The sequence below is a fragment of the Paenibacillus sp. FSL H7-0737 genome (assembly GCF_000758545.1).
Classification (GTDB): Bacteria; Bacillota; Bacilli; order Paenibacillales; family Paenibacillaceae; genus Paenibacillus_AQ.
Genome location: NZ_CP009279.1, coordinates 3,921,661 through 3,979,331 on the forward strand (window position 1 = coordinate 3,921,661; position 57,671 = coordinate 3,979,331).

Consider the following 57,671-nt stretch of genomic DNA (forward strand, 5'->3'; position numbering starts at 1 on the left):
ATGTACGCGGACATTGACATTCCGTCTCCAACCAGAGAAGCTGACGACGTTCATCTTCGTCCTCCACATTTGCTGCGTCAGAGTCAGGGAGGATATTGGCCTGGTGGCGGTGAGGAGCATTCTCTTGATGAAGCGCATATGAAACGGCTCACTCGAAATTATTATGCGATGATTACCTTCATTGATGAGCAGATCGGACGTATTATAAAAGCTTGGCGTCAAAAAGAAATGTACGATGATGTTGTCATCCTCTTTACCAGCGATCATGGAGAACTGCTCGGTGACCATGGACTAATTTACAAGGGACCGTGGTTTTATGAAGGGTTAACACGGATCCCGATGATCGTACGTGGTCCTGGGATTGCTTCCGGGCAACGGGTCTCTGCTTTGATGGAACATGTTGATATTGTCCCCACACTGCTTGAAGCCGCAGGTCTCAAATTCCCCTACGGAATTCAAGGCGTGTCACAGATGGAAGTGCTAGCTGGCAGGGAGTCCCATGTACGTAATTCTGCCCTAACCGCTTATATTGCTCATGATCGAGGCATAAACGCTAAGTGTTTGCGAACTACACGTTATAAGCTAGTTATCTTTGCAGGAGAGACCTACGGTGAATTATATGATCTGAAAGAGGATCCTCATGAAAACTACAATCGTTTTGAAGATCCCGATTATAGTGAAATTCGCAGTTCGATGGTAGAATTGCTCGTCCATCGAATGATTCAAGATCAGGACCCATTGCCTCAGCGCCGGAGTAGCTGGTAAATCAAAACACATGCTAAACTCCTTAATCTTTCCGTAACAGACGAAGGACAACCTGAATGTTCAGGTTGTCCTTCGTTAAGATCATTTCCCCAATTCGGATGCCTTTAGAATATTAGAAATTGGACGTCCGGCAATCAATTCGCCGTTGTTTACAAACCCTTCCTCTCGTCCCTCCAGCTCGTGAATAAGACGCTCTCTCCATTCACGTATACGCTCTAAATTATCGGTATATCCGATTGCATTAACCTTCTCTAAGGGATCGGTCACTAGGTTAAAGTACTGCTCTTCGCCTGTCTGAGAATACCATATGAATTTCTCTCTTCCATCCGTTAAAAAGTGGTGAGACTTTTCTCCATAGGCTTGCTCCCCATGAATATAAGACCGCCACACTATCTGATCTCCCTTACACAGCGGCAACACACTTTGCCCTTCTACTGTAACTGGTATTTGGACGCCAGCAGCTTCAAGAAACGTCGGCATAATATCGCGAAGCTCTACAATGGAATCAAGCCGGGAGCCTGCAAGAAGTCCAAGCGTTTCTCCCGGATCAAACACTATGAAAGGAATCTTAGCACTTCCTTCATAAGGAAGAGATTTGCGGAAGTAATGATGATCCCCCATCATTTCACCATGATCAGAAGTAAATAGAATCAAAGTTTCATTTAAAACTCCATATTCCTGCAGCCCATTGATCAACCTCCCAATTTGGTCGTCAAGATGCGTTATTAGTGCATAATATGCGGCACGGGCACGATCCAATCTGCGCTTTGGCAAATGAGTGAACGAAGATGTTGGATCCTTAGCACTGTTTAAAGCTGCATTCTCGTCCACCCAATCTCCGACTGGAGGATCAGGAATTTCCAAATCCATGTACATATCTAGATAACATTGCGGCGGATCCAAGGGGGAATGTGGGCGAACGAAGGAGGACCATAGGAAAAATGGTTTTCCAGGGTCTCTTCTTCGTAAGAAGTCTAGCGATTCGGTTACGCACCAATTCGTTGGATGCATCGATTCCGGCAAATGCCAGGGGCGGGCAACCGTTGAGGCATTGCAATCAAGTCCTAAGTCAGTGATATCCGAATTGGCATTGGTTTGTCTTCGCAGCCACTGTAAATAATCATCTACTTGATCATAGTGTTCATCATATATGGCTTCGCTCTTGTCCCGATTGTAGTGAAGATATCCATCATGAAGCACTACATTATGAAATCCACATAGATTACGTGCAGGATACACATGCATCTTGCCAACACACTGCGTATGATAACCAGCTTGAGCAAGCTCTCCGGCAATCGTATGGGCGTAATTCCATTCAACCTTATCCTGATACCCCACCCGCCCATGTGATCGTTGGCCCATTCCTGTCATGATAGCAGCCCTCGCGGGAATACAACTCGGGGTAGCTGAGTAAGCATGTTCAAATAATATCCCTCTTGATGCAAGAGAATCCAGGTTGGGTGTCTCAACGACGGGATGTCCCATGATGCTCAGGCAATCAAAACGCATCTGATCCACTGTGATAAGCATAAGGTTGGGCCGCTTTGAGCCATTTTGATGGTCCAGATTAGTGTCAATCATAACCTCACTCCCTTCTTATACTCCTGCGATGACGGACGGTGTTGCGATCGTGTGCCACAAATTCGCACTTATCGCCCTTGGACCGTCATCGTCAACGAGACCGTCGAACGTAAGTAGCTCCTCTTCTAATTCAGCTATCTGTTCCACTTTCCCTTCGACATAACTATTGATTCGATGAATAGCCGTCCTAATCCTCTGAAGCATACCTCCCATACGAAGATCAAAAACATCAAGACCAAACACCTTATTTTCCAGCTCCCATTGCACCCGATAGTCATCCATAAATCGAACGGCTAAATCTGATAGTTCTGGCAAAGTCACCTTGGCAAAATGAGCCAATTCCTCAACATTCCCTCGATGATAAGCATCACGTATGGAAATCCCGATTTCGCTCTTTATCGCAAGCAAGCGACACAAGCTGGCTTGTACAGAGAATAAGGATTGCCAAGGCGAATTCCGAGTAATCGCCTGTTCAAGCATTTTCGCACTTTGCTGATAATGCTTCGAATACACGCTAGGAATAACATGTCGATCGAACAAACCACACAAAATATCTTGATAAAGCAAGTATTTAGCCGGATTGATGGAACATCCCCCCGGTGCCGAATTACCTGGAACCAGGTTAGCCGCATCGAGTGCCATAAAGTCATCATAATGGCCTTTCACGCAGCTACTGAATCTTTCTTTGACATGACTCTCCACGAAACATCCCGTGTAGCACAGCTCCGCCCAAAGTTGAAGGGTAGGAAGAACCGAGAAGACAGAAGCTTCAGCACCATTATCTCCCCATGCGGTAATCAGCACTTCTTGAATTCCATGCTTAACACAGCTATCATGAGCCAGCAGACTGACTTTGCGGCTGAATTCATTGTTTGGAGCGAAGCCCATCCATTTCCAAGCACCACCTGCAAATCCAATATGATCATTCAGCTGCTTATGTTTGCGTAACATTCCGTCGTATTTCTCCTGCGTTTCCGAATAGTAATCCCAATAGATCAAGGTAACATCTTCAGGAATCAGCTTAACAATATCGGGGCTGATTGGACTTTCAGCATCGTAATATTCTCCGGAACTGGCCAGACGGAAAAACATGTCGCTCCACATCATCGTACGGAAACCATATTTCCTGGCGATTTCCATAACAGTACTAAAGTGTTTTAACATCAAGGAGGATCGATCTTGATACCCATGCTTGTCTAGATATTTACCAAGTCCCATCATATGCGCTTCGTCCATCCCAATATTTATACGGCGACTGCTTACATGGGTCGCCATGAAAGCGAACATTCGATCAATTAACTCGTAAGTTCTCGGATCATCAATGAGGAGAATGTCTTGGAAATCCACTAGCGGTGCATGTGCTTGCCATTTCAATGCTTGGCCCAGATGAGCCAGCGTCTGGATACAAGGAACTAATTCTATACCAAATAACGCTGCATACTGGTCCATCTCCCGAATTTGCTCCCCTGTATATCGACCTCTTAAATAACCGAAATAAGGATACCCCTCAAGTTCGTAGGTGTCTTCCGTATACAGTTGAACCGTTGAATATCCCATAAGCGCTAAGCGCCGAATCAATTCCTTATATCCTTCATGGTTAAGAACAGCATTTCTTGAGCAGTCTACCATGAAACCTAGCTGTTCATAAACCGGCATTTCATTAATTTCAACTCTCTCACCACGACGTAAATTCTCTAGCAATCGGCTGAGTGCCCGGATCAACTGATGTTCCTGTTCATACTCAATAGTGGCCTGAATCTCATCGTAAGATATTCGAATGCCCTTCCCTTGTTTCTTACAATTTACTGGAATCCCTGACCGTTCTATTCGAATACTCAATATTCCCGCTACTTCTGAAACAGCTGCTAACTGTTTCTCGGTTAACCCTGTCAAGTGAATGCTATGTATCATAGACTTTCCCCTCCTAATCTTATTATAAGTATGCGATCAGTAGCGCCGCACATTCTTGGTTCTTCTTCAAATCATTAAACGGAAGATCCGGGCTGCTTCAGCCCGGATCTTCTCTATCCATCAATTATTCAATACCTTGTTCTTTGGCCTTCGCATTTACTTCTTCTATCATTTTATCAAGACCTTTAGCTTTATAATCGTTCACAATGTTATTCCAGTAACTCTCAACGGGTTCTTTGGAAAGCATGATCTTAAGCAGATCATCATGGTCCAGCACAGTAAATTTATCCTTTGTTGGGGTGGACAAATACGTTAACCGAATGTCATATTCTGGAACCTTCGTATTGTTCTGAATCCAATCGATATAATCGACAGCTTCTTTGCGGATCCCTTCGTTAGCGATCGTCGGGTTATCCATGTTATAGCTATCGGAAGTTTCATAAGCCACCAAATTTTTTAGAAATCTACTAGCTGGATACTTCTCATTTAATGAACCCTTTTCAATGACAACCTTCTGCCCATTTTCGATCTTGTAATCGACACCTTCAATGCCATAAGTCAACAGGTCCTTGCCTTCAGGAGACAACACATAATCATAGAGTGCCATGATGCGATCCATCTTTTTATCGTCAACCTTATTGCTGAAATAACTTTCCGACCAGTACGTTTTAAAAATAGCATGTGAGCGTTCACCATCAGGTCCAATAAGTGGCTTGAGTGCCTTTACGCTCTCCATGATATCCTTATCCGGATAAGCTGTTTTCCAGCGTTTTTCATACATATCGCTATTTAAATTTATAAAACCGCCACCGCTTAGAAGAGCAGCTGCTTTACCTGCTACGAAATTATCATAAGACTCTGCAGGCTTTACAAGCGCGATGTCTGGATCGATCAAACCTTTTTCGTACATATTCTTCATGTTTTGTAACGCCGGAAGCGCTTTTTTCGAAAATACAGCAGGTATAAACTTACCGTCCTCTTTGATCCATTTAAAGTCACTGCCGCTTCCATCACTCGTGGCGACCGGGTTACCGTACAACCAGAAGAATCCGCCCAGCATCTTGGTAGTTGTCGTCGTAAGACCGGTAATATGCTTCCCTTCCGGATCCGACTTCACGATTGCATCAAGCATAGCTTCAAACTCTTCCCAGGTCTCGGGTTCTTTTGTGATTCCAGCTTTTTGAGCAAGATCCCATCGATAGAACACCATACGATCCAGTGCGCTCCAATCGACACTCGGGAACATCCGGCGAGGAACGGTATAATACTTTCCGTCTACACCTAAACCTTTAATGTCCGGCGATTCGAAGTATTTTGCAAGGTTAGGATACTTAGAAAGATCCGGAAGTGCTTTGACAACACCTTGTTCAACCCATTTACGCTGATATTGCGTACCGACAGCGTCGATCGCAAAAATATCAGGCAATTGACCGGAAGCAGCCCACATTTGAATCTTCTGGGTATAGTCATCCCAGGTCATATTGACAGGTTTTAATGTAATGTTGAATTTTTCTAATACTTGTTTGGCGATCGGGTCTTTTTCGATGTTAGCAATTTCAGCATCCGCGTCCCAGAAACCAAGAGAAATGGTCATTGGATCCTTGTAAGGGTTGTCCGTGGAATTAGAAGAATCCGGAGATACTTCACCGTTTGATGCCGTCTGCCCTTTGTCGTTATTGCCTCCACCGCAAGCCGTGAGCACCGAAGCCAATAAAGTTATGCATAATGCCAGTGTCATCATTTTCTTTCTAAGCATGCTTGAAACCTCCCTTTATACTATTTTAGGATAGAATCAATCTATTTAAAATCTTTCTTATCCTTTTATCGAACCAACCATAATGCCTTTATTAAAATGCTTCTGCAGGAACGGATAAACAACAATAATCGGAATGCTCGAAACTACAATTGCTGCCATTTGAAGTGCAGGTGTGTAGACCTTCCCCGTCTGCTCCTGCTCGGCCATCGTCTGTGCCATTTGACTTAGCAAGGAATTCGAAGTAATGAGTGTCTCACGTAAATAAATCTGAAGCGGGGCCTTTGAAGCGTCACTGATAAAGATCAACGCGTACCACCATTCATTCCATCTTTCCACGGCATAGAACAAAGCAAAGGTCGCCATGAATGGGGCAGAGATCGGAATAATGATTTTGTAAAGGATGTACAGATCATTTGCCCCATCCAGCTTAGCTGACTCTTCCAGACTTTCTGGGATCGTGTTGAAATAGTTTTTCATAATGATCAGGTAAAACGTATTGAGACCCGCGGGTATGATCATGACGAGTATATTGTTTACGAATCCTAGATCTTTAACGACTAGATAAAAGGGAATTAAACCGCCATTGAAAAACATAGTGAACAAGATCAAACTAAGCATTATGTTTCTTCCCGGCATGCCCCGCTTGGATAATGCGTATGCTCCCGCTACAGAGATTGTCATGCTGAACAACACGCCAACCGCCGTTACGATGACAGAATTTAAAATCGAAGTCCAAAACTTCATATCCTGAAGCAACAGCTTGTATGCCGACAGGTCAAACGAAAGCGGAAAAATATAAAAGTCACTTTTACTAATCGCTTCGAACTTTGCAACTGAGATAATAAGAACATTATAGAAGGGAAAAAATGTTACTAGTGCTAGAAGCCCCAGAACCACGAATGCGACGATATCGAAGACACTCCATTTTTTTCTCTTTTTAACCGTTGTGTCGGTCACTTGCTTCACCCCTTTTCCTGCAAATTAATACAGTCCTTCCTCACCCATTTTCTTAGCGAACGAATTGGCCGCCCATAAAAGGATTAGGCTGATAATGGACTTGACGACACCCACGGCGGTCATATATCCAAAGTCGCCCCCAATCGTGAATGAAGTCCGATAAATGTATGTATCGATCGTGTCGGCAACCGAATATACCGGTGAACTATACAGATTGAATATTTGCTCGAAGCTCGAACCTTGCGTCAATAATTGTCCAACTTGAAGAATTAACAAAACTGCGACGGTACTCTTCAAGCCCGGCCATGCGATGTTTAGCAGACGGCGAAACCGGTTCGCTCCGTCCACTTCCGCCGCTTCAAACAGCTCAGGATTGATCCCTGCAAGCGCTGCTAAGTAAATGATTGAATCCCAACCGATCTCTCGCCACACATGTGTGATATACAGAACGGGTCTAAATGCACTTTCATCTACAAGCGGAGAATTTGGATCCCCGCCAAACAACATGATGATCTGGTTATAAATCCCGTCCTTGCTTAAAATATTGATGATAATCCCCGACAGTACAACCCACGATATAAAATGCGGGAACGTCAGGATCGTCTGAAAAAACCGCTTCATTTTTGTCCTGGAAAACTCATATAAAACAATCGCCAGGATAATGGGCATCGGAAAATGAGTGATCAGCTTCATTAAGCTGATAATGACCGTATTCCAAAATGCCCTACGAAAATCGGGGTCGGTCAACAGCGTTTGAAAATTCTCTAAGCCAATCCAGGGACTTCCCAGGATCCCCTTACTGTAATCAAATGATTTGAATGCTAACGTTACACCGTACATGGGAGCATAGCTGAAGAGGGCGTACCAGATTAACACCGGTAGAACCATGAGGTAAAAATACTTGTACTGTAAAATCCTTTTCCCTAAGCTTTGCTTAGGAGCACGAGTCTTTAAGCTTCGCTTAGGCGTACGAGCGGTTACAGAATCAGCCAATCTTCTCCCCACCTTTCTGTATGAGATTGTTTATGCTTGTAAGCGATTTATATGGTAAATTATATCGGGAGTGTAAATTATCTTGTATAGAGGATACAACTCCGGTCATGTGGATTTTTCACACCTTTGTGGGTGACCTTCCTGTGACACGTAATATCGGACATAGTGAGCGTAAGATAGTCCATACCCCCCTTGATCCACAATCGCTAGGATAAATCTAAGAGCTCCATATAGAAAGGGGGATTCACTTATGCGTTCAGTGATTATTGCAGATGATGAGAAGTGGATTGTAGAGGGAATTAAAGCAGGAGTAAATTGGAAGAAATACGGCTTTGAAGTGATCGACGATGCCGAAAACGGGCAAGAAGCCCTGCAATTAATTCAATCGCTTCGCCCCACCCTTGTTCTAACAGATATTAAAATGCCTGTAATGAATGGGCTAGAGCTCATTCAACGTGGTAAAGCCATCGCACCTGATACAATTTTCATCGTACTCAGCGGACATGCAGAGTTCGCTTATGCACAAAAAGCGATGAATTATGGTACGTTCGGATACTGCCTGAAACCTTTTGAAATCGAAGAAATCGAAGGAATGCTTAACCGAATAGCCCAGCAACACGAATCGAAGGTGGTTAAAGAAATCCCTGTCCATGACTTCGAACTATATGAAGCGGTTTGTTCCGGAGATCTTGAACGAATTAGCTTATGGTTGGACGAGAAGCGAATCCCCTTGTCGGAAGATCGCCCTCATATCCCCATTGTTATCCAAGGGTTAAGTTCGCCCGCAGATGTCGGGCAATTCTCTTCCTTGGTCTTCCCGATGAGCCGCCGACGTTATGGTTACTTATTGGAAGAGTGCCAATACGAAGTCTTCCTTCGGGGTCTTGAACATACAGAGGTTGTACAAGAATGCGGGGTCGGGATCGGTCCTCCTATTTCGGATATACATCAACTGGATGCGGCTTTAGAATCCGCTTCTCATGCTGCTTTCAGTATGTTCGCAACGGGGATGCCTGGATGTTATCAGGTGAATCCACAACAGGAAATACCGATCGACGAGAAGCTCAAAGAGATCTCCCGGATTCTTCATAATAAAGACCGGCTCGGTTTTATAGCAGCCATGGAATCGATAAAGAAATTATTCAAAGAGGGAACGTTCACCATTAAAGAAGCCTATTTGCTCTACACATCGATCCTCTACTTATTTCCTCGGGAAGGGACTCGGGTTAACGGCCGTTTTTTTGAAGGATATGAACAGCTCTATTATCGATACGGTACGGCTGAAGCTATGATCGATGATTTGATTCTTATGACGCTTGATATTTTTATGAACAGAAACGAAACTGATATTTCACGAATTTCAAACCACAAAGTCAAAGAAATCATGTTGTACATCCGCAACCACTTCAATCAAGAAATCTCGATTCAACATTTAGCCAATCAGTTTTTCTTAAGTCCAAATTACTTATGCCAATTATTCAAGAAAGAAGTCGGCGAGACCATCATCGAACATATCAGTCGATTAAGAATTGAATACGCTTGTAAAATGCTGGTCGAGACCGACCTTTCCATTTACCAAATCGGTGAGAAATGCGGTTTTCAGGATTATTTCTACTTCACACGAATTTTTAAACGGCATCTCAAAATGACACCTACGCAATATAGGGAACAAAGCAATGAAGACATTTAAGAGATTATCCATCCGTACTCAGGTTCTGTTATTTGGTTTATTTATTGTTGCCATTATCCCAATCATCGTTTCACGAGTCTACCAACTATCAAGCGAGACCATCATTAATCAAAATACGCAATACAATACGGAGCTGGTCTCCCTTCTCAAGCAACGGATTTCTAACAACTATGCCAACGTTTCTTCCATGATGATGAATGTAGGATACGATTCGACTGTCCAAAAGTTCCTAGTCGAGAATGATAAGCTTCGAGGCTACGACCTATCCCAAAAGGTAGAGGGACTATTGAGTATCGCGCGAAATATGAATACGGACATTTTAGATATTATTGTTATCGGCAGCTCTAACACACGTATTTCCTTAGCGGGAAGAACCAAATATGCCGTCGATCTTATGAAGACTGCTGGGGATGATGGAATCGTTCATTATCGCGGATACAGTCCTCCAGACAAGGTCATCGACAAGAGAAAATTACTGTTCGGGATGAACATCTTTGCTTCAGGTGACACGTCCCTATATGGCGAAAAAATTGGCTACATCGCAGTTATTGTGGATATGAAGGCTATTCAAACTGAAATTTCAGAGTACCCTCGATTAGTCGGAACCAGCTTTTTTATGATGGATGATAAAGGGCTGATCTACTCAAATAGTGATGAGCCGGAGGACATGCTCCAGCAGTTTCAAACTCGGGCAACTGGAAGGGATGGAGAGTCAATCGTCGAAACAGTTAACGGAAAGAAATATGCAATTCAGTCCTTTATCTTACCGGAGATCTCTGGAAAAATTATAACCGCTGTTCCTGTCCATAATTTAATGAAAGAACTGGAGAAATTAAAGAAGGTCAGCTATGCTCTTCTAGCATTAATCTTATTGGTCGTCTCTATTCCCTACTCTGTACTCATGATGAATCTCTTAAGACCGTTGTCTAGGCTTATGCGCTATATGAATCAATTAAAAGGCGGAAGTCTAGGAATATTGAACAACAAGGTCGATTTAAAAGGCTATGCTGAAATTGAAATCATCTCTCGACAGTTCAATGATATGACAACGCGGATTCACGATTTGACGGACCAATTAATCGATGCAAACACCCAGCTTTACCAGACAGATCTGGAAAAGCAACGTGCCGAATACTCGTATTTGCAAAGTCAAATTAATCCCCATTTCTTAAGCAATACTTTAGATACAATCAAAGGCGTTGCGATCGTAAAAGGAAATCGGGAAATCTACGAAATGACTACCGCCTTAAGCACAATGCTCAAGTACAGCATCAAAGGCAAGGAGGAGGTAACTCTTGGGGAAGAGCTGAAAATCGCAGAATCTTGTGTGAGGATTTACCAAGGCCGTTTCCCTGACAAATTCAGTTACAAGCTGTTTTGTCCACAGGAATGGTTACACATTCCCGTACCTAAAATGATCCTTCAACCTATTGTCGAAAATGCGCTTGGTCATGGACTTGAGGCTCAAGGTCAGGGAGTCTTGCTGATCACAGTAGAGAAAAGCGAAGCGGGACTGCTTGAAATCGCTGTAGAAGATAATGGTGTAGGCATCGTTGCTGCGAGACTGGAACAGCTAACCGAGCTGCTGGCTGGTAAGAACATAGAATCCGGTGATCATATCGGGCTCCTAAACGTCAACAACCGTCTAAATCTTAAGTACGGTGATCCCTGCGGCGTTCTGCTGTACAGTAAGGAAGGTAGCGGGACGAAAACCGTTTTGAGGCTTCCCGGGGCTTTAATTGATCAGCAAGAAGCCAGAGAATAAAAAAGGAGGTTGCCCTTTCAGGGGCAGCCGCCTTCTCAGTTGTCTTTCTTTCCTCATTCAAAGGGACAACGCTAAGCATCCTTTGAGGATGAGCTCGCATACTCTTTCGCATGATAGGGTCCACCTTCCATAAGTACCGTCCATAATGGATCGATATCACAGTCCATGGAGCTCATCATGTTGTCATGCCATTCATTCAACAGATAGACAGCCTTCATACAAATGTCTTTACGCACTTCGGCGAGATTATGTTGTTCGTAAGGATCATGCTTCATATCAAACAACATTTCTTTCGGAAATCCATGGTGTCCGTCATGATAGGTGCGTATATATAACCATTCCTCAAATCGGATGCTGCGTTGACACACATGCGCGCATTGTGAGATTACGAGATACTCACGCCCTCCTAAATGTCCCTCTAGAATGGTATCAGCATAACTTTCACCATCCCAAGAAGGAGCCCCTTTCAAATTCAGAAGGCTTGCTAATGTCGGTCCGAGATCAAGGTGATAATGTAGCCCATCCTCCACTATTCCCTTCTTGCCGCCTGGCCAGCGAATAATCATCGGAAGACGGCAAGTCGCCTCGTCTGCCGTGCCATGCTCGGAGTAAATCCCTAGCTCGCCCAGGCTCTCTCCGTGATCCGCTGAGATCAAGATAGCCGTATCTTCCATCACGCCAAGTTCTCTGAGCTTAGAAAATACTTTCCCGAGATGCTCGTCCAGATACTTAACTCCAGCATCATAGTTGTCAAAGATAACTCGCAGGTCATCACGATTCTCTATCTCCTGCTGATGCCTAAAATGCTGATGATAATGCGATTTCGCGAGTGCATTCATATCTTCAATACTATGCTGTCCCTTTTTACTCCGGTGAAGCTCAAACACGTCTTCCGTGATCCAATCGGGTAAAAGCTCCTTCTCGAACGGATTACCGTAGCTCTCGGGTGTACGATAAGGCGTATGAGGATCCCAGAAATTCAGGTGCAGAAACCAATTTTCGGACTCCCCATTATCCTCAAGCCATTTAAGTGCCACAGGAAGCACCTGCTCTGCCGTCTCATGCCCCCTTCCACCAACATTGAACACTTCTTGAAAACCGGCATTAAAGGTCCAGGCCGAGTGCCGTTCGGCGAAGGTGCTAATCGACGCGGTTTTCATGGCCGCTTGCCTTAATATAGCGGGAAGACTCTCCATTCCCAGCCGGTCATTAAATTCGCGTTGCGCCCCTTCTCTACGCATATCAGCAGCGGTCCCGCCATGTCCTACAATCCCATTATGAATGCCAAATCGTCCCGACATTAAAGCAGAACGGGACGGTAGACACGGCGCATCTGAACAATAGTAGTTGGTAAAGGTGACACCTTCTTTAGCGATTGAATCGATATTCGGGGAGGTATTCCGATGATAGCCATAACATCCCAGATGGTCCGGGCGAAGCGAATCCAAATCCAAATACAAGATTCTCATGAGTTATACCCTGCCTTTCCTTTTAATCGAAATGGTTACGCATCGATTCGGGCAGTTCAGAATGATCTGCTCATGCTTATAGAGTAAATGAATATGGAAAGCTCCGCTATGGAGTAGCGATGTTTGTTTTTGTATATTCGATACTTTTTCGGTACTCTGCCGGACCCCTGCCGTATTCGCCACGAAATACCTTACTGAAATGTGAAGCATCATAATAACCACAGCTCTGGGAGATATGCTCGATGGTATAATCCGTATACTCCAACATTTGTTTAGCTTGCTGCAGCCGCAATTTTCGTAGCATTTGCATAGGTGTCAATTTATATATTTTCTGAAACGCCCGGCTAAAATAAACAGGATTCATATGATAGAGCTTGGAAAGCTCCTCTCTACTAATCTCCTGATCAAGTCTCTCCTCCATATATTGCAACGCCTCGTTAAAGCGGTCCGTGACATAGGGATCTCGTGATGAGCGGCGCCCGCCAAGCTTGGTGCTCTCCATAATTTCATAAAGGAGGAGAAATGCCAATGAACCGACCTGAACATTTCTGAAATCATCCTCCTCCTGCAACCACAGGCTTCGCAGCTCGTCAAACCTTCGCTCATATTCGCTTTGATCCCGAATCCGAATCACCTTGCCTAGCGGGAATAACTTGAAGAAGTCATCTCCGTCTCGCACCTTTGCGTTAATATTAAACAGATAATGTACGCCTTCCATTTTGGAGATCACATTAAAAGGCTCGTTAGGACGGTGGATCATCACGTCTCCGGCAGAAGCAACATATTCTCCCTCGGAGGATGTCGTCAATACCTCACCTTTTTGGATATAAGAGACGGTATAACAAGACTGGACGTAATCGAATAAGACCCGCTTCTGATATTGAATTTTTATGACGTCCAGCACGGTGATATCAAACTGACTATGAATGATAGAGGACAAAGAAGTTCCTCCTTCTAATGTAGTAGTCTTTATGTATTCTCAACCGGTATAATCAGCCGCACATCGAAAGCCAATATTTCCTGCAGAGCTGTCTGGTGTATTTTTGCTCCTGGCCGCCACCCGATAACGGTTACAATAAGATTTATGGCACAAATACGATCCTCCGCGCATCGACCTTGCTACACCACTTACCGGGCCTCTCGGATTCACGGATTCGGAAGATATATGATAGTCCTTAGTAAACCAATCCTCGCACCATTCCCACACGTTTCCTGACATATTATAAAGACCATAGCCGTTAGGCAGATAGGACCTTACAGGTGCGGTACCTGCAAAACCATCGCTGGCATGATTTTTATCGGGAAACTTTCCCTGCCAAATATTGCAGCGATGCTCTCCGCCTGGTTTTAATTCGTCTCCCCAAGGATACCGTTTCTGAACCAGACCTCCTCGTGCGGCATACTCCCACTCCGCTTCCGTAGGCAGACGTTTGCCGGCCCAGCTGCAATATGCATCAGCATCATGCCATGATATGTGGATCACCGGATGATCAAGGCGTTCGTCTATTTGAGAATCCTGACCTTCCGGATGACACCAATTTGCTCCCTCTACCACCCACCACCAGGGAGTTTGAGTAGCTACTTGGGTCAACTTTTTCCCTGTCTCCATGGAAACAAAAGAATGAAACACATAAGACCAACCGAAACGCTCCGCATCTGTAACGTAGTTTGTTTCCTTGATAAAAGCAGCAAACTGCTTATTCGTAACTGCCGTTGCATCAATCAAAAAGGGAGATAAGGTAACATTCCTAGCAGGCCCTTCTCCGTCTGCGGGAAACCCTTCTTTGTCATCCGTCCCCATAAGAAAAGTGCCTCCAGGAATAAGGATCATGCCCGAGAAATCTTTATCCCCTTCTGATCTTTGGAGAGTTGTGTTCTCCTTACAAACATCGATGGAACCTTGTTTCTCGACTTGATTTCGACTAGCTGAACAGCAAGCCCGTATATTCTCTGACATGTACTTACCTCCAATCTGGGATTGTCCCGGCTCTGTCTAAAAAAAGGCTACACCAAGAATGCCAGAGGCAACGATAATGGTGAGCGGATGCAGCTTATATTTTATTAAACCATAAAGTGCAGCGAATACAATGATCAATGTGCCAATGGTCTGCCAACTAATGAAAGCGTGTTCCATGCTATTTAATCCAAACCGAATCGCAGCATAGGCAATCAAGCCTGTAATCACTGGTCGCAACCCATAAAATAACGTTTTAATCCATTGACTGTCCCTCACCCGATAAAAAAAGATGGAAATAACAATGATGATCATTAATGAAGGCAGAACCATACCTAATGTCGACACAATCGCTCCTTCAATTCCAGCTACACGATATCCAATCAAGGTTGCACTGTTCGTTGCAACAGGGCCCGGTGACATCCCTGCGATGGAAACTACCTCTTGAAATTCCCTTTCAGATAACCAACCACCAGCCATAGCTTCATGCTGAATCATCGGAATGATTGCGTACCCTCCTCCAAAGGAGAGCAGTCCAATTTTTATAAAGATAAGAAATAAATTCCAAATCACATTGCTTCCCCCTAGATGTAATACTCTGGATAATTCGATTCTTCATCAGAAGCTTTCAAGGAATCCTTCTCTGTCCGAACTTGGAGCCCTAAGAGCTGTTTGATTGGCATATATACAAAACCGATAATCAATCCAACTGCGATCACGTATATGGGATTGATTCCAGAAACTAATAAAACAATCGGTATAACCAACGCCGTAACAGCCGTAGTCTTGTCAAAAATAGCGTTCTTAGCCATTCGATATGCTGCTACTAGGATCAAGGCAATAACAGCACCATGAATCCCCTTCATGGCGGCAATAACTTTTGGTTGGTCGGCCAGTTGTGAGTAAACGGCGCTAAGCAAACAAACAATGATAAAGGTTGGAATCGTAATCCCAGCGATTGCAGCAATCGCACCCTTCACTCCAGCAAGACGATAACCAATGAATGCCGCCGCATTTACACCTACCCCACCTGGTGCTGCGCCAGCTAAAGATAGAATTTCATCCATCTCCTCTTCAGCCAGCCATTTCCGTTTAGTGGAAATTTCCCGTTCGATCATAGGGATCATCGCATAACCTCCCCCGAAAGTTACGGGACCGATTCGAACAAATACCCAAAACAACTGGAACAATAGACTTATCCTTAGGTCTGTATTCGTCGTCGCATTTGTTTTCATAGTTGTTCTCATGGATTCCACCCTTATATTTTCTGTCGTAATTTCATTATATCACTTTTTCCCAAAATGGAATTAAGTTTTTGAACGGTAAAATACAATCTATGGTTTATGCGTTATACTATATTAATGATAATAAATACAAACTTTATAAAAAACGATCTTTCTAGTTCATCCTATACATAGCTTGGAGGTATATCGTGGAAAAGCGCTCGACACACATTCCATCCCCAAAGAAACTCCTATACGACCGAATCGCCGAACAAGGCACAGTTTCCAAGTTAGATCTTCTACAAACATTTTCACTTACCAAAAGCACAATGACCCGAATATTAGATGAAATGACGGAAGAAGGCTTGCTGATAGAATGCGGATTCGGGGAATCAAGCGGAGGCAGAAGACCTATTTTATACCAGATCAATCCTTCCTACGGCTACATCATCGGTTTAGAGATTTCCAGGCTGTATTCTTCCCTTGGTTTATTTGATATGCAAATGAACCCAAAATCAATTGTTCACTGGCGAATGGATCAGGCATTCACACCTGAAAGATTTATGGATCACATAAGTAATCAAATACGCGCCTTCCTTAGAGACCATCAGCTGAAGGACAGTCAAATTATTGGGATAGGAATAGGAGCCGTGGGACCGCTTGACCGGGAAAATGGTTTAATCTTAAAGCCGCTACATTTCCCTGCTTCAGGCTGGAACAATCTCCCGATTTGCACTCTGGTGGAGGAACGGACAGGCTTCAAAGCTTGGTTGGACAACGGAGCAAATTCCGCACTGCTTGGGGAACGCTGGTCCATCCGTCACGCTAACATTCAACATATGCTCTATGTACATGCTGGAGCAGGGATCCGCTATGCGATGATGTCGCATGGAAGTATTGTTCATGGGACGATGGATATGGAAGATGCCATTGGTCAAATGATCATCCAGACAGATGGACCCCGATTAAATAATGATGGGAACTACGGTGCTCTGGAAGCATTCGTATCTGTGCAGGCGCTAGAACAAAGTGCACGCTCAGAGGCAAAAAATGACAACGACCTGATCCTCCAAAGATATAAAGTCTCGCCTGAGAAGCTAACTTATGATGTACTCGTGCAAGCCTTTAGAGATGGTAATCCACACGCACGTGAATTATTTACTCAAGCCGCCATTCACTTCGGGATTGGCCTCGCCAACGTTATCAACCTGTTACATCCTGAGACTATCATTTTAGGTGGTGCGCTCATCCACTCTCACGAGTTGTTCTTCCAAACGGCGGTTGAAGTGGCACAGCGTAACACTTACCGTTATCCTGAATACCAACCTCACTTCACTCTAGGTACTTTAAAAGAAGAAGCTGTGGTGACTGGTGCGGCTATTATGGTGAGAAATCAAATGGTTCTTTAATATAATAAAAAGGTTGTCCCAAAACCATTTGCATGATTGTTAAGACAGCCTTTTTTTAATTTGAGCTATAGTGGTTGACAGCAACTCTTAAATTTTTTCCCGCTTCCGCAGAGACATGGATCATTTCTACCTGGAAGTGGTTTGGCACTTTTCCTGAACTCCAGCATCTGCTCCGATTTAAGTCGGTTTGCTAGCAGTATCATCCGTTCATAGGCATATGAGTAGAACATTTTATAGCTATGGCAGAAATAATCAACCTCAGTACGATCATGAACATCAAGCCAATTCCGGTTGCGCGGGCATCCCCCATTACAAAAGCTAAGATACTCACACTTATAGCATGATTCATTCATATTGGGTTTCATTAACAAAAAGTCATCATATATGGGGCTGGTAAGCAATGCTTCAAGGTCGGTATGGCCAATATTTCCTAACCTGTGCTCTTCATCAATAAAGAAATCGCAAGGATAGGCATCCCCGTTCGTTTCAAGCACCATCATCTTCGGGCAGCATGAGTTGTGGACGCATAACTCCGCCTCACGATGCATGAATACTAGAAGCATATTCTCAAAAATACGAATGGGAAGCTCCGGATACCCCTCGTTGTACCACAGATCAAATGTACGGCATAAAAACGCTCCGTATTGTTCAGGTGTAATTCGAAAGCGGCCAGGCATATCACTCTTTTGTGAGACAAAATCCATGCAAGGGATAAACTGAATATAAGGAAATTGTTGTTCCTGGTAGAATGCCATCAATTCGTCTGGTTTCATCACATTATCTTCATGAATCACCGTCAGAGTACTATATTCCACACCTTCATTCTGTAGATGGCGAATCCCACGCATAACTAGATCATAACTACCTTTCCCCGAACCCGTTATACGATGTGCATCATGAATGGTCTCAGGACCGTCCACACTAATCCCAACCAAAAAGTTGTACCGTTTAAAAAATTTCGCCCAATTCTCATGAATTAGCGTTCCGTTGGTCTGCAGCGCATTACTGATCATCGTATGAGGTGGAGCATACTTAGCTTGGAGTGAAATCACGCGTTCAAAATATGGAAGTCCGGCTAATAGCGGCTCCCCTCCCTGCCAAGAGAACGTCGCTATACCAGATGATCTTTTCATGTACTGAGCGATAAACCGCTCCAGAAGATCCGTATCCATCACTCGGATCGGTTGGTGAGGATATCCCCCTGCTGTGCTGTAATAGCAATAATCACAGGTTAAATTGCAATCCTCTGAGACGGTTTTCCACATGACATGAAGAGTCTCAGGCCTTGAGGTCTGTATGCAAGTTGTCATACAATTCTGCCCCTCCTATATAAATACAACCTTTAGGAAACCTATTTCCTATTTCTTCAATTAAATCATAGGTATGTACATCAACGATGAGTAAAACATCATAGTTTGTCGAATATATAGAGATAAAAAAATACACTCCTCATTGTCTGTCGAGACAATGGGGAGTGTATTTTCTTTGAATATAAATTAAGTATTAACAGACACTGTTTCTTTAATTACGGACGTATTCCTTATTCGCTGTTTCCAACATTGATTTCCAATCCGCAAATTTAGTCTCTCTAACTACATGACGATCAAAAAGTTCATCAGGTATGTCAGCAACATCTTCTTCTGTCTTTACTTGAAAGTTTCCTTTCGTTACAAACTCATCGAAACTTTTGTAATTGGAATACTTACTCATAAACGCTTCATTAAACAATTTCTCGAAAGAGATGTGATTGGGATCTTCTTGATACGTTTTCTGTCCTTGTAACTCATTCATCAATTCTTCCATGGTCATTGGTTTTTGTCTTCTCAAATTACCACTCCTAATTTTCTGTTATAGTTGTAGAATATCATGTTAATCCATAAATCACACGAATCCTAAGCTTACCATAATTTTCGCTATTTCACCTTTCAAATTTCACTTAATATGCAAATGATCCGCCTCTATACTTAAAATACAACAAAAAACCTCCCTTATTCATAAGGAAGGCTCTTATTATTAGGACAATTTCACCAAACTGTAGTTTTTCTTACCCTTACGGATAATGATAAACCGGCCCCCGATAGCTTCGCTAGCTGTAACATCCAGAGCTACGTCGCTAACTTTCTCACCATTCATGGAGATTGCTCCTTTGGTGATATCCTCACGTGCTTGACGCTTGGACGGCTCGATACCGAGATCAACCAACCACTCTACGATATTTTTAGATTCCAGTGTAGTTTCGTAGGTCGGCATTTCCTTGAAGCCTTGCTCGATCTCATCAGCAGTCAGGGATTTGATATCTCCGCTGAACAGAGCAGCAGTAATACGTTTAGCCTGCTCCAGCAATTCTTCACCATGCACGAATCTGGTCATTTCTTCAGCAAGTGTTTTTTGTGCTTCGCGTTTATGCGGTTCAGTCTGTACTTTTTCCGCAAGTGCATCAATTTGCTCTTTAGATAGGAATGTAAAGTACTTCAAGTATTTCACAACATCACGGTCATCAGTGTTCGCCCAGAACTGGTAGAACTCAAACGCAGTCGTTTTGTTTGGATCGAGCCAGATTGCCCCTCCAGCTGATTTACCGAATTTTGTTCCATCAGCTTTCAACATAAGCGGGATCGTTAGACCGAATGCTTTTGCTTCAGGTCCTTCTTTTCTACGGATCAGATCCAGACCGCTTGTAATGTTGCCCCATTGATCGGAGCCACCAATTTGGAGCTGCACATCTTCATGCTGGTACAGATGCAGGTAATCTAGGGATTGCAGGATTTGGTAGGAGAATTCAGTAAAGGAAATTCCGCTGTCCAATCTGCTCGCTACAACATCTTTGGCAAGCATCGAATTGATGCTGAAGTTCTTACCATAGTCACGCAAAAATTCGATCACATTGATTTTATGCGTCCAATCGTAGTTGTTCACCATACGAATTTGATTGTCGCCATCAGTAACGAACAGCTTTTTCATTTGTGCGGTAAGCGCATCTACGTTAGCTTGGATTTGCTCCAGTGTCTGCAATGAACGCTCGGATTGTCGTCCACTTGGATCACCTATCGTACCTGTAGCACCGCCAATTAGCATAACCGGACGATGTCCTGCAAGCTGGAATCTTTTGAGTACCATGAACGGAATCAAGTGACCAATATGCATACTGTCACCCGTCGGGTCTACACCGCAGTACACCGAAACGGATTTCTGGTTGGTCAATTCTCTAAGCCCTTCGGCATCGGTTTGTTGATTGATGGCATCGCGCCATTCTAGTTCATCGATAATATTCATTGCCTAACACCCCTTAAAGTAGTAGATATCCTATAACGAATCATCAGTCCGCCAAGCGAATATAAGGATAGTTGATGAAGAGAAACTTATAAATCCTTATATTTAAAAACAAAAAAATCGTCCCCTTGTCTATTGTAGACATAGGGACGATTGAATAACCGTGTTACCACCCAGATTGCACCAATGAAACGCTAATGCTAAAACACAGCATTGATGCCACTCGTGACGAGATATCGTTCGCCATTCCGCTCGGTGTTAGCCGAGATACTCCAAAGTGTAATTCGTACTCTTAGTGTGTACCGGGTTTCATCAACCCCCGGCTTTCTGAAACAGGGACTAAGCTACTACTGGGCTTCTTCAACGTATATCGTATATAAGATTACAGCCAGTATAGTGAAATAATTCTTCAATGTCAACATCTTAAGCTGAGAATGCCGAGACACACTCCTGCTGTGATGCACTACTAGAGGGCTAAGGTATTACTTCATTTTCAACGTAGATCAGTAATACTCCTTGTTGCCCGTGTTACAATCCGCTTCGTTTCCTTGGAATCCGAAGAAATTAACCACTTCTCACTAAGCTGTTGCACCCAGTCTGGATTGCTTTTACTCGCATCGTTCAACCAATTACTTACAGAATCCTGAACGTATTTTGCCGGATCTGACTTAAGTGGTTCTAATAATGGAAGTGCTATTGCTGGGTTTTCTTTTAGCGCAGTAATATGCTTCGCCCATACCCCATGTGGCCGCGTCAATTCGATTGCATATCTCCTTATGTTCGTATCTTGATCATGAACCCAGCTCTCTAAGAACTTAATGGATTCATCCAATTCTGCAATGACCGATTCCCTTAAAGCCATCCATGAAATCTCACGTACCCCAAAATGATCATCCGCTGCAAAGGGACGGATATCCATTAGCTTTTGCGATAGACTTAAAGATTGATTTAGACCGATCATATAGGCAGTCCAACAGCGGACACTATCGGAACGATGCTGTGCTAATGCTGAGAATACTCGGACTTGTTCCACCTCTGATTTGCACTCCAATACCTGTTGCCACTCCCGCGCGATAGCCGGTATGAGCTTCATGATTTTCTTTTCCGATGAATCGCGAAGCCTTTGTAAAATTGGTTCGGATTTCTGTCCAAAACCTAGCTCGTCCAGTACATTTTCTATCAAGACCATATGGTCCACAGCAAGCCATTCCGTTAGATTTACAGTCTGTAATTGTCCTTTATGCAATAGCCCTACAACATCAGCAGGAATATCGCTAACTTTTCGAGCTCCCTTCCTATGCTCCATATAAATCTTCCCTTCACCTATGATTTTAAAGGCTTGGATAACCTTCTTCTTTTATCTAGGATACGGGTATTTCTAACCATAAAGATGTAATCTCATTTACAGCTCATAATCTTTATAAATTTCTTTCCAAAATCTTATCATGATGGATACGTATAGTTTTGAACCCAGTCTGAAGCACCTCAGCTTTTACCAATTCTTGCAATGCCACAGTAACCGCTTCTCTGCTCGCACCAATCAAATTGGCGATTTCTTGATGTGATAGTGGAACATTGATTTTATAATAATTATCCTCACTTTTAACGCCTAGTTGATCCGATAGCTTTAAAAGAACACACAATATTTTATCATGCAGATTTCCGATGGCTAGGTTTTGAGTTAACTGACTCATACTTTTTATACGATCGCTCAATACTTGCATTAACGACATCAAAAATCTAGGTCGAGTAGCTACGAAATCTTCAAATCTTACAGGATCAATTGTACAGATATGACACTCTTCCATGGCTTCAATGTAATGATCTTTGGTTCCAAACGAAATCACGTTCATTTCACCAAAAACATTACCCTCACTCAGAATATCCGAAGTAAACTGCTTCCCATCCGCATTCAATCGGTATAAACGCACCTTTCCTTTTTTCACAAAAAATAATCCTTCAGAGAAGTTGTCGGTGTCTGGATATATGTATTTTTCGGGACTACTGTTATTCGAGTTAACTCTTCCATTTCCATTAGATCTTCCAGCGCTAACGATTGAAGCAAATTGAATTGAGATAAATAATGAATAGTCTCCATTGCTCCTCCCTTATATAACGTTATTCGTTATTTTAGTATACCGCACAAAAAAAGCCACGTCCTAAGGACGCAGCTTATTCGTTAAAGATTACTTGCTTCCCAGCGTGCTACTTCTTCACGAACACGAGGAGCTACTTCTGTTCCCAGCAGTCTAATCGCCTGCATAACATCATCATGAGGCATTGTACCGTGGGGCATATGTAAAAAGAATCGCGTAATTCCAACATGCTTGCGAAGATGAATGATTTTGTTCGCAACGGTTTCTGGATCACCTACATACAAAGCGCCATCAAAGCTGCATGCTGCATCATAATCGGAACGATGGTATGGGGGTGTCCCTTTTTCCTTCGCCCGCACATTGGTCCGAGCATGCGTTGAAGGGAAAAATTTCTCCAGTGCTAACTCATTAGTCTCAGCAATAAACCCGTGTGAGTGTGAGGCAATAGGCAGGCTTGAAAGATCATATCCGGCTTCAGCCGCTGCTTTTTTGTAGAGCTGCACATGCTTCGCATAATCAAGCGGTTGAACATTTCCAATAATAGCTAATACAAAGGGTAAACCTAATGCTCCAGTGCGGATCGCAGATTCTGGACTACCTGCACTCCCAATCCAAATCGGTAACGGATCTTGAACCGGACGCGGGTAAATCCCCAAATTGTTTATGGCCGCTCGGTGTTTGCCACTCCAGGTTACTTTTTCCGACTTTTGGATGGCTAATAACAATTCCAGCTTCTCATTAAAGAGTTCTTCATAATCTTTCAGATCATAGCCGAATAAAGGAAAAGACTCTGTAAACGAACCGCGGCCGATCATAATTTCTGCACGTCCATTCGAAATGCCATCTAGCGTTGCAAAATCTTGAAATACACGTACGGGATCTGCTGAAGACAGGATCATCACGGCACTGGTCAACCGAATCTTCGTAGTCAACGATGCAGCTGCCGCTAACACAACCGCAGGTGATGAAGCCGCATAATCATTACGATGATGCTCGCCCACTCCGTATACATCTAGTCCCACCTCTTCGGCAAGTACAATTTCCTCCACTACTTCACGTAGTCGTTCTGCATGACTTATTGTCTCACCCGTTTGGACATCGGGCGTTGTCTCGACAAAGGTACTTATTCCAAGTTCCACTCTCGTTTCCTCCTAAAGTTCTGCACGATGCATTATTCTCTGGATGTAAATGTTTGAATATTCATAATTACATTTAATCAAGAAACCCATTATAATAGGATTCACCGATAATTCCAACTATTTCAGATCCCCTCGATTATTGATCGGTCTGAGGAGCCCTTATTTTAATGGTTTTGGCCATTTTGCGAGATTATCGGACTCAGATGCTGCTTTTTGCTCAAAACCAATACCAAAATGTGTGTTTTTATGGAAATAAGAACTATACGGTCCGAAACTAGTGCGATGTAAGAGCCAAGACAATATTAAAAGACCACTAATCACCTGAAAAACGGAAGTTTAGTGGTCTATTTTTTAACTAGTTCATGTTCCCTATACTCGAGCTTAGGGGCTTATCCAGCGGTTTCGGGGGTTTTCTCTGATTGATTCCAATACCGACTCGACCGAACACAAAGGCTCCGCCTGGAATACGATTCGCTATGTTCATGATGATCGCCGATCCTACCACACATCCGACAAATTGGAGAAGCACACTGAATAGTCCAAGGTTTTGCAACCCGAACGAAGAAGGAAGTTTGACGAATAAAGCCAACAACAACGGGTGAAGCAAATATATGCCGAAGGAGTATCTACTGCCCCACTCCAGCACACGCGGCACTTTTTTCAATGCAGAAGCCACTGTGAAGAGTAGTAGAATCATGCTCATGGCGAAAAGTAACATATCAATTCTCTTGGAACTATGTGCCGTTATCCAGCCTTGCTCATTCACGAATAGCACAAACGCGCCTGTTACAACTGGAAGCACGTAGACAGCTAAACGGAACTGTTTTAATTTTTCCCGGAACCAAGCCTCATTTCGCCCCAAGTAATAAGCCACAGTAAAGTAGAAAATCCACCCCGGAGAGAAAACCCAATACAATTTATCCCAAATATATTGAGCAGCTACCGTATCTACGGGTTTGGTGAAATTGAAAAAACCTAAGTAAACCACATTAATAACGAATGACGCAATCAGTATAGAGCGTGGAGTGAATTTTTTGGCATGCTTTTGAAATAAGAGAAACAAGGCATAAAACTGAAAGATAATTAGGATAAAGTAGCCATGAAAATCGCCAAGTAACCAATGACGCCAGAGAAAGTACCAAAAAGCTTGAAGAAGCGGAATCCCCTCACTGCTCGCCATATCCAATCCTTTTAACCCTGCGTACAAAGCTCCGAAAAAAAAGTAAGGAAGCAAAATATACTTGATCCGTTTCTCCCAAAATTTCGCGGGAATTCCGTCCGGGTATGCAAAAGACAATACGAATTGCGAGATAAATACGAATACCGGTGTGCCAAATGTAAGCAGTAGACCCACTGACTCTACCCAAGGCGTGTTCCCATCGTCATAGACTCGATATAAAGCATGTAACAGCGCTATACTTAAGCAGGCTATACTTCGTAGAACAAACATTTCCGAATTTAATTTTCGTTCCATGGGGATAACCCCTTTCGATATTTGCGATTAATGGTCCACAGCACTGCCTACAGTCAATCGGGCTGCAATCGTCTTCTTGAGTCCCTGGTGAAGATCATGGTGAGGAGACCAGGACATCAACTCGTTTGCTTTACTATTGTTTAAGTAGCTGTGAAGAATATCTCCCGGTCGAGCCTGTTCATAGGTTGTCTGGGATTCCCGACCTGTAATACCGCCTATCATCTCTACAATCGTATTAATGGAGGTCGCCACCCCGCAGCTAATATTTATGATCTGATTATCCGCATTCTCATCTGTACAAGCCGCATTTACAAACGCCTGTGCAACATCCTCAACGTAGACAAAATCCCTGGTCTGTTCTCCATCCCCATAAATCACAAGCTCCTTGCCTTGCTTTATGCGATCCAGAAAAATCGAAACGACACCAGCTTCACCATGCGAGCTTTGTCGAGGTCCATATACATTCGCAAGACGAAGAATGGTGTACTTCAGCCCATGCATGCTGGCAAACATCCGAATATAAGACTCAGGAACACTTTTTGATACCCCATAACAAGATTCAGGATTTAAGGGATGTTTCTCGTCAATGCTCAAATATTCAGGATTACCGTATACAGCGGCCGACGAGGCGTACACGATCTTTTCAACCTGATGCGCCTCACACATCCGCAGGACGTTAAGTGTGCCAACAATATTCACATTCGCATCAAACAATGGATTGCGCTGAGATTCTCTTACGTCAATCTGTGCAGCCAGATGAATAACCACATCCGGTTTCTCACGGATAAAGACTTCACCCAGTGTCTCGTCCCGAATGTCGTACGGATATAAAAGAGCGGAAGGATTTCTATAGAATGAGCCGGAAGCACCCGATAAATTATCTACAATTACAGTTTCGATCCCCTCTCTTATAAGCCGGTCAACAACATGTGACCCAATAAAACCAAGCCCCCCAGTTACTAATACCTTCAAATAAAAAACTCCTTTCGTCCTGTAAAGTGCTCTTTGTACCGTGCATCTGTAGAAAAGTTCACATAAAATACTTAAGAAGAAACGATGTTGTCATCCTTTATGGACGACAACCGTTACTCGTAGAAATATAAGGATGATTTATAACGTGAAACTTAGCCTTATATTTCAAATCAAAAAAATAAAGGAGTGAAGTATATGGCAACTGCACCTATTCCAGATAATTCTGTAACAACGTCCGTTATTGCGGACGGAGCAGTCACTTCTATTAAATTAGATCCTGAAACTAACGGTTACGTGAATGTTCGATCTTATGGAGCTACAGGGAATGGTACCAAAGATGACACCGTCGCGATTCAAAATGCAATTAATGCTGGAAATGCCAAACGCAAGGTTGTTATTTTTCCGCCTGGTGTATATAAAGTCTCTTCCGGCCACATGCGTAACCCTTCAGTCCTAGATTGGTGGTGTCTTCGTATTCCAACCGGAACTAACCTAAGCTTTGAAGCCGGCTCAAAATTGGTGCTTGCCCCTAACCCACCTTCGGATACTCGAGTTCTTGTTATGTTAAATGCCGCAAACATCACGATATCCGGCAGCCTCGAAATAGACGGAAGTGCTTCGACTGTTAAAACAGCCGTCAACGATCAACTTCATGGCTTGTTCATTTCTTCTTCGCAAAATATAACGATCGAATCGGTGTACTCTCATGATTGCTATGGTGATAATATTTTCATTGGAGGGACAGAAGATATCCCATCCGTTAATGTGCATATCGGATATGCGTACTGTGAAACGGCTGGTCGAAAGAACTTTGTAGTCCATTTTGTAGACCAGCTTCATGTCAACAGAGCGGTATTAAATAACAGTCGCGGTGGTGCACCTGGGTTTAATGGCGCCAATTCACTCGATGTAGAACCAGACATCTTCAAGGGAACGCGTAGCTTTTATCAGCGATTCGACTCTTTGACAACAACTGGTTTCGGCAATGATATGACAACTGGGCTTTCAGATGAGATAACGAGACTCTGGACTCTCGACATCGGTTCACTAGATATGCGTGTAAGTGGATCAGTAAGTCCAGCATTGCTGTCCTATGGATTGACGCTAAAAATCAACCATTTATCTATTCGCTCGACGGATCATAAAGCTAATTACGGTCTACAAACGATCTATTCACAATTTATTGATATCGGAAGCGCAAAGTTCGATGGAATCGGCGGCCCTGCGATCTACGCTGCGTTTAATGCTGCTGGAGGAAAACCAAGATTGCATATCGGCTCGTTAGGGATGTACGGCTCGGGTTCCACCTTAGCAAGCGGAGTCCGAATCGACGGAGGAGATCTTTATGTGGGGACGATAGATGCACAGGACTTAACGGGCAGTACCTTACAATTATTCACAACAGAGTCTGACGCGATGGTTACTGTTGACAATATGATTGTCCGTAACAGCGGGACCAATCAAGTCGTGCTAGCGTCATCTTATGGTGCAGCTAAACCCTTCCTGCACCTGAACAATGTAGCAGTGTTTGATACCCGTTCTGTAAAGGTAAAACGCATTCTAGAATTCGAAACATTGGTTGCCATGCAGGGTACTTCTCTTGGTACCTTGTATAATCCGTATGCTTTAACTGAATGGTTCTCTACCTATGGCAACTTCAAACGGGCAGTCCGACTCGTTGGTGGAACATTACTTCCTGCAGTATTTATCGTGGAAGGATCGCCTGAGGGAACGATTACCGCTCCGATTGGCAGTCTGGCTATGCGAACAGATGGTGTAGCGAAAGCCACTTTTTATGTGAAGGAAAGCGGCACTGGTGCTAACGGATGGATTGCTAAGTAATTTTTCAGCGGTTCTGAATACAAGACTCTATCGCATCCATTACGCGTACCAGATCATCATCCGATAAAGAGCTACCAGAAGGTAGACATACACCTTTTGTGAACAATTGATCAGATACACTATGTCCCTCCATGTATGGATAATAGAAGGCGTTCTCGAACAGAGGTTGCAAATGTAGTGGTTTCCATACAGGTCTAGCTTCTATATTGTTGAATTCCAGGCACTTTAAGAGTTGATTAGCGGAGAAGCCTGCGATTTCTTCATCAATCGTTAGCGCACTTAACCAGCGTGTACTGCGACAATTTGGCGCTTCCGGCATGAAATGAAGACCCGGAATGGATCCCAATCGATCTGAGTACACTTGAGAAATATATCTACGTCGTTCGACCTTTTCCTCAAGTAGCTCCAGTTGCCCTCGTCCTATGGCTGCCAAAAGGTTACTTAGCCGGTAGTTATAACCCATTTCGGAATGCTGATAGTGTGGAGCAGTGTCACGTGCTTGGGTAGACCAGAAACGGGCTTGATCTAATGCATCGGTATCATCCGATACAAGCATACCTCCACCTGAGGTTGTAATAATTTTATTCCCGTTGAAAGAATAGATTCCGAAGCGGCCCCAAGTACCACTGGCCTTTCCGTGATAAAAGGCACCGAGGGATTCCGCAGCATCTTCTATTAAAACAATACCGTAACGATTCGCGATTTCTACAATTGGTTCCATGTCTGCGCTCTGTCCGTACAAATTGACAACAACAGCTGCTTTAGGCAGTATCCCTCTATCATTCAAATCCAGGCAGGCCCGCTGAAAGGCTAGTGGACACATATTCCATGTCTCTGGTTCTGAGTCTACGAATACAGGTGTAGCCCCTAAATATAAAATAGGATTGGCACTAGCTACGAACGTGAGCGTCGAACAAATCACGTAATCTCCTTGAGAAACGCCAGCAAGACGTAGTGCAAGATGAATTGCTGCTGTTCCAGAGCTTAACGCAAGTGCACCCTTTGAACCTGTATAGTCGGCCATCTCCCGCTCGAAAGCATCGACTTGCGGTCCGATGGGAGCGATCCAGCCAGAGTGAATTGCATCCTCCAAATAAGCCTGTTCACGTCCACTTACATGTGGTGGGGATAACAAGATTCGTGGTAGAATGCGTGGTTGATGGATACTCATGCCTTGCTCCTTTCTCCATTTGGATGTTTTAATCCAAATGGAATACATATCTTATTGACTTACTTCAGAGCGTGGTCCATGATATTTTGATTCAAGAGAGATGGATGCCGGTAGAGCGGAAAGTAATTCCCCGCAACCCCAGAGTCACAGAGTGCTATCATTCGATCATACACCTCGGGGAAAAATATTCGCTTACCTAAGTAATAGTCTAGTGGTTCTAATTGAGTAGCGAATCTTAGCTTGAACTGAAACAGCTCGTCATTCCCCTTATATCCCCCACCGAGATGGAATTTTTCGTATCCATTCTCCATCCCCCATACGGCTGCTGCGTGGATGAGAAATTTGGTAGGTGACCACTGCAGATAAGCTCGGTCCCAACCGCATAAGTGATAATGCATCCATGGTCGATCAAGAAGTATAATACTTGCCCCTACACTCCTCTCCCCATCCATCGCCTCAAACAGCACTACCCGTCCGTCTGGCAAAAGGCTTGTATCTTCTATAAATTTTCGAGGGAAATAATAAAAGGGATCTGCTTGTAAATCATTTAACGTCCCGTAATATAACTCGATGAAAGGCTCGATCCGATCCTTAAGATCCGACTTTCGAATGGTGAATGGAGCTGACTTTAATTTACGGATATTTCTTTTATGATTGCTGCCATAGTTCTGAATTAGCACTGACTCTGAGCCAACTGTCAAATCCATGTAAGCTGTATTCCGATTGAGCTCCGTAGTAAGCCCTTTTTGGTATTCAGTGGCATTGCCTATAAAAGGATGGAATCTTACAAACTCGGTCATGATCTTTTTCTCTCTGCAGTAATCTGTGAACGTTTCACTGAATTTTCGGTACAACTCTGTTCGTTCCGCTCCTATTGGCACATTAGATATCGGCCCCCCGTATCCATAAGGTGTGCTGATGTCATACCATTCTCCTTCAAGTCCCAGCTGGATGACTGCTGGAAGATGGCTAATGGAGCGAAGTAAGTAAGGATAAATGATGAGCTTCTCACCCTGCTTAAAAACAAACAGTTCTGCCTGTTGATGATCATCATCCTCAAACAGCCGAAAAAAATCTGCAGAAAAATAGATATCCTTACAATCCATCTGATTCAAATAAGCATCCCATTCTTCAGAATGCGCGCTATTAAGCACAATGAAATCACTCATACGTCACCACCTAAAAGTTATGTTAACGACGCTTCCTTGAGGTACTTCGACAAAACTGACTTCGGAAGCATTCGCTGCTAATCCAATATCTTGATCATACGTATACTTTCAGTGCTTAAGCTTAGCGCTTGGTCTCTCTCTCGTAAGAATGCATCGGATGAAAGCAATAACAGCTTTCTCTCCCGGTCAAGGTCGAGTAACACATCGGTTAGTGGATACCCACCGTCCCACTCTCCACTTTGCAGTTGGATGCGAAAATACTGCTCGCCGAGCCGACCCACAACTGAAGTCTTCTGCTTCGTTCTAATCCTAAATGAAGAAAATCCGTATTTTAGATGATGTGCCTCTGCCATTGGGTAATCATCAATAATGTAATTCACTTCTTCATCATCTATATCCGCTCCAGCAGCAATAACATCTGCGCTAGCCGTTAATGAACGATCCAGATCCCTCACATACCAATAAGTACGTCCTTCTTCTACAAAGCCAAGGCGAAGGTACCAAGCATGAGCCTGTTCATTCCATGAGAACACATCCAGTACCAACTTCTTAATATCGTCCCTCTTGGCTAATTTCTCTCCATACGCCATGAGCATTCCGCCAATACCGTCTTTGCGAAACGCCGCATCCACGTTTAAATTATTCAGAACCAATATTTGTTCCATTCTTCGCCATTCTGCGAATCCAATGAGCACTTCTCCAAGATAGGCTCCAATCAACAACGTGGCCGAATGACCTCCACACTTACAAGCCGCTTGTAGATATGCTGGATAACCCGTACAAGCAAATATCGTTTGATTGTACACATGCTCCGGTAAATTGCTCTTCAAGAGCCGGCATGCATGATGTATATCGTCTTCATGCAGCGGTCTAAACTGCACACTCATGCCTGGCCCTCCTTTTTATTCAGCCTATACTCATCCAGAGGCAGGCTATGCCGACCTGGATTGGCTACAACATCATCTTGGCGAATCACCTTCAAGACGGTCTTGCATAATATCAGCGCATCAAGTCTGAAACTTAAACTCTCGACATAGGTGACATCATACGAAAGCCGGTCTTTCCACGACGAAGTATTGCGTCCTGAAACCTGTGCTAATCCCGTAATTCCTGGTCTTACTGAGAAACGCAACCTCTCCTGTTCGGAATAGTATGGGCTATAACGCATGAGTAAGGGTCTTGGACCAATCAGACTCATTTCTCCCTTCACAACATTCACCAATTGTGGTAGTTCATCCAGACTTAGCTTCCGGATGATTCCGCCAAATTTGATATATCGTCGCTCATCTGGTAACGGCTGACCCTGCGTGTCATACAGTTCAGCCATGGTCCGAAATTTGTAGATAAAGAAGGGTTTCTCTCCCCGCCCTGGTCGTTGCTGCTTGAACAAGATTGGGCTTCCAAGCTTCATTCGAATTAACAACGCCACCACAGCCATGACTGGACTAAATATACACAACATAACGATCGCTCCCACAAGATCGAAGCCTCGTTTCATATGGCGATACATGTTAGTACTCCTCCCGCCTTTCTCTTAATCCGTAAAAAGACGTTCCTTCAGTGAGTTCACCTGTTTTAAATCAGCACTCCAGTAGTACACCTTAGTTCTGACTAGCGGATCAGAACCAAAACTGTTGTTGCCTGGAATCTGCTCGTACTTAAAGTCCTCGGAAGTTATTCCCTTGAATAACCAAGCTAAGCTGAGCAAATCACTGTCACTGAAGCTTGTATCAATAATGTCTTTCTTTTCATGGAGCAATAATCCCGCCAGATCCGGAAGATGCTCAGGGCTCAACAGCTTATTGGCCACAGCTCTAACGATATTGAATTGCTCCTCTTGACGACTAAAGTCACCGTTCGGAGTAGAGTAACGCGCCCTAGCAAGGTAGAGAGCATGCACACCATCCAAATGCTGTTCGCCTTTTTTGATGGTAATCTCTGGGGTTATTGTGACATCCTGATCGATTACCATGTCGATCCCACCGATTGAATCGATGAAATCACGAACTCCAGAGAAATTCGTCTTGATGTAATGATGAATGGGAATATTCATAAAGTCGCTCACCGCTTGAATGAGCGTCAACGTTCCTTGCTCATTCCCACCTTTGGACTCACCAACAATATGAGCATGATTAATTTTGGTGTATCCAACATTTTGTACATACACCCTTGTATCGCGCGGTACAGAGACGATGTTCACCTTCCGCTGTTCCGGCATTACATGCACAACCATGATCGTGTCTGCACGCGAGATTTCCCCACCCCACGTATCTGTTCCAATTAATACAACATTAAAGGATGAAGTTTTTTTATCGGTTGCTTCTGGCGATGCTGCTGGTTCAGTCGATGGTAGTACCACGCCATCCGAATTTGCTGGACTTTTCGTAGTCCCATCCGACTGCGTCTTCCCCACAGGTACTGCAGAAATTTTAGAGTTAGGTATCGTTAATGGATTAAGGGCAGCCTTTTGAAATCGCTGCTCAGCATTTAATACCCCTCTAATCCAAATGCCACCAATTACAATCACAATCAGAAAACCAATCAGGGCGAATCTTCCAATTCGCCGCATGACTATTTGCTTTCTTGTGAATTCCTTGTCACTCTTGCCACGCAAACGCAATTTCTTGTTCCATCTACTCATAAACGACTTCATCACTTAGATCCCCGCATGAACTTCGGATTTGATCCGTTCAAGCTCATGAGTAGCCACCTGTGGTTCTTCCTGAAAGCCCGAATAGCTTGGAATAAGCTGCTTTAATAATTTCTTAATCTGATAACTGCTTGGTACAAATTCGTACCGTTTGCACAAATTCTCCAGCACACCAAGGACCAAATTCAATTCGGATCTGGAAACACTTTGAGGCCGGCTGATCATGATGCGATAGTTATTGGTGACCATCAATCCCTCCTCTTCTGTCAGGAGTTCCTCAAATAATTTCTCTCCGGGACGAATGCCCGTGACCACGATAGGGATATCTTTATCGGGTTCTAAGCCCGACAGACGTATTAAATCTCTTGCTAGATCGTATATCCGAACCGGCTTACCCATATCAAGCACGAACACCTCGCCACCTTGTGCCAGTACGCTCGCCTGGATAACCAATTGCACTGCTTCAGGGATCGTCATGAAATACCGCACCATATCCATATGGGTAACCGTAACCGGGCCACCACTCTCGATCTGTCTTTTGAATAACGGAATAACACTTCCCCGACTACCGAGAACATTACCGAAACGGACAGCAGCAAAAACCGTCTTGCTAGATGAATTCTGATCATTAATAATCATTTCTGCCGCTCGCTTTGTAGCTCCCATGACACTTGTTGGATTAACCGCTTTGTCCGAAGAGATCAGAATGAACCGCTTAGCACCATATTTGGCACTCGCTTCCGCTACATTCCTTGTTCCGATAACGTTGTTCTTTACCGCCTCCACCGGATTCATCTCCATAAGGGGCACATGTTTATGCGCAGCGGCGTGATACACAATCGTAGGTCGGAAATTCTGAAAAACACTATCGATCCGCGACACATCCTGAATATCAGCTATGATCGGTTGAATCTTCTGATCGGGATATAACTGGCGTAGCTCTTGTTCAATCAGGTAAATGCTGTTCTCACCATGACCAAGCAGCAACATTTCCTTCGGACGATACGCAGCTAGCTGACGGCACAGTTCTGAGCCAATGGAGCCTCCTGCACCCGTGATGAGAATACACTCACTCCCTAAATTCTCACGAATCTCTTCAGTATTAATCTCAACAGGAGTTCTACCCAGCAAATCATTTACGGACACTTCACGAATTCGATTGACTGCCATTTTCCCGTCCAAAATTTCTGTCATACTAGGCATTAGCTTAATCTGTGCTTTTGTTGATTTGCAGATCTCAATAATCTCCATTAAGTCGTTATGTGGCGCTGTCGGGAGGGCAATAATAATGAACGCAATGTCCAGCTGTTTCACGGCCTCGGGAATGAAATTTCGGTTACCCACAATCGGCAGCCCCATTACTTCCAGCTTTTGTTTGGATGCATCATCATCAATGAAAGCGACCGGATGCATAAATTTGAACCTTGAATGCTTGATATCTTTCGTAACGAGGATTCCTGCTTTACCAGCCCCAACGACTAGAAGATTACCTTCGAAGGCATCCTTCACACCCGTTGTCTCAAATCCATCATTTAGAAGACGTTTAACCATTCGTAATCCAACTATGCCCAGAAACACATAACCCGCTGCAAAATAGATAGAAATCGGTAGTCGATAGGAAGGAATTACTGCATGGGTGGATAGGTTGACAGCAATCACTCCAACGAGGGTTAATACACTCACTTTTAGAAGCTGCAGTAACTCTCTCATTCCAGTGTATCGCCAGATATTGTTATACACTTTGAATCCAAATGAGAAGGCCGCATACACCGCAATGTGAATCAATATTGCCCACGGAAGCATCCACACGTACATCTCAGGGATTTGAAAATCAAACCGAAGTAAAAACACAAGCCACACTGAAGCCGCAATAATCCCTGCATCCAACATGACCAAACGGACGATCCGCATTTTCATCACTTCTTTCTCCCTAATTAACTAAAAATTCATTTACTCGCCTTTTAAGTGAGAGTGAATATTCAATCCCCCGATAGGCTGGCATGCATTTCAGACGGAACCCGCTTTCTTTCCTCCTTGTTTAGCGCTTCTATATAGATCGAGTCCATTTCACGGAGCACCTCAGGCAACCCGTAACGAATGATCCTCTCCTTGTTTGCTTCTCCCATTGCTGTAGTTAATGCTGGATCATCACGTAATTGAGTAAAAGCCTTAGCGGTAGCGGTAATATCACCAACAGGAACCAACATGCCTGTTGACTCATGTTCGATCAAATCATGAATCCCCCGAATATGCGTACCTATAACGGGTTTCCCTATTGCCATCGCCTCCATAATCGCCCGAGGTAGCCCCTCGCGATAAGACACAAGTGCAGCAACATCACATGCTCTGAGTAGATCCGGAATATCTCTACGGTACCCAAGCATATGCACCCGATCGCTGACACCCAGCCGATTAGCAAGTTCCAATAGAGTCTGCTCGAACGGTCCTGTACCCGCAAAAGCCAGATGGATGTTGCCTGCTTGAGACCCCAACTGACCCAGCGCTTCGATCAACTGCTTCTGGTTCTTGTTGGCGTTCAATTCAGCAACGCATAGGATGACGAAGGGAGGTTCATCATGCTCACTCTTCGGCAGATCAAACAGTTGGCGTCGCCTATCTGCCTTCTCCGATGCAGTTTCAGGCTGACCCTGTTCATTGCCGTAAACCTGGAGATCAAGTCCTACACCACTCACATAAGTCACCTTTTTCCGTATAGAAAATTTCTGGGCGCGTTCATAATCTTCTCTATTTATGGTGATTAGCACATCTGTCCAGCGGGCCATTAACCTCTCGAGCGGATAATAAACCATCCAGTTCAGAAGAGGAGCACCCTTGAAAAAATGAAAACCATGCGCTGTATACAATGTGCAAGGTACACCTGCTTTATGGGCCGCAATCCGTCCGAGAATCGAAGCGACTGGCGTATGTACATGGATGAACTGGAACCCCTCCTCCTTGAAGCTTTCCGTTAATATCCCTAGCGCTGCCCAGTTCTGCATCTGTAAAGGGCTACGCTGAATGGGCACATCATGACACACGATCCCCTTCTCTTCTAACCGTAATCTCGCTTCCCCGGGCTGCGCGTAAGCATGCACTTCACAACCTTTTTGCTGCAATAACACCATGTAAGGTAGATGGAAACTCTCAAAATGCCCAAAAATGGAGGCTACAAAAGCAACTCTTACCGGCCCACAGTCTTCAGCAGGTATGCTCCCTAACCTCTTGTTATTGCGCTTGTTGCGCTTGTTCTGTTTGTTGTCGTAGGTTACGACCCGTTTGCTTTTCAGTGCCCTTGGTTCGATATCGCTTCACTCCTTTCCATCCCGTATTCGTTAATCGGATGCAAGCTGCGTTCATAGCCATCATGAACCACCAATACCGCTGGAATAAGGCTTCAATACCCATCGAAAGTCCAATCATCGCTGCGTGAGACAGCAATAATGCCATAATGATCGGTTTGTTCACCCTATCTGCCGCGCGATAAGAACGGATCCCAACGATGAAGAACCAGATCATGAATCCGCCGTACACAATCAAGCCCAACAAGCCAAATTCTGTCATAAACCAGATCGGAGTATTATGGATAATAATCCGCAGTTCATAGTTATAGCTACCGAGTCCAATCCCTAATAATGGACTTTGAGCGATCCACTCCACAGCCTTTCCAATGATGTCTAGACGCGACTGAATCTGCGAGGGTCTGCTGGCCATATTCCCAAGCACATCCAGATAAGCTGTACCTTTATACAACAGCAATGCTCCAAACGCGACGCTAAACCCCATGCCGATCTTGAGAAGTCGAGAAGGATTAGTCAGCAGTAATGTAAGCAGAACAAGGAACAAACCTATCCATGACGAACGCGAAAAAGTCATTATTATGCCCCCGGCTAAGGTGATCGTCGCTAGCGTACTCACCCATCCCCTTAGCAGCTTCACCCCGTCTCCACTCGTCATGATATGAATGGCAAAAGCCGTAACTAATAATCCGCCGTATGCATTCGGATCAATTAGCATCCCGGAGAGGCGACCGTCTTGAACCATAAACGGAACCTTCACTCCGCTAAAAAAATCGAACAAAGCGACGCCATTGAAGATCAGCACACTGATCAAAAAAGCTCGTAGCATTTTATATAACCGATCCCAGCTGTCTACAGCCTGAACAAGCATGATGTAAGTGAGCAGTAGGAGTATAAACCCAAAATCTTTTTGCAATAGAGCGTATTGCGTAATGAATCCATTGCGCCAAATGGATACAAATGAAGCAAGGACGAAAATAAACAACATCCCCCAATGCCATGAACTGAACTGCCTCGGGTCCAATTTGAGGTGTAGACCTGCTGCAAACAAACCAAGCATTAAGAAAAGGTCAGAGGGTGCGATTCGAAATGCGCCACCGAAATCAATTTGAGCCGGAAGGCAGATGATGTAACCCATAACCGCAAACAGAAATAAATTACGCATGGTGTAGGGTTTCCCTACAACGAGTACAGATGTCATACAAGCCCCTACTTTCCTATGAGAAATTGCCTCTATGCGGCCAATTCCCGTTGTACCTGTTTCCTTGCCTGACGGATTACCAAGAAAAGTACAATCACACTACCTATCATCTGAACGAATAAGGCCAAGCTAGCCCCCACCGCAGCACCTATCACCCCGAAAATAGGCACGAATATTAGACAAGAAAGCCCATTAGTGATCACGGAACACAGAAACAAGGGAATCTGCGCTTTGTACTTCCCGGTAGCCGTTATGGCGTACCACAGGTAAGACGTTACAAATACCAATAGGGTAGAAACGAGCAACCAATGAAATAAACCTATCTCAGCAGCCACATCTGGACTGAATAGAAGAATTAGTAGCTGATGACCAAAGATCCACCCGATCAAACAAGCGATCGCACTAATTCCTATACCCATTGCAATCATTCGACTGAGTAAAGAGATGAACTCCTTATGTCGTCCGCTAGCGTGCCAACGGGCAAGACGTGGTGTTATCGCTTCACCGAGTGCAGTCACAACAACATTGCAGGCAACGATCATGTATGAGAGCGTAGCGTATATGCCTAAGTCATGTTCTCCTTTAAAATATGAAATCGCGTATAGTGGGATATTTGTATTTAGTGACATCAACGCCAGCACCACGCCAAGGGGTGAGCTTACGAGCAGCAAGCCCCATAATCGTCTTTTGTTAAAAAGTGGTCTGAGCGACGTATGCACTCTCGCTTTGCGAGCATCATATCCAATGGTTATTGCTAACCATCCGATAATCATGACTAATAACGCTAGAATGAGACTCTGAGTAGGGATAAATACGAGGGCGAAGACAAGTATGGAGAACAATCCTTTAGCAGCTCTCGAGAAAGAGATTTGATCTAGCCTTTCCTGCTTCTGAACGATACCCAATAAAATATCGCTGACCGACTCAACAATTCTATACAATCCTATGAAAAATATGACTAAAGCTGTATTCCAATCAGCACCACTAAGGATGCAACAACCTGCTGTAACCGTGAATGCAACTGCGGTTGTCACGAGACGAAGGCCAAAAAAATCTCCAAAAAGATATTTTCCAGATGTATCAACGATCAAGACCGAACGCAGATGCAGATGCGACAGCATGAAGATGGGAGCAGTCACCGCAAGCCCTAACGAATATTGCCCAACGATTTCGGATGAGCCAAATTTATTAAGCAAAATTACAATCACGAATTGAGCGCCAGCGTATGTGATATTTCCGAATAAATAACGAAGAGAAGCAAGTGTCATAATGCGTTAGACCAACCCTGAAGTTGAGGCCCAATCGGCAAAATCTTCACCGCGAATCTTGTAACGTTTGCTACTTTTTCGATAATTCAAAACCGCTCCCAAAATATGTGCTCCTTGCTGCTCAAGGATCTGTTTTGCAGAGTTGGTATGCTTTAAGAGCACTTTCCCGGATTTTACGACTAACAGTACCCCTTCGGTCATCTTTGCCAAGATAAGGGCATCCGAAAAAGGCATTAACACCGAAGAAGAATCGATGACAATCGTATCAAATCTCTCACTAAGCTCTGCAAATAACCTTTTCATTCCTGTTGATCCTAGTAAGTCGGCTGGATTTGGGGAGATCGGACCCGATGTCATTACAGAAAGTCCTTCTGATCCCTCAATAGGGAAAATACAATCATCCACACGGGTTTGATCCACTAGGATACTACTTAATCCGATCCAATTGGGTAGATCGAATGCCTTATGCACCGTTGGTGTACGCAAATCCCCATCGATCAGCAGCACAGTTCTTCCCGTTTCTGCCATCGCTATGGCCAAGTTCATCGCCACTGTTGATTTACCTTCATTCGGAAGTGAGCTTGTAACTAATAAAGATCGAATTTCTCCACCAACTCGGGTATAACGAATATTAGATCGTATCGTTCGGAATTGGTCACCATTAGATGATTTCGGTTGTTCCAGGCAATACAATCTTGGCGTTTTCTTCTTCATGTCTGCTGGCTCCTTCTACTGAATTGGATTTCGTCTTCTCCCGCCGTTTCCGCGGCTTCAATTTTCCCACCGTTCCCAGAAGAGGAAGCTGCAAATCCAACTGAATATTCTTGGCGCTTTTCACAGGTTTCTCCGCCAATTCCCGTAGAATGGAAAATGCGATCCCAGCAATCAATGCAAGTCCGAAAGCAACGACCATATTGAATACTGGCTTGGGTGAGATCGCCTCGAAAGGAACCTTGGCTCGGTCAAGAAGCACAACATTCTCTACCCCCATAATCGCTTGGATGTTCTCATTAAAGGCCTCACCAAAGCCATTCGCGATATTCGTTGCCCGCTGAGCATTAGAATCCGATACAATTACCGTCGTCACGAGTGACTCGCTACTTGTTCTTGTCTTCACTTTTTCTAATAGTTTTTCAGGGGTCATGTTTAATTGCAGTCTTCTAACGACCTCTTCAGCGATTCTACTGCTTCGGATAATTTCTCCGTAAGTGGTTACTAGTTTTTGCCCAGCCATAATGTCATTGATTGCTTTCTGTTGCCTATCCCCTTGAATAAGAATAGAAGCCGTCGCCTCGTATTTCGGTTTTAAGACATAGTAGCTAACGAAGCTAGCAATTCCGACCGCAACAATACATAATACAATGATGAACAGCAGCCTACGTTTCACTAGTTTCAAAATGCTGCCTAGTTCGAATTCCATCGTTCATTTCTCCTAACCGTTAATGTATTTTCCTCTTCTTCAACAAGTGTTTTATTGTATAGTTATATTCTCGTTAGCCCAATATATGTCCAAAAAAAGTTGGGAATTTATAAGTCTTCTTTTAAAAAAATCCACCCGACTCTCTATTAAATCCCAACAGAAATAGGCCGTTTACTAGTAAGATTCTACTGGTAGACAGCCTTATATATTCACTTCGTTACTAACCTAATAATACGTCGTGCTAGTTGGCGCGCTTATGTAGCACTTTTTTGTTCACCTTTCTATAATCCAATTATATGGTTTATCTTCGTATTGAATCTTAATGAAATCTTAACGGATAAATGAGATTTATTATGCATTCAAATCCGCCATTGCTGGAATATGAATTTCTTTGACACAGGAAGCGCTAGAAAGGTTAACGATACATTTAACAATGGAGACAATGTCCTGAACAGGAATTCTTGTGCCGCTATATTCTGCAATCGCTTTTTCCGCGCCATCCTCATAAGGAATTTCTGCTGCCAGCTCACCCGGATTCACACAAGTTACTGCAATGCCATCCTTACGTACATGCTCACGCAATGCATGTGTAATACCACGCAGACCGAACTTGGAAGCTACAAATGATACCTGGGCGTTATTGGTATGATCCAGTCCTGCTGTGGAGCCAATTAGAATAATTTTTCCTGCTTCCGATTGACGAAGATTAGGTAATACAGCCTGTATGCAGGTAATTGTTGAAGTTATATTCACATTTATAATGTTGGCAATGTCACTCGTCTTATCCTTGTCAAAAGTATAGTGATCCTCAAAACCTTCTTTCTCCCAAATACCCACGTTATAAACTAGAACATCAATCTTCTCCGTTTGAATTCCCTTTGATAAGACTTGTGCGGCATCTGGCTCCGATAGATCTACTGCAATCCATACCCGCTGTATACCATCATTAAGATCCAGACTGCCCGGTCTGCTTCTGGAGACGATCCATACTCGATCACCATACTCAGGTAAACCTTTCACAAATGCATCTCCCAAACCTTTACTTGCCCCCAAAATTAGATAGTTTCTCATACTGTCGCCCTTTCTATATGCATCATTCTATTTTTATATCATAGTACCATCGAAGGACATGAAGAAGTAGGGTTAAAATTCGGAGTTAGGTAATTAACTTTTGAAAAAAGCCGCTATCATGGAGTAATCCATAGATAACGGCTCTTTATTTTACATCATCGAAGCAAAATGTTGACTTATTAATTTCTAGTACGGAGCATACGTCCTACAAAATAAAGCATTTGTTTACGTGTGAAAAAACGTGACAGTTGAGCTGAAATATAGTTTGTAAATCCTGGGACAGCAAATACTTTTCTAGCTTGAAGCGACCGAAGAGCGACTTGAACCACATTTTCTGGAGTATCTCGTTTCCCTACTGAAGCTTCATCGGCTCCCACAACATTAAAAAATTCTGTTTCCGTAGACCCCGGACATAACGCAAGAAATTGTACTCCCCGTTTCCGATTTTCCTCCCATAGTGCTTGTGTAAATGATAATACAAAAGCTTTTGTCGCTCCATATACAGCCATATTAGGGAGAGGTTGAAATGCTGCTGTTGATGCAACGTTTATAATCACTCCGCTTTTTCTTCTTAACATCTCTGGCAAAAATAAATGGGTCAGATCTACTACCGCCAAAACATTTAGCATCACCTCTTCATGTTGTCTTGGACCAGACAGTTGTTCAAAAAGCCCATACGTAGCAAAACCTGCATTATTAATAAGAATATCAACGTTCAGACCACGTTCCATACATTGTTGATAGAGCCTGCTAGGAGAACCTTCTTGCGATAAATCAGCAACGATAACCTCCACTTGAATATGAAATTCTCTTTGTAATTTTTCCGCTAAAGCAATCAATTTATCTTCGGAACGGGCGACTAATATCAAATGACTTCCTTTGGCTGCAAGATCATGAGCAAACGCTTCACCTATCCCTGAAGAAGCCCCTGTAATCAACGTCCATTTATTTTGAATTGTAATCATTGCTATCATCTCTCCCTTTAATGACCATCTAGAAACAGTGTTTCAATATGAATCATTGTATCCAAGTGAGGTTGCGTTGTCAAATAAAATTCTACATTTAATTATTGGCTATTTCTCTTCTACATCAGTAAAATAAGGTTTAGAAATAACGGCTATTTGAAAAATAGCTAAAGTAAAGTTCTAAGGAAGTGAAACTACATGCAAAAATCGTCCAAAATATCTTCTATAGATGCTCAATCCGTTACAACCTACCCAAAAGCAAAACTACAGCATGCAGAAATATTAAGACTGAATATTATCGAAGCCGCTGCGGCCATTATGCATGAATCCGGACCTGAAGGTGTAACCATTCGCAAGGTTGCTGAAAAAATGGAATGTCCCACAAAAATCATTTATAACTTGTTTGGAAACAAGGAAGGTTTAGCGAAGGAGCTTTTTCTGCAAGGGTGTAAATTGTTGGCCGCTGCCTTTCAAGCGGTTCCAAAACAAGACAATCTAAATTTATATCTTCGCGATCTTGGACAAGCTTATTGGGATTTCTCACGGAATCACACCAGCTATTATATGGTTATGTTTGGAGGGGCTTTTAGCGAGTTCAAACCGGAGGAAGAAAGTTTACATGCTATCTTCACGGCACTTCAACAAGTAATAGCCCTTATTACAGAAGCCATCGAACAAGGGTTTATAGAGGAGAAAGATCCCCTCCTTGTTGTGAATCTGGTGTGGGCATCGATGCATGGCGTCATTCATCTGCATTTGGGGGGACATATTCAAAATGAGGAAGCTGCTAAAACATTGTATGATAGATTAGTGTCCAATTTAATCCATACGTTCTTTAGAAGCGATAATTAAAAAAGAAGCTTTTTTGCGGCTAATACAAAAAAAACGGCATTTCTGCCGTTTTTTCATTTCATATTTATGTCCGACGCATATAAGCACGTACCGTAATAGGTGCAAATATTGCGACGATGACAGCTGCTCCGATCAAAGAGATAGTGAAATCCCAACCTACGGTTCCAAAGTTAGTAAGTTGTCGTACGGCAGAAACGAGATGTGAGATTGGATTGACTTTAACAAACCATTGTAACCAGTTAGGCAGCGTATCGACAGGCACGAAGGCATTAGATAGAAACGTAAGTGGGAACAACACAATCATTGATATCCCCTGCACACTAGAAGCAGTCCGTGCAATCACACCGAAGAAAGCGAAAATCCAGCTAATCGACCAAGCACAAACAATAACAAGAAGCGCAGCGAATGCGACATGTTCCAGACCACCATCAGGACGGTAACCCATAATGTAGCCCATGGTAAATGTAAGAACAGTAGCAATCGTGTATCTAATCGTGTCCGCCAACAAAGCCCCCGCTAACGGAGCTATACGAGCAATTGGCAGGGACTTGAATCGGTCGAACACGCCTTTATCCATGTCCTCACGTAATTGGACGCCAGTAACGATGGAGGTAGTGATTACAGTCTGCACAAGAATACCGGGGATAATAACAGGCAAATAACTTACCACGTCACCAGATATAGCCCCTCCAAAGATATAGGTAAACATCAGCGTGAAAATAATTGGCTGAAGTGTAACGTCGAACAATTGCTCAGGGGTACGTCGAATTTTCAGTATCCCACGATAAGCCATCGTTAACGAGTTGCGCACAGATTGCCGAAAACTCGTATGGTTTTTCAATGGGCGGTTAACACCCGAATTTATTGTAGTGGTTCTCATACTCTTGCTGCCTCCTTAACATTTGACTCTTGGGACGCTGTTGACGTTTCATCTGTAGCACCATGACCTGTAATCGTTAGGAATACTTCATCAAGCGTCGGTTTCTGTACACTCATCTCAGCCAAGTGAATCCCTTCCTCACGAAGCGCAATAAGTAGGTCTGTAACTAAATCAGCGTCCGCCATCGGTGCCGTTATTTTCCCAGTTTCGTACGATACCACGGACTGAATTTTAAGCACATGTTCCACACGCTGACGGGCTTGTTCAATATCTTTTAGATGCTGAACCTTCAGGTGTAGCGATGTGGTACCCACAGACGCTTTCAAATCATCCGCCGTTCCCTCTGCAACGACTTGCCCACGATCGATAACTGCGATCCGATCAGCCAGTTGATCTGCTTCTTCAAGGTACTGTGTAGTCAGAAGAACTGTTGATCCCGTATTCACCAATCGACGAATGGTATCCCACATCTGTGAACGAGTGCGAGGATCAAGCCCTGTAGTGGGTTCATCCAGGAAAATTAAAGGTGGTTGTGCAATAAGGCTAGCTGCCAAATCCAGACGGCGACGCATACCGCCAGAGAAATTTCGAAGAGGCCGTTTAGCCGCCTCAGTCAGACCAAACTCTTCCAGTAATTCTGTTGCTTTTTTCCGCGACTCTGCGCGCCCAAGCCCTAATAGCCGAGAGAAGATAATAAGATTCTCTGTAGCACTTAATGACTCATCGACTGAGGCATATTGTCCTGTCACACCAATTAATTGCCTAACAATCTGCGACTCCTTCACCACATCATGCCCGAAGATTCGCCCAGTACCTGCATCGGGACGAAGTAAGGTTGCCAGCATCCGAATGACGGTAGTCTTTCCTGCCCCATTCGGACCAAGTACGCCATAGATCGTACCTGCTTTCACGTTCAAATTCACGCCATCCACCGCGCGATTGTCACCAAAGGTTTTGACCAGTCCACGCGCCTCGACGGCCCACTCATGATCGTCTGGTGAAATGATCTTGTTCTGTACATGCACCATTGTAATTCCTCCAACGTTTCAGATTATATTGTGATGATAAACGCCATTTATAAACTGAATTTAAACGAAGGTTTATACTGAGTTAAACTTATCCATTTAATTATTTTCTATGAAAACAAACAAAAAACCACGTTCAATGAACATGGCTAATCCAACTCATTATAATTGCTGACTGACTAAATAATAATACAGACCTTTTGCCTGAAAAAGTTCTTCATGGGTTCCGCTTTCCACAATTACGCCTTGATCTAGCACAATGCTACGATCCGCATGCTTAACTGTACTTAATCGATGCTCGATGATTAACGTGGTTCTATTTTTAATAATAAGATCCATATTATTCTGAATTTTCCGTTCTGACTCCGTATCTAATGCGCTCGTTGCTTCATCAAACACCAATATCGGAGGATTACCAAAGCAGCGCTCGTGCAATCGCGATTCGTTGAGCTTGCCCACCAGATAATCTAATTCCACTTTCACCGATCATCGTATCATAACGAAGTGGAAGTTCTTTAATTCGTCTAAGGTTCGTCCAAAGAATACTGAAGTGCAAAAGTATAAAAATCCCCGCCTTCTTCTATACGATACATTAATTCCCGAATCGGCCCATATTCCGTCATGATAATCTGTGAAATTACGGCGGTGTCGAAGGATATTCGCTGCTCGTAGTAATACTTTTCTACTTGATCTCTGCATACGATATCCATCAGCTTGGATTCAATTAGCTTCTCACGAATGCATTCACCTAAATCATCAAGTGTCATTCGGTTGCGCTGAAGCCATTCCGTAGCTGCCGCTACATGTAAAAGACCCTGAGGTGATTGTAATCAGTGCTTAAATTCATGAGATAAAACTAACCATTAAAGATTGTTCTTCCATTTTTGATAGCACTTGGTGACGTAGTTTTCAATTGATCTCTATTCCCACCTAATCCACCAGAGACTTCCTTCATCTCTGCATCACTAAGAGGTTTGACTTCTTCCTGTAATTCTTCCAGACGCAGCTGGTTGAGTGTCTTCTTGATTAACTTTTTCTGACATTCAATTCACTCCCAATAATTACCTTTTAGGATAAAGGGAATTCAGAGGTTTAACAAGCAACTATAGTTGTGTTGCGTCATTAATACAAGTAACAGGAAGCCCACCATTCGTATGATATGTATTTTTGCACAATGCACCAAAAAAACCGAGAAGCGCGATCTCACGCCTCTCGGTTTATCATTCATTGTTATGATCTGCTTCAACATATTCTTTAAGCGCAAACAGTTTATTAGCCCAGTATTGTTCAAAAAAGGTAAGCCAATCTTGAAGCTCCAGTAGAGGCTCTGGCTGAAGCTTGTACCGAGTCTCCCGACCGACTTTCTGACTGCTAACAAGCTGCGCATCGGACAATACTTGTAAATGCTTGTTAACAGCGGTTCGGCTGATCGGGTAGCAGTCCGAGATGGACGCTATGGACATTTCCTTATTAGCAAGCAGCTTTAGCAGACTGCGGCGGGTAGGATCTGCTATCGCTTGAAATACATCATGTCCAGATTCAGCGACTGGCATCTTAAGCCTCGATATAAGCAGGAAGTTTTTCTTGGACGATTTTCTCCCAGCCGCCGTTCATAAAGCCACGAACGATTGGATGCGGTTGACCAAATTCAGTTACCTTTTCAGGGTCCCATCCAGAATGAATCACGGTGAACTCCGTTTTCCCATTAATCTCTTTCAATTCAAAAGCAAGATGCCAATCCTTCCCCCAATTAAAACCGACACGATTCGGTTCATCAATCTCTGTAACTTTACATGGGGAATCCCCGAATTGTCCAGCATGTAGAATGAACTCATGACCTACCACTGGCTCGAATGTACTTGGCATCCACCAGGCAGCTATTCCTTCAGCAGTGGAAACAGCTTTCCATACTTTTTCAATTGGCGCATTGAGTGTAATTGTTTGACGAATATCTTGTAGTGGTCCTTGAGTTTGCATAAATTTCCTCCAAAATTCATTTTAATGTAACACCTTCTGGTTTCGTTTTTATTATAACACCATTTGGTGTTATGTCAATTTGCAGAAACCTAAAGAGAATAGCGGAGGAAAGCCTTAACTAGATCCAAGTATCATTGGCTGCTGTTAATTCGGACTCAGTACCGCCAGTGTTTACTACGCTTCTAGGCTCCACCAACATGATATGGCATTCCTTTTCGGCGGAAGGCTTCATCTCGACTCCCTTTGGGAGAATAAACATCTCACCCTTGGAGATTTTAACCTGACCATCACGGAAATCAATGGTCATCTCCCCTTCGAGCGTGAAAAATACCTTATCGGTATCTTGATGAACATGCCATTCAAAATCCCCAGTGATCTTAATAAGTTTAAATTGATAGTCATTCATTTCACCAATGACTTTCGGAGACCAAAGGTCGTTAAATTTAGATAACTTATCGTTCAGATTAATAGCTTGATAATGGATAGTAATCACTCCTTATTTTCCTCAACTTATTAGCGCTTAAGCAAGGCGGATAATATATTTTGTAAAGCGTAATCAATAGCTAATGGTCCACCAGTAATAGCAGAATTATCCATTAAATAGACATTGCCTTCCTTTACGGCATTCATAGCATTCCACACATTACTTTGTTTTAAGTTATTCATTAATTCCTCCTTTTTTGTAATGTCACCTATAAGGAAAATATGGTCTGCTTGAACAGTTGATATTCCTTCAAACGAAGTAAATTCATTATTATTACCTGCATATGTATCATCCGGTGTAAGCCCCAGTCCCTTTTTTTTATCAAAAGCAAGTTTATAGACCGGATTCCCTTCACCTAGAACATTAAAAGTTTTTCCATCCCAAGACAATATAAGCGATACTGTCTCTCTTTCCATCGACTTTAATGTTTCACGCCCATTTGTAATATCTTTCATCATTTTATCAATTACTTTTTCCGCTTCGTCTTCTTGGCCAATAATCATGGCTACTGTACGGAGTCCATATTGCCAATCTTCATAGATGTCCTTGTATTTTAATGTAATGACTGGTGCAATTTTATCTAGTAAATCATACACTGCTTCATGATGCTCTGTTGCTAAAATAAAATCAGGATTAATAGATAGAATTTTCTCAATGCTAGGAGACACTTTATCTCCTAATTCTTCAGCTGAATCCAGCTTTTCTTTTAAATAAGATAAAGAAGATAGATACTCTTTTTCTGTAGATGCAACAGGTGGCTCTCCTAATGCAACTAATATTTCAGGATAAAAATACCATAGCGAAGCTATTTTTTCTGGTTTTTTCTCGATAACAATTTCTTTACCTAAGGCATCCTTAAATGTTCTTGGCCAATCAGCTGCATCTACATTAACTGCTGTTGAAGATACGCCTTCTTTAGTTGATTCTTTATTTTCAGCAGGTGTTTCAGTACAACCCGCTAGTATACCTGCTAATAATAGTATTGCGACTAGCAGTCCTCTAATCTTTTTCATACGAAATTCCTCCAACATAATGGTTTCTTTGCTTAACCATTATTATAGTAGAGTACTTTTTAGATAAGAATGGATGCAGGTTGAATTCACCATGGATTATTGATGAACTTCTCTCGATATTCGGTAGGTGAAATGCCACATTGTTTTTTGAACACTCTACTAAAATAAAAGGGGTCAGCCATTCCAACGGTTTGCGCAATTTGTTGTACAGGCGCATCACTTGTAAATAGCATTTCTTGCGCTATATTTATACGATATTTTAATAAATATTCTGCTGGTCCCATACCGGCATGTGTTCTAAATACGTAAGAAAGTCGATTTCGATTAACGTTATTTTGTTCTGCAAGCGAAGCTATTGTAAGACTTTGATAATAGTTTTGATGAATATAATTAGATACCCGCTCGAATAAAGTATGTGATTCACAGCTATCTTCCCTATTAATTACACATAATAAGGCCTCATTCAGCACTTCGCGAAACAGCATTTCAGTCTGAAACATCGAAATGCCTCCACGCTGATTATACACATGCCAAAGACGCATAATTAATTCAATAAGACGAGGAGATTGACCTGTTAATAATTCAAAATGCTGATGAGAAAAGCTTGACTCTTTTAGTTCTGAGTTACATATCCGATATTGAACAAGAATATATTCCCAATTGGTTCTACCTAACATTTTTTGATCTAGTTTCATTTTTGCACCCCCATGCACAACTTTTCCAGGCGAAAAGATATAAGGCGTGCCATTAAATTTAAATTTAATCTTTCCTGTAAGTGGAAACACAAATCCAGGAAAAGAATCTGTATAGTCAGCGTACGGCACACCTGAATTTTCAGCATATCGATATACTCCTTCTACTTGAAAAGGAGTGTGTGCAAAATGCTCTGCTAACTGATTAACGTCTATCTTCACAATGCATACCTCATTTCAATAGTAGTCTCTTCTATGGATAATCATCAACAAAACTCAATCATAGTGCACCAGCTCAGAGGCATTGGCGTCAGTAAGGTGAGCATAAGGATTCACGCCTGTTTACACATTAATAATAATGATTATCATTGTCAATCAATATAGATAATAAAAATGTCGCAACTGGTTAATGCTCAAGCCATCAGGTATCCATAAAAAAAACGCTTGGAATCCCAAGCGTGTCAGTTTGTAAGCCAATTTTAAAGTCAATCCAATGCTCTAAACCTCAAAAGGTTTGGATCGCAATTTGAATAACATACTTATCCGGATCCCCTACAGCTAAATAACTAAGCAATTCATACTCATAAGCGTTTCCGGTTATGTGTAAATCATTTTCAGCAATATAAGACTTTAGCTTCTCATAGGACGCAGGTAAGGTTTCATAAGATCCCTTGTGATTCATGATCAAATATTTACCCTTTGGCTTGATATAAAGTAATTCACCGTTATGCTTTTCATTGATTTTATTACAATAATAATCCGGGTCATAGTCGCCTACTTCCAAACTGCTTTTACAAATAATCGAACCTATCGGAAAGTCATATTCAAGATGATGTTCATCGCAATAATCGAAGATTCGATATACTTTTCGAACATGATCCTTCTCACCCTTCTCCTTCGAGAGTCTAACCGCAATAAAATACTCTTCATCACATTCCTCGACCCAGGGTTCTCCACAATTAACATGGAGCGCACGATTCGTATTATCTATAGCCCCTTGTAAAAGCCTCTGCATTCGCTCTAACTTTTTTTGTTCATCAACCAACTGCAGCTGTTTTTGCTTAAGCATGGATAAAAAATGCAATGTGTTTTGATCTTGTATATATTCTTTGATCTCATTCAACGGCGTTCCTGTCCCTTTTAGTACGGCAATAATATCGAAGGTATAAAACTGCTTATAGGAATAATAACGATATCCGTTTTCCTTCACGATCTCCGGTTTTAATATACCAATGTCATCATAATGGAATAACGTATGCTTTGTTACCCCACATACCTTTGCGAACTCGCTCGTCGTAAAGTATTGATCATAATCAATAGACATTCAAATCACTCCTCTTGACTATCGGGTTACCCTATACCTCAAAGTACAATAACGGAACACCATTACCTTGTCAAGGTAACGTTATTAGCTACTATCATCTTAGGAGGATTACCTATGTTTTCATCAAATCTATCTAAATTTCAACGCTGGATCGTGCTGGCGATTGTGTCCAGCGCACTCTTTATGATCGTCATCGACATGACCGTACTTTATTCGGTTCTACCACGACTTACGCATGATCTTGCTGCTTCTGCATCGGAAAAACTATGGATCGTAAATATTTATCCACTTGTAATGGCAGGATTATTACTCGGTCTTGGCACACTAGGCGATCGTCTTGGGCATAAAAAACTCTTCGTTATGGGACTTACTATCTTTGGGTTGGCTTCACTAATCGCCGCCTACGCGCCGACACCTCTCGTGCTTATTGCTGCGCGTACCCTACTAGCTATTGGTGCAGCCATGATGATGCCCGCAACACTCTCCATTATTCGAACTACCTTTTCGGATGAGCGTGAGCGTTCACTAGCCGTAGGTATTTGGGCATCTGTCTCCTCTGTGGGAGCAGGAATGGGTCCACTCGTTGGTGGTTTTTTACTGGAACATTTCTGGTGGGGATCGGTGTTCCTCATCAATATTCCTATAGTTATTCTTGCACTGATCTTGGCCATCTTACTAATCCCAAACCTTAAAGGGAATAAGAATAAGAAATGGGATTTCATTGGTTCTGTTCAAATTATGATTGGTCTGGTTGCCCTTGTTTATGCAGTTAAGGAGATCAGCAGACGTGAAGGTTCAATTTCCATCGCTGTGTTATCTGCCGTGATTGGTGTCGTAGCTATGATCATATTTATGCGCCATCAACGTAAGAGCCAGAATCCATTAATAGATTTTGCACTATTTAGAGACTCCCACTTTACTACTGGAGTGGCTACAGCTCTATTGTCTTGTTTTGCACTTATTGGAATGGAATTGATCGTGACTCAACGGCTCCAGCTTGTTCTTGGATATACACCGTTGGAAGCAGGCTTGTACGTTGTATTCACTTCGATAGCGTCCTTCATCTCAGGGATACTCATCGGACTTGTGTTGCATCGAGTGGACAAAGTAAAAGTACAGTGGGTCTGTCTGTTAGTGTCAGGTATAGGAATGGGCACCCTTCTACTCTTCCATGATGGAAATATATTGTTACAATTCGCAGCCTTAATGATTCTGGGTGCAGGTCTTGGGGGAGCCATGACTGCCGCCTCAAATTCAATCATGCTAAATGTCCCCGTCGAAAAAGCTGGCATGGCCGCATCTATAGAGGAAGTATCGTTCGAACTCGGCAGCGCCCTAAGTATTACACTTCTGGGCAGTCTTTCGTCATTCATCTATACAGCATCATTAGTTCTCCCTGATGAACTAACAGTCCCGCCGATCGTTCGCGACAGCCTTGACGAGGCTCTTCTAGCCGCAGAAAATATGCCTACTGCTGCTGGATCCGCGCTCGTTGAAGCCGCACAATCAGCTTTTGATAAGTCTTTTATTGTTGTCCTTGCCACTGCCACAATCCTTCTGTTAGCTTCTGCGTTTATTATCCGTGCTGCGTCAAAACGTAAATCCTCAATCATAGAACACTAATATTAGAAAAGATGAAGCTACTGCTTCACCAAACAAGGGTGTCTCAACAGCTATGCGATAGCTAGCTGGGACACCCTCGTTTATACCAAGCCTATATTATGTTCCTTTTCGTTTCCTTGATGAATACTTCCTCACCCACACTGCCAATTCTAACCTGTGCGTATACACAAGGATCACAAAACTTCCAAACCATACCCACAAGATAGGAGCAGACCATTTACTAATGTACAAAAAAACGGAAAGAAGCAGCATTCCGCTAACCACTTGCACACCATCCGATACAGGTGAATTTCCTCTGCTTTTGAACCAACTGCTGAGCATTTTCAGCACTGCTAAAATGACTGCTAGCGCTAAAGAAACTTTGAATCCTGTCAATGCACTCCATACCCCAAAGGTTACGGCAATTGCCTTCCCACCTTTTCCTTTAAGAAAGGGAGAGAAGGCATGACCCGCAATGGGAGCTAAGGCTAACGGAATAATGAAATACCCCTGACTATAATGACTTCCCATTACCCATAGAAGAGGTAGATACCCTTTTAAAAAATCCAATATAATCCCCAAGATGCCGAATTTATAGCCTGACGACTTCCATAGATTCAAAGCCCCTGGATTACCGTCACCAATGTTTTTCAGGTTCTTTTTACGCGCTAGACCAAGCCAATAGGAAAACATAAGAGATCCCGACAAAAATAAACCCGCGACCCACAATATGATCATTAGTCCCTATGGCCTCCCACCTGGATATGCCTTCCTTTCCAGCTTACATGCCTCAGAAAAACAACCTGATAAATCGAATACAGCATGATCAAGATAAAGAAAACAGTTGCTACCACGTGAAATACAGGAATAACGATGCCAAATACACCTACATATTTTATAAAATAAAAGAGCTGGAACATATAAAGGAGATAACCGATCAATAAAGGCATAAACCATGAGGTATTCGCAAAAATAAACACGGTTTCTGAGATGATGAGTCCGATCACCCAAAGCGCGATTGGAATAATTGTCCGCGGACTTATCGTTGAAGTGCTTAAGACAGCCCCTTTACTGAACCCTTCAATTTCACTTTTGATTCCCTTCGGATACATGCGAAACGATACTAAGCCATACCCGATATAATTGGTGATCGGAACACCTGCCGCAATAAATTTTTCTCCTAAAGACAAATCATCCAGCACTTCAGATCTAATGCTTTGATGGCCATTAACTTTTTCATAATCCTGCCTTAATGCTAGAATACACGAGCCGTACAGCCCTTTTTTGGCGTTATTCCTTTCAAAAACTGAGGTGAACGTGAAGATCCCCAGCATATTCATGATTAGGGCGAGCCTCTCAAACAGCTTTTCTGTATGATGAAAAGGAACTACCGAAATGACGCCTTTCGATAGCTCCCTTGCTTTTAATAATGAAGCCAAGGCGTTAGGCTTTAATCGGATATCCGCATCCAAAAAAGCAAAAATATCACCCGAGGCCTGTAAATATCCATTCCATACTGCCCAGCTCTTACCCGTCCACCCCTCAGGGAGACTGCTGTTCACAATAACCTTAACCCCATAGCTTTCGGCAATTTCTTTGGTCCGATCCTCTGAGAAGTCATCCACCACAATAATTTCATAGGGTGTAAGGGTCTGAGACTGAAGTGAATCGAGCAGATAACGCAAATTATATTCTTCATTCCTTGCAGGAATGATAATGGACAATTTCTCCGGTCCTTGATTAGGCTCGTGATAAGTGCTCAAGGTATTTTTTCTGAACAAAATAAAACCGGAGAGACATCCAACGCCTATAACCATTAACAACCACATTACGGTTCCCCCCCTTCTACATCTATATATATGAGGGGTTAGTCCGTAATATATTCATTTCAAATTTAACCTACATTTACTTTAGCTGAGTATTTATTAAGCTTTTCTGTACATAAAAGCATGACGATAGCGAAAAAAACGATCATCGCAGGAAAAATACCCAATGTAAAATTCGAGGCCAGTAAACCGATAAATGGCGGTACCAGCGTGGTACCAGTATAAGCTGTTGCCATCTGAAAGCCCATAATTGACTGAGCATGCTTCTTCCCGAATCGTACAGGGGTTTCATGTAGCATACATGGGAAAATAGGGGCTAAACCCAGACCGATAATCATAAACCCTACCAGCGAAACTATCGTTGGAAGCGGTAATACTAAGAGCACTGTACCGATTAAAGCAATGAGCTGGCCATATCGTATTAGCTGTTTATTACTCATTCTAAACGTAATGAAGCCCGTCACCATTCTGCCAAAGGTAATCCCTAGATAAAATACCGATACCCATGTCGCTGCAGTGGATGCAGGGATGTCTTTGATATTTACTAGAAAGCTGCTCCCCCATAACCCCATACTCGTTTCGATGGCAGAATAAAATAAGAAGGTTAACATCGCAAGCTTAACCCCTCTTAGCTTCCAAGGTTTTGTGTTCTCAGCAGCTTGCTCTAGCTCCGGATGATTGAGCTCATGTTCGCTATCAGCGTTCAGGTTGCTATTGTTTCCAGCCACTCTATCCCATAAAGGCAGCGTAACGAAGAGAATTACAACTAAGCTCAATTGAATATAAGCAACCGTAAGATAACCTTCTCGCCAAAGACCTTCACCAGAGATAAAAGAACCCATAATAATCGGACCCAGCGTCGCGCCCACTCCCCAGAAACAATGTAACCAGCTCATATGATGGGCTTTATAGTGCGTAGCAACATAACTGTTTAATCCGGCATCTACAGATCCCGCACCTAAACCGAGTGGAATCGCAGCAACAATTAGCCATACTAACGAAGGTGACCATGCAAAACCAAATAAAGCTACAGCCGTCATAATACAGCTTACAAGGGTCACTTTCCCCGTACCAAAACGTTTAAGGATTGTACCACTCATCAAACTGGAGACAATTGTGCCTACTGCAATAACCATCGAAAGGATACCAGCAGTACCTAATGAGGCATTTAGATCTAATCTCATTACCGGCCATGCGGATCCAAGCAATGAATCTGGTAGTCCTAAACTAATAAATGCTAAATAAATAATAATAAGAAAAAAAGTAGCCATCGTTATCTCCTTAAGGGTTCTAATCTATTTGTTGTGAAACTAATAAACCTAATCCAAGACTTTGTAATCCATTCAGATAATCACGCTTCAAGTCACTTACCGCTAATTCCGGAAGATGTTCCTTAGGAACGTATGTAGCAGTTCGATCGGCGATTTGATTAAGCATAGCTGGAGCTAATTCATCCTCACAAAAAATAATATAATGCGGATTCAAAATAGAGGTCATAGTAGCCACTAACCGACTAATCGCATCTACTTTATGATCCGGCTGCATGCTTGATCCACCCTGATCTCCAGTTAATGCTTCTATGAAATTTCTATTGTCATACTGGGGCATGTATTGAACTTCCCCTGAAAAAAACGTCTTTCCCCGAACAATTTCACCATTAACGGCTATCCCAGCTCCCGGTCCGTTTTTCCCTAAATACAGATACATCAAAGAAATATTCTCCTTCAAATTTCTTTGCGCCATATAACCGATTACAGCGGCATTCATATCATTTTCCACGATTGTCGGGATAGAGAGCTGATCTTCTATACATCTTTTCAAATCTAGATTCTGATATTTCGCATAACCTGGGATCAGAAAAATCTTCCCCTGTTTCACCGCGCCTGGAACACCAATCGCTACAGATTGAATCTTAGGATTAGCCTTTTTTTCACCTTCGATAAGCGAGACCAGTGTACTAACGTCTTCCTCAAGAATACTAGGTAAATTCCCTTCTTTTACAACATTGCCAATGCAATTATAGATCGTATAGTTTGTTTCATTTTTTTCCAAAAAAATAGCCATCCCTAATCGGTAATTCGGATTATAGGCGTATCTTATTGCCCTTCTTCCGCCACTAGACTCATCAAGGCCAATGATCGTTACTTCCCCAGTCTCTTCCATCTGCATTAGAAATTTACTGATCGTTGGAAAACTGTATAGTAATCTTTGACTTAACTCCGCCTTCGTAGCCCTTCCTAATTCTAATAATGCTGTTCGAATATTTCGAATAATTTCAGATTTGAGTTGCTGTGAAGGAAGTCTTTTATCACTTGCCATGGCTCTCCCACCTATAGTCATACTGACTTATTAAATGCATTTAATAAGTCAGTATGACTATAGCAGGAATACTTCTTAACGACAACATAATTTTTCGATGCGGCCCCTTCTGAAACTCCAACATGAATAAAGGGGCATGAAGCCCCCCTAATTATCAACAAATTCAAAGCCTTTGCAGGATTCGTTCCCATCTTCCAGGATGGCTTTCATCCAAGTACACAGGCTGAAATCCTAATTTCAAATAAATGCGGATGGCGGGCAGTCTGAAATCATCAGTTTCTAAACATGCCGCCGTTCCCCCTGAATCTCTTATTTTGTGCAAGACAGCTAGACTCACAGCATAGCCGAGACCTTTACCAGAATATTCTGGAAGCACTCCAACCATGTGCAAGTACCAGTTCTTATTGTCATCACTACCCGACTCCCAGGCCGTAGCAGTAGCTACAGGTTGATCCCCGCGGCAAATGAACAACAAGCGATCCGAATACAAGGGTACATGATCACTGATTTTATGAGCAAATTTAACTTCCCTTGTAAAAGAATGGCGTATAAGCTCTTCCCAGTTCCGTTCATCATCCGGCTCGAAATGACGAATTAGATACCCGGTAGGACAGTGAAAAACAGGCAAGTCGGACAGCATTTCTTTTTTCATCACAAGTTTGGAAAGGGCCTGATCCACCGTCAATTCCTCACTCTCGTTCTAAAATCGGGAAAGGCTATTGCTTTTCCACCATTCTCTACAGATTCCATAGACAATGTAAACACAGAGCTCCAAGTAACGGCATCATATACGTCCACCGAAGGGGTTCGATCCTCCTGAATAGCAGAAATAAATTCTTCAAGCACCATAAAATCGCCTCCGCCATGTTTCGTCCCAGCGGCATATTCGCCCCATTTCATCCATGTCGGGTGATCATAGAGTGGTTGATAACTGCTTAAAGGCTCCCACATTTCCTCTCCATCCGCTATATTTTTGGGCGAGAGATTCTTGAACCAGATCAAATCCTCTTCGTACTGATGGCGGCCCGTAATATACGCTCCCTCAGTTCCTTGCAGTAAATAATGAGTTTTATTATGCGGTCTAACGGAGGACCAGTCTACACGCAGTTCAATCAGTACACCCTTTTCCGTTTGAATGACCGCGACCGCGCTATCCCCTTGCCGCCAGAATCCCTCCCGTGCTGCTGGGTGATCTTTTCC

The 57,671-nt window shown here is 43.1% G+C and carries 53 protein-coding genes, 1 pseudogene and 1 other annotated feature (2 of these 55 only partly in view); of the genes and pseudogenes, 7 read left to right on the top strand and 47 right to left on the bottom strand.

Features of this window, described 5'->3' with window-relative positions; genetic code table 11:
• Positions 1-765, top strand: the 3' portion of a protein-coding gene (locus H70737_RS17000) for a sulfatase family protein (protein ID WP_042189030.1). Its footprint begins 690 nt before the window's first position; only the last 765 of its 1,455 coding nucleotides appear in the window; its start codon lies off the left edge, out of view; it ends in the stop codon at positions 763-765.
• 81 nt (positions 766-846) lie between these two features.
• Here H70737_RS17000 and H70737_RS17005 read toward each other — a convergent pair whose 3' ends face one another.
• From H70737_RS17005 to H70737_RS17025, 5 genes are all read right to left on the bottom strand, one after another.
• A complete protein-coding gene (locus H70737_RS17005; RefSeq protein ID WP_042189032.1) occupies positions 847-2,346 on the bottom strand; it encodes an arylsulfatase in 1,500 nt (499 codons plus the stop codon).
• A 15-nt stretch (positions 2,347-2,361) separates the two neighbouring features.
• On the bottom strand, positions 2,362-4,257 hold the full coding sequence (locus tag H70737_RS17010; RefSeq protein ID WP_042189034.1) for a beta-N-acetylhexosaminidase: 1,896 nt from the start codon (positions 4,255-4,257) through the stop codon (positions 2,362-2,364).
• Positions 4,258-4,381: 124 nt separating this feature from the next.
• A complete protein-coding gene (locus H70737_RS17015; RefSeq protein ID WP_042189036.1) occupies positions 4,382-6,013 on the bottom strand; it encodes an extracellular solute-binding protein in 1,632 nt (543 codons plus the stop codon).
• A gap of 57 nt (positions 6,014-6,070) precedes the next feature.
• Positions 6,071-6,970 (bottom strand): carbohydrate ABC transporter permease, encoded by a 900-nt coding sequence (locus H70737_RS17020; RefSeq protein ID WP_052404326.1) that lies wholly within the window; start codon positions 6,968-6,970, stop codon positions 6,071-6,073.
• Positions 6,971-6,994: 24 nt separating this feature from the next.
• On the bottom strand, positions 6,995-7,963 hold the full coding sequence (locus H70737_RS17025) for an ABC transporter permease (RefSeq protein ID WP_042189039.1): 969 nt from the start codon (positions 7,961-7,963) through the stop codon (positions 6,995-6,997).
• A 250-nt stretch (positions 7,964-8,213) separates the two neighbouring features.
• Here H70737_RS17025 and H70737_RS17030 point away from each other — a divergent pair, with 250 nt between their 5' ends.
• Positions 8,214-9,653 (top strand): response regulator, encoded by a 1,440-nt coding sequence (locus H70737_RS17030; RefSeq protein ID WP_042189041.1) that lies wholly within the window; start codon positions 8,214-8,216, stop codon positions 9,651-9,653.
• On the top strand, positions 9,640-11,418 hold the full coding sequence (locus H70737_RS17035) for a cache domain-containing sensor histidine kinase (RefSeq protein ID WP_042189043.1): 1,779 nt from the start codon (positions 9,640-9,642) through the stop codon (positions 11,416-11,418). The genes H70737_RS17030 and H70737_RS17035 overlap by 14 nt, the downstream gene beginning before the upstream one ends.
• A gap of 71 nt (positions 11,419-11,489) precedes the next feature.
• On the opposite strand, the gene H70737_RS17040 is transcribed toward H70737_RS17035, so the two are convergent.
• The 5 genes from H70737_RS17040 to H70737_RS17060 form a co-directional block, all read right to left on the bottom strand.
• A complete protein-coding gene (locus tag H70737_RS17040; RefSeq protein ID WP_042189045.1) occupies positions 11,490-12,887 on the bottom strand; it encodes a sulfatase family protein in 1,398 nt (465 codons plus the stop codon).
• Positions 12,888-12,993: 106 nt separating this feature from the next.
• Positions 12,994-13,827 (bottom strand): helix-turn-helix domain-containing protein, encoded by an 834-nt coding sequence (locus H70737_RS17045; RefSeq protein ID WP_042189048.1) that lies wholly within the window; start codon positions 13,825-13,827, stop codon positions 12,994-12,996.
• Between the two features lie 39 nt (positions 13,828-13,866).
• Complete coding sequence (locus tag H70737_RS17050) at positions 13,867-14,844, bottom strand: formylglycine-generating enzyme family protein (protein ID WP_042189050.1); 978 nt, start codon at positions 14,842-14,844, stop codon at positions 13,867-13,869.
• Between the two features lie 36 nt (positions 14,845-14,880).
• Positions 14,881-15,414: a chromate transporter gene (locus H70737_RS17055; RefSeq protein ID WP_042189052.1), complete on the bottom strand. Its 534-nt coding sequence runs from the start codon at positions 15,412-15,414 to the stop codon at positions 14,881-14,883.
• Positions 15,415-15,425: 11 nt separating this feature from the next.
• Positions 15,426-16,088, bottom strand: coding sequence for a chromate transporter (locus H70737_RS17060; protein WP_231573287.1), 663 nt, complete (start codon positions 16,086-16,088; stop codon positions 15,426-15,428).
• A gap of 185 nt (positions 16,089-16,273) precedes the next feature.
• Here H70737_RS17060 and H70737_RS17065 point away from each other — a divergent pair, with 185 nt between their 5' ends.
• A complete protein-coding gene (locus H70737_RS17065; RefSeq protein ID WP_042189056.1) occupies positions 16,274-17,473 on the top strand; it encodes an ROK family protein in 1,200 nt (399 codons plus the stop codon).
• 65 nt (positions 17,474-17,538) lie between these two features.
• Here the strand turns inward: H70737_RS17065 and H70737_RS17070 are convergent, their stop codons facing one another.
• The 8 genes and pseudogenes from H70737_RS17070 to H70737_RS17105 all read right to left on the bottom strand — a co-directional run bounded on the left by H70737_RS17070 (position 17,539) and on the right by H70737_RS17105 (position 26,424).
• Complete coding sequence (locus H70737_RS17070; protein WP_042189058.1) at positions 17,539-18,783, bottom strand: anaerobic sulfatase maturase; 1,245 nt, start codon at positions 18,781-18,783, stop codon at positions 17,539-17,541.
• A gap of 211 nt (positions 18,784-18,994) precedes the next feature.
• Complete coding sequence (locus H70737_RS17075) at positions 18,995-19,282, bottom strand: hypothetical protein (protein WP_042189061.1); 288 nt, start codon at positions 19,280-19,282, stop codon at positions 18,995-18,997.
• A gap of 204 nt (positions 19,283-19,486) precedes the next feature.
• Positions 19,487-20,746, bottom strand: coding sequence for a tyrosine--tRNA ligase (gene tyrS / locus H70737_RS17080; RefSeq protein ID WP_042189064.1), 1,260 nt, complete (start codon positions 20,744-20,746; stop codon positions 19,487-19,489).
• A gap of 139 nt (positions 20,747-20,885) precedes the next feature.
• Positions 20,886-21,116: a binding site (T-box leader), on the bottom strand.
• 120 nt (positions 21,117-21,236) lie between these two features.
• Positions 21,237-22,049, bottom strand: coding sequence for a DNA alkylation repair protein (locus tag H70737_RS17085; RefSeq protein WP_042189067.1), 813 nt, complete (start codon positions 22,047-22,049; stop codon positions 21,237-21,239).
• Positions 22,050-22,161: 112 nt separating this feature from the next.
• Positions 22,162-22,841: pseudogene (locus H70737_RS17090) on the bottom strand (Crp/Fnr family transcriptional regulator).
• An 81-nt stretch (positions 22,842-22,922) separates the two neighbouring features.
• The gene (locus H70737_RS17095) at positions 22,923-23,978 is read right to left on the bottom strand and encodes an LLM class flavin-dependent oxidoreductase (protein WP_042189070.1); all 1,056 of its coding nucleotides are present in this window, start codon (positions 23,976-23,978) and stop codon (positions 22,923-22,925) included.
• Between the two features lie 355 nt (positions 23,979-24,333).
• Complete coding sequence (locus H70737_RS17100) at positions 24,334-25,452, bottom strand: acyltransferase family protein (RefSeq protein ID WP_052404327.1); 1,119 nt, start codon at positions 25,450-25,452, stop codon at positions 24,334-24,336.
• 27 nt (positions 25,453-25,479) lie between these two features.
• The gene (locus tag H70737_RS17105) at positions 25,480-26,424 is read right to left on the bottom strand and encodes an NAD-dependent epimerase/dehydratase family protein (protein ID WP_042189073.1); all 945 of its coding nucleotides are present in this window, start codon (positions 26,422-26,424) and stop codon (positions 25,480-25,482) included.
• Between the two features lie 195 nt (positions 26,425-26,619).
• Between H70737_RS17105 and H70737_RS17110 the strand changes: the two genes are divergently transcribed.
• Positions 26,620-28,266, top strand: a complete 1,647-nt coding sequence (locus H70737_RS17110; RefSeq protein WP_042189076.1) for a glycosyl hydrolase family 28-related protein — start codon at positions 26,620-26,622, stop codon at positions 28,264-28,266.
• A gap of 4 nt (positions 28,267-28,270) precedes the next feature.
• On the opposite strand, the gene H70737_RS17115 is transcribed toward H70737_RS17110, so the two are convergent.
• The 13 genes from H70737_RS17115 to H70737_RS17175 all read right to left on the bottom strand — a co-directional run bounded on the left by H70737_RS17115 (position 28,271) and on the right by H70737_RS17175 (position 42,477).
• On the bottom strand, positions 28,271-29,437 hold the full coding sequence (locus tag H70737_RS17115) for a DegT/DnrJ/EryC1/StrS family aminotransferase (protein WP_042189078.1): 1,167 nt from the start codon (positions 29,435-29,437) through the stop codon (positions 28,271-28,273).
• Between the two features lie 59 nt (positions 29,438-29,496).
• On the bottom strand, positions 29,497-30,606 hold the full coding sequence (locus H70737_RS17120; protein WP_042189081.1) for a GNAT family N-acetyltransferase: 1,110 nt from the start codon (positions 30,604-30,606) through the stop codon (positions 29,497-29,499).
• Between the two features lie 77 nt (positions 30,607-30,683).
• Positions 30,684-31,493: a GNAT family N-acetyltransferase gene (locus H70737_RS17125; RefSeq protein WP_042189084.1), complete on the bottom strand. Its 810-nt coding sequence runs from the start codon at positions 31,491-31,493 to the stop codon at positions 30,684-30,686.
• Positions 31,490-32,116, bottom strand: a complete 627-nt coding sequence (locus H70737_RS17130; protein WP_156113132.1) for a sugar transferase — start codon at positions 32,114-32,116, stop codon at positions 31,490-31,492. The genes H70737_RS17125 and H70737_RS17130 overlap by 4 nt, the downstream gene beginning before the upstream one ends.
• Positions 32,117-32,140: 24 nt before the next feature.
• Positions 32,141-33,259, bottom strand: a complete 1,119-nt coding sequence (locus H70737_RS31280; RefSeq protein WP_231573288.1) for an LCP family protein — start codon at positions 33,257-33,259, stop codon at positions 32,141-32,143.
• A 3-nt stretch (positions 33,260-33,262) separates the two neighbouring features.
• Positions 33,263-35,173, bottom strand: a complete 1,911-nt coding sequence (locus tag H70737_RS17140; RefSeq protein ID WP_042189086.1) for a polysaccharide biosynthesis protein — start codon at positions 35,171-35,173, stop codon at positions 33,263-33,265.
• Between the two features lie 62 nt (positions 35,174-35,235).
• The gene (locus tag H70737_RS17145) at positions 35,236-36,558 is read right to left on the bottom strand and encodes a glycosyltransferase family 4 protein (protein WP_331281442.1); all 1,323 of its coding nucleotides are present in this window, start codon (positions 36,556-36,558) and stop codon (positions 35,236-35,238) included.
• Positions 36,482-37,753 (bottom strand): O-antigen ligase family protein, encoded by a 1,272-nt coding sequence (locus H70737_RS17150; RefSeq protein WP_042189090.1) that lies wholly within the window; start codon positions 37,751-37,753, stop codon positions 36,482-36,484. Before H70737_RS17150 ends, H70737_RS17145 begins: the two co-directional genes overlap by 77 nt.
• Positions 37,754-37,785: 32 nt before the next feature.
• Complete coding sequence (locus tag H70737_RS17155; protein WP_042189092.1) at positions 37,786-39,021, bottom strand: oligosaccharide flippase family protein; 1,236 nt, start codon at positions 39,019-39,021, stop codon at positions 37,786-37,788.
• A gap of 6 nt (positions 39,022-39,027) precedes the next feature.
• On the bottom strand, positions 39,028-39,735 hold the full coding sequence (locus H70737_RS17160; RefSeq protein WP_042189094.1) for a CpsD/CapB family tyrosine-protein kinase: 708 nt from the start codon (positions 39,733-39,735) through the stop codon (positions 39,028-39,030).
• Positions 39,683-40,441, bottom strand: coding sequence for a YveK family protein (locus H70737_RS17165; protein WP_042189097.1), 759 nt, complete (start codon positions 40,439-40,441; stop codon positions 39,683-39,685). The genes H70737_RS17160 and H70737_RS17165 overlap by 53 nt, the downstream gene beginning before the upstream one ends.
• 351 nt (positions 40,442-40,792) lie before the next feature.
• Positions 40,793-41,512, bottom strand: coding sequence for an SDR family NAD(P)-dependent oxidoreductase (locus H70737_RS17170; protein WP_042189099.1), 720 nt, complete (start codon positions 41,510-41,512; stop codon positions 40,793-40,795).
• A 179-nt stretch (positions 41,513-41,691) separates the two neighbouring features.
• Entirely contained in the window at positions 41,692-42,477 is a 786-nt protein-coding gene (locus tag H70737_RS17175; protein WP_042189102.1) for an SDR family NAD(P)-dependent oxidoreductase, read from the bottom strand.
• Between the two features lie 198 nt (positions 42,478-42,675).
• Here H70737_RS17175 and H70737_RS17180 point away from each other — a divergent pair, with 198 nt between their 5' ends.
• Positions 42,676-43,329, top strand: coding sequence for a TetR/AcrR family transcriptional regulator (locus H70737_RS17180; RefSeq protein WP_042189105.1), 654 nt, complete (start codon positions 42,676-42,678; stop codon positions 43,327-43,329).
• A 64-nt stretch (positions 43,330-43,393) separates the two neighbouring features.
• Here H70737_RS17180 and H70737_RS17185 read toward each other — a convergent pair whose 3' ends face one another.
• The 10 genes from H70737_RS17185 to H70737_RS17230 form a co-directional block, all read right to left on the bottom strand.
• Positions 43,394-44,209, bottom strand: a complete 816-nt coding sequence (locus H70737_RS17185) for an ABC transporter permease (protein ID WP_042128598.1) — start codon at positions 44,207-44,209, stop codon at positions 43,394-43,396.
• On the bottom strand, positions 44,206-45,237 hold the full coding sequence (locus tag H70737_RS17190) for a daunorubicin resistance protein DrrA family ABC transporter ATP-binding protein (RefSeq protein WP_042189107.1): 1,032 nt from the start codon (positions 45,235-45,237) through the stop codon (positions 44,206-44,208). Before H70737_RS17190 ends, H70737_RS17185 begins: the two co-directional genes overlap by 4 nt.
• Positions 45,238-45,396: 159 nt before the next feature.
• On the bottom strand, positions 45,397-45,717 hold the full coding sequence (locus H70737_RS17195; protein ID WP_042189109.1) for a hypothetical protein: 321 nt from the start codon (positions 45,715-45,717) through the stop codon (positions 45,397-45,399).
• A 41-nt stretch (positions 45,718-45,758) separates the two neighbouring features.
• Positions 45,759-46,001, bottom strand: a complete 243-nt coding sequence (locus H70737_RS17200) for a hypothetical protein (protein ID WP_042189112.1) — start codon at positions 45,999-46,001, stop codon at positions 45,759-45,761.
• Positions 46,002-46,454: 453 nt separating this feature from the next.
• Positions 46,455-46,787: an ArsR/SmtB family transcription factor gene (locus tag H70737_RS17205; RefSeq protein WP_042128608.1), complete on the bottom strand. Its 333-nt coding sequence runs from the start codon at positions 46,785-46,787 to the stop codon at positions 46,455-46,457.
• Between the two features lies 1 nt (position 46,788).
• Positions 46,789-47,211, bottom strand: coding sequence for an SRPBCC family protein (locus tag H70737_RS17210; protein ID WP_042189115.1), 423 nt, complete (start codon positions 47,209-47,211; stop codon positions 46,789-46,791).
• Between the two features lie 118 nt (positions 47,212-47,329).
• Positions 47,330-47,695 carry a cupin domain-containing protein gene (locus H70737_RS17215; RefSeq protein WP_042194089.1) on the bottom strand — a complete coding sequence of 122 codons (366 nt, stop codon included), beginning with the start codon at positions 47,693-47,695 and terminating at the stop codon, positions 47,330-47,332.
• A 29-nt stretch (positions 47,696-47,724) separates the two neighbouring features.
• Complete coding sequence (locus tag H70737_RS17220; protein WP_042189118.1) at positions 47,725-48,708, bottom strand: iron-siderophore ABC transporter substrate-binding protein; 984 nt, start codon at positions 48,706-48,708, stop codon at positions 47,725-47,727.
• Positions 48,709-48,794: 86 nt separating this feature from the next.
• On the bottom strand, positions 48,795-49,622 hold the full coding sequence (locus H70737_RS17225) for an AraC family transcriptional regulator (protein ID WP_042189121.1): 828 nt from the start codon (positions 49,620-49,622) through the stop codon (positions 48,795-48,797).
• A 283-nt stretch (positions 49,623-49,905) separates the two neighbouring features.
• Positions 49,906-50,724, bottom strand: a complete 819-nt coding sequence (locus H70737_RS17230) for a MerR family transcriptional regulator (protein WP_042189124.1) — start codon at positions 50,722-50,724, stop codon at positions 49,906-49,908.
• Between the two features lie 114 nt (positions 50,725-50,838).
• Between H70737_RS17230 and H70737_RS17235 the strand changes: the two genes are divergently transcribed.
• Positions 50,839-52,347 carry an MFS transporter gene (locus H70737_RS17235; protein WP_042189126.1) on the top strand — a complete coding sequence of 503 codons (1,509 nt, stop codon included), beginning with the start codon at positions 50,839-50,841 and terminating at the stop codon, positions 52,345-52,347.
• A 96-nt stretch (positions 52,348-52,443) separates the two neighbouring features.
• Here H70737_RS17235 and H70737_RS17240 read toward each other — a convergent pair whose 3' ends face one another.
• The 6 genes from H70737_RS17240 to H70737_RS17265 form a co-directional block, all read right to left on the bottom strand.
• Positions 52,444-53,064 (bottom strand): glycerol-3-phosphate acyltransferase, encoded by a 621-nt coding sequence (locus tag H70737_RS17240; protein WP_042189129.1) that lies wholly within the window; start codon positions 53,062-53,064, stop codon positions 52,444-52,446.
• Complete coding sequence (locus H70737_RS17245; RefSeq protein ID WP_042189132.1) at positions 53,064-54,155, bottom strand: glycosyltransferase family 2 protein; 1,092 nt, start codon at positions 54,153-54,155, stop codon at positions 53,064-53,066. The genes H70737_RS17240 and H70737_RS17245 overlap by 1 nt, the downstream gene beginning before the upstream one ends.
• Before the next feature lie 65 nt (positions 54,156-54,220).
• The gene (locus H70737_RS17250) at positions 54,221-55,423 is read right to left on the bottom strand and encodes an MFS transporter (protein ID WP_042189135.1); all 1,203 of its coding nucleotides are present in this window, start codon (positions 55,421-55,423) and stop codon (positions 54,221-54,223) included.
• Positions 55,424-55,442: 19 nt separating this feature from the next.
• On the bottom strand, positions 55,443-56,471 hold the full coding sequence (locus tag H70737_RS17255) for an ROK family transcriptional regulator (protein WP_156113133.1): 1,029 nt from the start codon (positions 56,469-56,471) through the stop codon (positions 55,443-55,445).
• Between the two features lie 163 nt (positions 56,472-56,634).
• Positions 56,635-57,150: a GNAT family N-acetyltransferase gene (locus H70737_RS17260; protein ID WP_042189139.1), complete on the bottom strand. Its 516-nt coding sequence runs from the start codon at positions 57,148-57,150 to the stop codon at positions 56,635-56,637.
• A 2-nt stretch (positions 57,151-57,152) separates the two neighbouring features.
• A protein-coding gene (locus H70737_RS17265; RefSeq protein WP_042189142.1) for a Gfo/Idh/MocA family protein crosses the window boundary here: on the bottom strand, positions 57,153-57,671 show its 3' end. Its footprint extends 684 nt past the window's final position; only the last 519 of its 1,203 coding nucleotides appear in the window; its start codon lies beyond the right edge, outside the window — the gene reads right to left on this strand; the stop codon is at positions 57,153-57,155.

Excerpts from the sequence above, each read along its gene's own strand:
- H70737_RS17005 (WP_042189032.1), bottom strand. The coding sequence starts at position 2,346 with ATGATTGACACTAATCTGGACCATCAAAATGGCTCAAAGCGGCCCAAC.
- H70737_RS17010 (WP_042189034.1), bottom strand. The coding sequence starts at position 4,257 with ATGATACATAGCATTCACTTGACAGGGTTAACCGAGAAACAGTTAGCA.
- H70737_RS17015 (WP_042189036.1), bottom strand. The coding sequence starts at position 6,013 with ATGCTTAGAAAGAAAATGATGACACTGGCATTATGCATAACTTTATTG.
- H70737_RS17030 (WP_042189041.1), top strand. The coding sequence starts at position 8,214 with ATGCGTTCAGTGATTATTGCAGATGATGAGAAGTGGATTGTAGAGGGA.
- H70737_RS17035 (WP_042189043.1), top strand. The coding sequence starts at position 9,640 with ATGAAGACATTTAAGAGATTATCCATCCGTACTCAGGTTCTGTTATTT.
- H70737_RS17040 (WP_042189045.1), bottom strand. The coding sequence starts at position 12,887 with ATGAGAATCTTGTATTTGGATTTGGATTCGCTTCGCCCGGACCATCTG.
- H70737_RS17050 (WP_042189050.1), bottom strand. The coding sequence starts at position 14,844 with ATGTCAGAGAATATACGGGCTTGCTGTTCAGCTAGTCGAAATCAAGTC.
- H70737_RS17060 (WP_231573287.1), bottom strand. The coding sequence starts at position 16,088 with ATGAGAACAACTATGAAAACAAATGCGACGACGAATACAGACCTAAGG.
- H70737_RS17070 (WP_042189058.1), bottom strand. The coding sequence starts at position 18,783 with ATGACAACTTGCATACAGACCTCAAGGCCTGAGACTCTTCATGTCATG.
- H70737_RS17075 (WP_042189061.1), bottom strand. The coding sequence starts at position 19,282 with ATGACCATGGAAGAATTGATGAATGAGTTACAAGGACAGAAAACGTAT.
- tyrS (WP_042189064.1), bottom strand. The coding sequence starts at position 20,746 with ATGAATATTATCGATGAACTAGAATGGCGCGATGCCATCAATCAACAA.
- H70737_RS17085 (WP_042189067.1), bottom strand. The coding sequence starts at position 22,049 with ATGGAGCATAGGAAGGGAGCTCGAAAAGTTAGCGATATTCCTGCTGAT.
- H70737_RS17100 (WP_052404327.1), bottom strand. The coding sequence starts at position 25,452 with ATGGAACGAAAATTAAATTCGGAAATGTTTGTTCTACGAAGTATAGCC.
- H70737_RS17110 (WP_042189076.1), top strand. The coding sequence starts at position 26,620 with ATGGCAACTGCACCTATTCCAGATAATTCTGTAACAACGTCCGTTATT.
- H70737_RS17115 (WP_042189078.1), bottom strand. The coding sequence starts at position 29,437 with ATGAGTATCCATCAACCACGCATTCTACCACGAATCTTGTTATCCCCA.
- H70737_RS17120 (WP_042189081.1), bottom strand. The coding sequence starts at position 30,606 with ATGAGTGATTTCATTGTGCTTAATAGCGCGCATTCTGAAGAATGGGAT.
- H70737_RS17125 (WP_042189084.1), bottom strand. The coding sequence starts at position 31,493 with ATGAGTGTGCAGTTTAGACCGCTGCATGAAGACGATATACATCATGCA.
- H70737_RS17130 (WP_156113132.1), bottom strand. The coding sequence starts at position 32,116 with ATGTATCGCCATATGAAACGAGGCTTCGATCTTGTGGGAGCGATCGTT.
- H70737_RS31280 (WP_231573288.1), bottom strand. The coding sequence starts at position 33,259 with ATGAAGTCGTTTATGAGTAGATGGAACAAGAAATTGCGTTTGCGTGGC.
- H70737_RS17140 (WP_042189086.1), bottom strand. The coding sequence starts at position 35,173 with ATGAAAATGCGGATCGTCCGTTTGGTCATGTTGGATGCAGGGATTATT.
- H70737_RS17150 (WP_042189090.1), bottom strand. The coding sequence starts at position 37,753 with ATGACATCTGTACTCGTTGTAGGGAAACCCTACACCATGCGTAATTTA.
- H70737_RS17155 (WP_042189092.1), bottom strand. The coding sequence starts at position 39,021 with ATGACACTTGCTTCTCTTCGTTATTTATTCGGAAATATCACATACGCT.
- H70737_RS17160 (WP_042189094.1), bottom strand. The coding sequence starts at position 39,735 with ATGAAGAAGAAAACGCCAAGATTGTATTGCCTGGAACAACCGAAATCA.
- H70737_RS17165 (WP_042189097.1), bottom strand. The coding sequence starts at position 40,441 with ATGGAATTCGAACTAGGCAGCATTTTGAAACTAGTGAAACGTAGGCTG.
- H70737_RS17170 (WP_042189099.1), bottom strand. The coding sequence starts at position 41,512 with ATGAGAAACTATCTAATTTTGGGGGCAAGTAAAGGTTTGGGAGATGCA.
- H70737_RS17175 (WP_042189102.1), bottom strand. The coding sequence starts at position 42,477 with ATGATTACAATTCAAAATAAATGGACGTTGATTACAGGGGCTTCTTCA.
- H70737_RS17180 (WP_042189105.1), top strand. The coding sequence starts at position 42,676 with ATGCAAAAATCGTCCAAAATATCTTCTATAGATGCTCAATCCGTTACA.
- H70737_RS17185 (WP_042128598.1), bottom strand. The coding sequence starts at position 44,209 with ATGAGAACCACTACAATAAATTCGGGTGTTAACCGCCCATTGAAAAAC.
- H70737_RS17190 (WP_042189107.1), bottom strand. The coding sequence starts at position 45,237 with ATGGTGCATGTACAGAACAAGATCATTTCACCAGACGATCATGAGTGG.
- H70737_RS17200 (WP_042189112.1), bottom strand. The coding sequence starts at position 46,001 with ATGACACTTGATGATTTAGGTGAATGCATTCGTGAGAAGCTAATTGAA.
- H70737_RS17205 (WP_042128608.1), bottom strand. The coding sequence starts at position 46,787 with ATGCCAGTCGCTGAATCTGGACATGATGTATTTCAAGCGATAGCAGAT.
- H70737_RS17210 (WP_042189115.1), bottom strand. The coding sequence starts at position 47,211 with ATGCAAACTCAAGGACCACTACAAGATATTCGTCAAACAATTACACTC.
- H70737_RS17220 (WP_042189118.1), bottom strand. The coding sequence starts at position 48,708 with ATGAAAAAGATTAGAGGACTGCTAGTCGCAATACTATTATTAGCAGGT.
- H70737_RS17230 (WP_042189124.1), bottom strand. The coding sequence starts at position 50,724 with ATGTCTATTGATTATGATCAATACTTTACGACGAGCGAGTTCGCAAAG.
- H70737_RS17235 (WP_042189126.1), top strand. The coding sequence starts at position 50,839 with ATGTTTTCATCAAATCTATCTAAATTTCAACGCTGGATCGTGCTGGCG.
- H70737_RS17240 (WP_042189129.1), bottom strand. The coding sequence starts at position 53,064 with ATGATCATATTGTGGGTCGCGGGTTTATTTTTGTCGGGATCTCTTATG.
- H70737_RS17245 (WP_042189132.1), bottom strand. The coding sequence starts at position 54,155 with ATGTGGTTGTTAATGGTTATAGGCGTTGGATGTCTCTCCGGTTTTATT.
- H70737_RS17250 (WP_042189135.1), bottom strand. The coding sequence starts at position 55,423 with ATGGCTACTTTTTTTCTTATTATTATTTATTTAGCATTTATTAGTTTA.
- H70737_RS17255 (WP_156113133.1), bottom strand. The coding sequence starts at position 56,471 with ATGGCAAGTGATAAAAGACTTCCTTCACAGCAACTCAAATCTGAAATT.